The organism is Pacificibacter marinus (genome assembly GCF_018860665.1).
GTDB lineage: Bacteria > Pseudomonadota > Alphaproteobacteria > Rhodobacterales > Rhodobacteraceae > Celeribacter > Celeribacter marinus_A.
The window spans coordinates 228,008-271,858 of the sequence record NZ_JAHKPK010000018.1 but is presented as its reverse complement, the minus strand read 5'-3'; the positions used below and the strand labels follow the sequence as shown (position 1 = coordinate 271,858).

Here is a 43,851-nt window from a genome sequence, read left to right as displayed (position 1 = left end):
CCTGGGGACTGAATGGCTCTGGACTTACAACAACGAGCGGCCCAACATGGGCATCGGCGGCATAACTCCCGCAATGAAATTGAAAACAGCCGCATGAATTCTATGGCTGGACCCCATTAAAAATGGGGGGATTACCATTCCAGCACCGTCATCTGAGATTTCGATTAAAATACGGCCGGAGCGATGTTGCGCGGTCATTGTGACGCTGCCTTCGCGCGTTTTTCCTGCTGCTTCGCGTTTTTCCGGAGATTCAAGTCCATGATCAACGGCATTTCGGATCATATGCGTTAGCGGGTCTGCCAGGCGCTCTATGACTGTTTTGTCAACTTCGGTGTTTTCACCAAGTGTATGGAGGCGCACTTGCTTGCCAACGGAGGCTGAAGATTCTCGAACAATGCGGCCCATACGTTGGAACAGAGATTTGATCGGTTGAGCTCTGATCATCATAACCGACTCTTGGATGTCACGAGTCAGTTGAAGAAATTCTTCTAAGCCCGTTGAGACGGGTGAGTTTGGCGGCAGGCCAGCTTCAGCGACAGATTGACTGAGCATTGCTTGGTTGATCACCAATTCCCCAACCAAATTTACGAGACGGTCAACTCGCTCTAAATCTACGCGGACGGTTGCACGAGGTTGGGTTGGAACTGACGAGGTTTTGGCTGGCGCGGCGGGTTGTTTTTTTTGTGTTTCCTGTACAATTTCTGGAGTTTTAGGTGGGGCAATGCCATCTTTTTCTAGCGTCTCAGGCTGCACCGTTTCGCGCGAAGCGTTTTCCACGGGCACCTCTATTTTTGGAGATGCGAGATGTGCCTCATGTTCATCGACCAAGGTTGGTTGAAGGGACGCTTGATCCGTACTGTCAGAAAAAATGGGATCAGATGTTGAGGCGTTCAGAGGCGTTATGTCAAGCGTACAGAGGCCGTCGACAAATTCAAAGACCTCTCGCACAACTTCGACAGGTTCCTCAGTGAGAACCTTTAGATGCCAAGACAAATACCCGTCATCAGGGTCAAGTGCATCTAGGGGCGGGATGCGTTGCGTATTGCAGGTTACCTCGAGATCACCAAGGTCGCGCAAAGCACGTAAAAGATAGAGAGGTTCATTTCCTGATGCGTAAAGGGTGGTGTCAGGTTTGAAGTCAATGCTGAATCCTTTGGGCGCAGCGGGCAGAGGGGCTGTCACTTCACCATCGGAATCAAGGCTTGAGAGGTTGCTCAATGGAGGCAGGTCAGGGATGTCGGGTAGGCCTTGTATGTCGCCCATATCCAAAGAAAGGACTGCAGGTGTGAAGTCGAGATCTTCTTCTACTTCCTCTTCGCAGCCTACCAATCTGTCGAGCTCGTTGAGAATTGGAGCCGTTTTGTCTTGCGGAATGCTGATGTCATCTCGTGCAGCACGTACCAAATCACCAAGCAAGTCTGCGCAAGAGAAGAACAGTCGAATGGCATCTGAATCGGGTGTGAAGCGTCCTGCACGGACTTCGTCCATAGCCGTTTCAAATCGATGTGCAAATTTGACGAGGTCATCCAACCCGAAGGCGCCGGCTCCCCCCTTAATTGAGTGCACGGCCCTGAACACGACGTTGATCGTTTCAGAGTTTGTGTCGCCGTTTTCCATTGATATGAGACCGTCCTGAAGGCTTTCCAGGAGTTCTTCACATTCAATAAAGAACGAGGCGCGAATTTCTGCCATAGGATCGGACATAAGCGAGAACCTCTTAACCAGCTACCATTTGAAGGGCTTTGACGAGTTTTGCGGGATCAAATGGTTTGACGATCCAGCCGGTTGCACCTGCCGCGCGTGCCTTTGTTTTGAGCTCATCGGCGCTTTCGGTCGTTAGGACAAGGATTGGAATACGGCTCCATCTTTCTTCGGATCGGACCGAATTCATGAAATCGAAACCATCCATGCGGGGCATGTTGATGTCGGTGATGATGACGTCAGGTTCAATGCCTTCGAGAACTTCGAGGCCATGCACGCCATCTTCTGCCAAATGGGTCGTAAACCCAGCAGAAGAAAGGGCAAGATTGAGCATATCGCGCATTGTTCGGCTGTCATCTACAGCTAGGACTTCAAGGCTCATGTCCATGTCTCCGGTTCTGTTAGGTTTTCAGGGGTAAATCCAAAGAGGCCAAGCATATCGACGCAGCTATCAGATGCATTCGTAAATTGGGTGGATTTGCCTGCTTCATGGCGTGATTTTATGGTTGATAGCAGGACTTGCAGTGACAAAGCCCCCAAATGGCGGACCTGTCCGGCATCAATGACGATTTCATCATCTTCGATGGCTTTGAGTTCGCTTAAAAGTGGTGGCACGGACTGGTAATCTAATCTGTCGTGGAGCTGGACATGAACAGTCATTCACGTCCTCCCAAGAATAGGCGATTATGAGTCATCTAAAATTCCCTTACAGAACCAAACGTTGGATCATGTTTAAGGGCAGTCGGTTAAGACCAGGTTACACCGATCTAAAAAACATTTCGGCATAAAAAAACTCCGAAGTGGTCGCTTCGGAGTTCTAAAAATATAATTTCCGTCAGTATGTTACGCTGTGAGGCTGTTTAGGTGTGACGCACAGCCTGTGAGCGCTGCATAGTCGTCTTCGATCACAGAAACTGCGAAGTTTTGCATGAAACCTGCGAAGCGTCCTTTGTCTCTGAATGCTTGGGCGAATCCAAAACGGTCGAGATAGGGGGTCATGGCGCGCGCCACTCCACCGACCAAAAAGACGCCGCCAAAGGGCAATTGGATCAAAGATAGATTGCCAGCAACTGTACCCAAAATTTTGACGAAAACTTTTACGGTGTCTTCTGCGCGTGGATCATCACCGTTTTCCAGTGACTGCATGATATCTGCCGCAGATTTTTCGCGAGGCTCGCCCGCTTGGGTCCCCAAAAACAGATAGACCCGTTCCAAGCCGCGGCCAGACAAGACATCTTCGACAGCAGGAAACCCATGGGCATTCTCAACAAACTGACACAGGGCCAGTTCTTCTGCATTGCGGATCGGCAGGTTGGCGTGCCCGCATTCGGAAGGGGCGACAAAACGGCCTGCATAGGTTTCGAAAACCGGAGCCGCATTGAAGCCTGTGCCAACGCCGATTACCAAACGCACCGCATTTGGTGAAGGGGCCTCTGGCGTCTGCGCCTCAGTTACGCAGGTGATATTCTCATCCGAGATATACCCCAAAGCATGGCCTTGAGCTTGCAAGTCATTCAAAATGGATACTGTTTCGGCTTTGGTGGCGCGCGACAGCGTGTCTTTGTCGATGGTCCAATCCAGGTTGGTCATGGTGCCCACGCCGTCGCGCACGGGGCCTGCCACGGCCACACAGGCGCCTTTACAATCCACATCACCTTCGTCGGAAATGTATTGGCGCAGAACCGTTTCCAACCCCGGATAACCCGTATTGCGATAGCGGCGCACGGTTTCGGGCAATAACGTTGTCCCATTGGCCAAAGCAACGCGTGTGTTCGTCCCGCCGATATCTGCGACAAGAGATAGGGTGTTAGGTGGATGTTTGGTCATGGTTCAGTCTCGTTTGAGGGCTTCTTTTAGCATATGATAGGACGCTTTCGGGGTACGCTTCAATGTATCGAAATCGACGTGAACGATTCCAAAGCGTTTGTCATACCCTTCGGCCCATTCATAATTGTCTAGTAATGACCAATACATAAACCCTTGAAGGTTCACACCTTCATCAATGGCTTGTTTCATCGCGGCCAAATGACTTTGGATAAAGGCGATACGTTCTGGGTCGGTGGCAGCATCATCTTTGAGATGGTCATCCCATGCCATGCCATTTTCGGTCACAAGTATCGGCAGATCGCCGATGTAGTCGTTTTTCATCCGCGTTAGGAAATGATGCAAGCCTTCTGGGTAGACCTCCCATCCCATTTGCGTCGTGGCGCGGTGGCCATCGACGGGTTTGGTGTAAGGCCATGCTGTGGCATTCGGATCATGGGCATGAATTTTGCGCGTGTAATAATTGACGCCCAGCCAATCGAGCGGCTGATGAATATGCGTCTTAAGATCGTCTTGCCAGCCTTTGGGCAAATGCGCCTCAAGCCCCTCAAGCGCCTCGGCGGGGTAGGTGCCCTGTGTCATCGCCTCGATGAACCACTTATTGTAAACGGCATCCTCTGTTGCGGCGGCTCTAAGATCCTCTTTCGCTTCCGTTGCGGGATGTGCATATTCAAAATTTAGCGCGATCCCAAGGTTTTTACGACCTTTGGCGCGCAGTCGGGTCATCGCCTCACCGTGGGCTTTTAGAACATAATGCATCGAACGGGCTGCTGCGCGGATATCACGAAGGCCCGGCGCGTGAATGCCGTGAAAATGCGATAGGAAAGAGGCACACCACGGTTCATTGATGGTGGCGATGGCTTCCATACGGTCACCGATGCGATCATCGATAATATCGACAAAATCGCCAAACCAATTGTGTACGTCAGGATTGGTCCAGCCACCCAAATCGGACAAGGCTGCAGGCATTTCCCAATGATACAACGTCTGAAACGGCTTTATGCCCCGTTCCAGCAAAGCGTCTGTCAGGCGGTCATAATAGTCCAAACCCTGTTGATTGACCTGTCCGCGACCCTCAGGCAGAACGCGAGACCAAGAGGTTGAGAACCGATAAGCATCGAAATTTCCAGCCTTCAAAAGATCGAAATCTTGCTCGTAGCGGTGGTAGTGATCGCAGGCGATTGCACCTGATTCCGCTCCGACCACATTGCCTGGTGTTGCTGAAAATGTGTCCCAATGCGACGGACCCGCGCCGCCGAATTGACTGCCTTCAATTTGATAGGCTGCGGTGGCTGCGCCGAAGATAAAGTCTTTTGGAAAGTCTTTGCGTGTCAGTGTCATGCGGGGCTCCAAAGAAGCGGGCGTATTGCGATATGTTGGCGCTAACATGTTAAGCGATGTCGCAATAGCACAGGCGAATGAGGTTTACGAGAGGGTTAGATTTGGATGTCGTCATTAAAGGCGTTGTTGGGGCCAAAATGGCTTCCATAGCGCTTTGGATTTCACAAAATGGAAATTTGAGCAAGGCAATTTCAAGCCTTGCTGCGTGATTTTTCGTAAGTTTAAGCGAATGCTATGCAGGCGATCGTGCTATTTCGAGCGGCATTAGGACCTTGGGGCAGGGCCTGTGGTGCTGCCGATAATCAGCTCTGCTTCCATTAAAACATGGCGTTTGGGCACGTCAGGGTTGGCGATTTGCTCCATCAGCAGCTCGGCACAGGTTAAGCCTGCCTGACGCACCGAAGACCGCGTCGCGGTGTATTGCGATGCCGCAGCTCCATTGCGGAAATAAGAAAGGCCGTCATCATGAATGATCAAAGACAAGTCTTTGCCAAGCGTCAGATTCAATTCGCTGCACGCACGGCGCACACCGATTCCGACGATAATCGAAGACGCCAAGATCGCCGTTGGTGGCGTATCACGCGCGCAAAAGGCCATCGTGGATTCGTAGCCATAGTCTTCGGTCATTTCCTCGGACCGACACAGGCTTGGATCTGTGGCGATTCCAGCTGCGTCGAGTGCCGATTGATAACCTGCGCGGCGGCGGATCGCAAAATCCATGCTTTCAAGTCCGTTTAGCAATCCGATGCGGCGATGTCCCAGATCGATCAGAAACTTCGTGGCACGCTCAAAAGCACGTTTGTTGTTCATATCGACCCAAGCATAGTCTTGATCGACCTCGGTATTGGATCGTCCATGCACGACAAAGGGCATGCCAATGCTTTGTAATAGATTGATTCTAGGATCATTTTCTACGGGGCCGTGTACGATGACGCCATCAACAGACCCTTTGGACGCGATTTTACGATAGGCGGCTTCTTCGTTGGTGTCGGGCACTACGGTGAGATGCATATCGTAGTTTTCTTGCGCGTAGATTTCTGAAGCGCCCGCAATAAAATCGGTAAAAACGGGGTTCACCACCTCATGTTTCGTCGATAACGGTATGACGTGGCCGACAGCATGGGTGCGCCCCGTCGCCAGGCCTTGGGCACGGGTGTTTGGAATATAGTTATGTTCTCTTGCGGCCTTGCCAACGCGTTCTCGTGTGGCTTCTGACACCTCTGGATAGCCGTTCAACGCACGGCTGACCGTGGTTTGAGACAGATTTAAGAGTGCCGAAAGCTCTTTGAGATTCATGGGTGTCGTCCTCCAAAACGCTATGAAGCGTCTATAAAGACTAGTCAGGTTTCTGAGCATAGGCAAACATTGAAAATATGTTTTTCTTGTCTGCTTTACAACCATAGGTGGTTGTTTCTTGGATTTCTTGTGGTTTTCGTTAGGTTGGTGATTGACTTGCTTTGGTCTTTCGAGGATGTTCAATCCACCAAAGCGCTTTGAAAGCCTGTCGGCATCGCAAGCGAGTCGGTAGATTTATCCCCCAAAGGGGCACTGAAACTGGGAGGTTTTATATGAAAAAGACACTTATGACTGGCGCGGCTATGGCAGCCCTTGTTGCCGGTTCCGTATCCGCGCAAGATTTGTCTGGCGAAACAATTACCGTATCGGGGTCATGGTTGAGCCAAGAGGCTGAAGTTATCGAAGCCGTCTTTGATATCTTTGAGGAGCGCACTGGCGCGACTGTGAAATATGTAGGTTCTGACAGCTTTGAGCAGCAAATTCTTATCGATTCTGAAGCTGGCTCGGCTCCAAATATCGCGATTTTCCCGCAACCCGGTTTGGCCGCTGATCTTGCGTCACGCGGTTTTTTGACGCCGTTGAAAGAGGGCACAGCCGAGTGGGTGCGCGACAATTACGCGGCGGGGCAGTCCTGGGTCGATCTGGGAACCTATGCTAATGAATCTGGCGATGAAGAGCTTTACGGCATGTTCTTCCGCGTCGATTTGAAATCCTTGGTATGGTATTCACCTGAAAACTTCGAAGATGCTGGTTACGAAGTGCCAACATCCATGGAAGAGCTTAAAACACTTTCCGATCAAATCGTTGCAGACGGCGGCACGCCTTGGTGTATCGGTCTGGGATCAGGGGCTGCTACGGGTTGGCCGGCGACCGATTGGGTCGAAGACTTGCTGTTGCGCACTCAAACACCTGACGTTTACGACGCTTGGGTGAAGAATGAAATTAAATTTAACGACCCGCGTATTGTGGCCGCCATTGAAGAATTTGGTGCGTTTGCGCGAAACGACGACTATGTTGCTGGTGGTGCTGGCGCCGTGGCATCTACTGACTTCCGTGACAGCCCCAAAGGCATGTTTGCGTCGCCTCCACAGTGTTACATGCACCGTCAGGCGTCCTTCGTTCCGGCATTCTTCCCTGAGGGTACGGTTGTTGGCGAAGATGCTGATTTCTTCTACTTCCCATCCTACGCGGAAAAAGAATTGGGTAACCCCGTCTTGGGCGGAGGCACATTGTTTGCCATCACCAACCCATCTGAAGGGGCGCAAGCGTTGGTTGAATTCTTGCGTGATCCAGCTGCACATGAAGTGTGGATGGCGGTTGGCAGTTTCTTAACTCCACACAAGGGCGTTGATGTCTCGAAATTTGCGACAGACTCTGCGCGTTCGATGAATGACATTCTTTTGAATGCTACTACATTCCGGTTCGATGGATCTGATCTGATGCCAGGTGGCGTTGGTGCAGGGTCTTTCTGGACCGGCATGGTTGATTACGCTGGTGGAAAAGACGCGATGGAAGTTGCGACTGAGATCCAGTCCTCATGGGACGCACTTAAGTAAGTCGGCTCTAAGACTTAATGGGCAATCCGGTTTGTGCTGGGTTGCCCTTTTTCGCCTTTATGTAATGAGATTAAGTGCGATGACGAACGATAGCCGCGAGTTATTGATGTTCGCTGATGGCTTAAAACGTTTCTATGTTAAGCTATCGCCGTGCAACAAGGATAAGATGCTTTGATGCATCTGTATCGCGCTCGATTGAGATCGCCGCTGTATCTCTGGGACAAAAATTGAAAACCGGGTTTTAGAAACGGTTTGCTTAAAAAAACGCGTATACGCGATGGAGAGGGGATAGGATGCATCCGGCCATTCAAGGTCTTTTGACTATCATAATTGGGGTAAGTGCCTGTATTGGTTACTTTTACTTCTCGAATGTCTTCTTAGATAAGGTGTTGTTTCCTGCGCGCGGTCGTCATGCTGGCCGTAATATCAATCGCGCAAATATGGTCCGACCGTGGTTGTTTTTGTTCCCTGCGCTTGCCGCACTGTCACTGTATCTTGCTTACCCTGTGTTCGAAACACTGCGCCTGTCTTTGACGGATCGCAGGCTTGATGGCGCATTTGTTGGGCTCGATAACTACCGTCAGATGTTCTCGGAGCAAAAGTTCTGGGAGGCCTTGCGCAACAACTTTTTGTGGTTGTTGGTTGTGCCTGCTCTGTCGACGACCTTTGGGCTTTTGGTGGCGCAACTGACAGACCGGATCAAATGGGGGGCTGTCGCGAAATCCATTATTTTCATGCCGATGGCCATTTCATTCGTGGGGGCCTCTGTGATTTGGAAATTGGTCTATGATGCGCGGCCCGAGGGCGCGGACCAGATCGGGATATTGAACGCGGTTTATATTTTCATGGGCGGGGACACATCGCACACTTGGTTGACGATACCGTTTTGGAATAACTTCTTTTTGATGGCAGTGTTGATCTGGATTCAGACCGGTTTTGCCATGGTTATTTTGTCAGCCGCTTTGCGCGGTGTGCCAGAAGAGACCATAGAAGCAGCCATCGTTGATGGGGCCAATCCGTTCCAAATCTTCTTTAAAATCAAGATGCCGCAGATTGTCGGCACGATTGTTGTGGTTTGGACCACGATCACGATCACGGTGTTAAAGGTCTTCGATATCGTGTTCGCGATGACCAATGGTCAATGGGAAACGCAGGTCTTGGCCAACTACATGTACGACAAATTGTTCCGGGCCTCGGATTGGGGTGTCGGGTCGGCGGCTGCGATGATTATCATGTTGCTTGTTTCGCCGATTTTGATCTGGAACGTGCGCAACGCGCGCAAAGAAATGAAGTAAGGGAGACCACACATGGATAATATTGCAGGTCAAAAATCTTCCCTCACTTGGGCAGTCCATTTTTCGGTGGTTGTATTGGTGCTGCTGTGGTTGTTGCCGACATTAGGATTGTTCGTCTCAAGTTTTCGTTCCGCGGATCAAATCGCTTCTACCGGATGGTGGAAGTCACTGTTTTCACAAGAACAAAATGTTGTTATTCGCGCAGAAAAGCCTGATCAGCAAAAGCTGCTTGACGAACTTTATGTCATCGAGGGCAATCTGTTTGCGCAAGACGGCGCGGTGGAAGGTGATGTTTCTGTTTGGGGCACGTCTTCTAAGGACATTTCGGCTTATGCTGCGGGCGAAACTGCGGATTTGGGCGAAAAGGGGCGTTTGACAGTCGAGGTCAACGGGGACTATCGATTTGTAAATGATACAGAATTTACGGGATCACGGGGTCAACGCGTGTTTTTGACAGCCACAACTCCGCCCAGTTTTTCGCTCACCAATTACAAACATGTGTTGAGCAAAGAGTCGGGCACATCCTCGATGTCAAAGGCGTTTTTCAACACGCTCACCGTGTCTATCCCATCGACTATTATTCCGATTTTGATCGCGGCATTCGCGGCTTACGCATTGGCGTGGATGGACTTTCCGGGCCGCGCTCTTTTGATTGCCTTTGTGGTGGGGCTACTGGTTGTGCCTTTGCAACTGGCGCTTATTCCGCTGCTCAAACTGCATCTGCAAGTTGGCATCGGTAAAGGATACTTGGGGGTTTGGCTGGCGCACACAGGTTTCGGTTTGCCATTGGCGATTTATCTGTTGCGCAACTACATGGTCGGTTTACCCAAAGACATCATCGAAAATGCTCGCGTTGATGGCGCGACCGAGTTTCAGATTTTCGTCAAAATCATTCTGCCTCTGTCTTTTCCAGCGCTCGCGTCTTTTGCGATTTTCCAGTTCTTATGGACATGGAATGATCTGCTTGTGGCACTTGTGTTCTTAATCGACAGTTCCGGCGACACCACTGTTATGACCCGTCAAATCGTTGAGCTTTTGGGATCCAGAGGTGGCAACTGGGAAATCTTGGCCACGGCGGCTTTCGTGTCGATCTCTGTGCCATTGTGCGTCTTCTTCGCTATGCAAAAATATTTGGTGCGCGGCTTGTTGGCCGGCTCCGTAAAATAAGAAAAGTCTCTTAAACATGACCGTTCAAACACTTCACACTGCGCAGCCCTTTTCCCGTGACCCCGATTGGTGGCGGGGGGCTGTTATTTATCAAATCTATCCGCGTTCTTATCAGGACAGCACAGGCGACGGCATTGGCGACCTTGCTGGTATCGTCAAACGCTTGCCCTATATTGCTTCACTGGGCGTGGACGCGATTTGGATTTCACCGTTTTTCACCTCACCGATGAAAGATTTCGGCTACGACGTCTCTGATTATTGCGACGTGGACCCGATGTTTGGCCAGTTGAGTGATTTCGATGCTGTTATCGAGACGGCCCATGCTCACGGCGTCAAAGTCATGATTGATCTGGTGTTATCTCACACCTCGGATCAGCACCCTTGGTTCGTTGAGAGCCGCAAGTCGCATGACAACGACAAGGCCAATTGGTATGTCTGGGCCGATGCCAAACCCGATGGCACGCCGCCCAACAATTGGCTGTCAATTTTCGGCGGTTCAGCCTGGCAGTGGGATGCAGGACGGATGCAATATTTCTTGCACAACTTCTTGACCTCGCAGCCTGATTTGAATTTTCACGAACCGCAGGTGCAAGAGGCTTTGCTTGATGTCGGGCGTTTTTGGCTTGAGCGTGGTGTGGATGGGTTCCGTCTGGATACGATCAATTTTTACACTCATGATGCAGAGCTGCGCGACAATCCCGCACTGCCAGTCGAGGCGCGTTCGGCCAAAACGGCACCTGCGGTCAACCCGTACAACTGGCAGCAACATATTTATGACAAATCACGCCCTGAAAACCTGAACTTTTTGCGCAAACTGCGCGCCGTGATGCAGCCTTATAATGCCGCAGCCGTAGGTGAAGTTGGGGATGAGCAACTGGGTCTTGAAATCTTGGGCCAATATACCGCTGGTGATGATTTGATGCATATGTGTTATGCTTTTGAATTGTTGTCCGGTGACAAGCCGACGGCGCAATATATCAAAGACGTGATGGATCATGTCGATGAGGTCGCAACAGACGGCTGGGCCTGTTGGGCGTTTTCCAACCACGATGTCATGCGCCATCCAACGCGCTGGAATTTGACCGATGACGCACAGCGCATGTTCACGACGTTGATGATGTGCCTCAAGGGATCGGCTTGTATTTATCAAGGCGAAGAACTTGGTTTGCAAGAAGCGGATGTCGCCTTTGAAGACCTGCAAGACCCTTACGGCATCGCGTTTTGGCCTGAATTCAAAGGTCGCGATGGCTGTCGCACGCCGATGGTTTGGGAGAATTCTAACCAAAATGGCGGGTTCTCGGAGGCAGACAAAACATGGTTGCCGGTCAGCACGGATCATCTGGGCCAGAGCGTAGCACAGTCCGAGGCAGATTCTGGGTCAATCATTCATCATTATCGTCACGCCATCGCGTTGCGCCAAGCCCATGAGGCGCTCAAAACCGGTACATGTAGCCCGATGAGCGTTGATCAAGGTTGTTTGGTCTTTACGCGCGCTGGCAGTGATGAGGAATTATACTGCGCTTTCAATCTAACGGATGAAAACGCTAAGCTTGAGGTGCCTCGCGGTAATTGGCAGGTGATAGACAGCGCCGTGAGCCACGCGGTACCACAGGGCGGAACATTAAATTTGGGGCCATGGCAGCCCTGCATTTTGCAACGCAAATTGACTTAAGGGCAGGGGATCAAAATGGCAGAGCTTACACTCACAAACGTCGCAAAAACCTATGGCGGCAAGATCGAGGTCCTCAAAGATATCAACCTCGATATCAAAACTGGCGAACTGGTGGTTTTCGTCGGGCCTTCCGGTTGTGGTAAATCCACATTGCTGCGGATGATCGCGGGGCTTGAGAAAATATCAAGTGGCACCTTCGAGATCGATGGCGTGGTCGTAAATGACGTGCCGCCCGCGCAGCGTGGTATCGCGATGGTGTTTCAATCCTACGCGCTTTACCCACATATGACGGTGCGCGATAACATGGCATTCGCGTTGAAATTGGCCAAAAAATCCAAGGCTGAGATCGATGAGGCTGTTGGCAATGCGGCTAAGATTTTGCAGCTTGATGCGTATCTGGATCGTTTGCCGAAAGCGCTGTCTGGCGGTCAACGTCAACGGGTGGCCATTGGGCGCGCGATTGTGCGCGATCCAAAAGTCTATTTGTTCGACGAACCGCTGTCCAATCTGGACGCAGCGTTGCGCGTGGCCACCCGGATCGAGATTGCCCAGCTCAAAGAATCCATGCCAAACTCCACCATGGTTTACGTGACCCACGATCAAGTCGAGGCCATGACTTTGGCAGACCGTATCGTGGTTTTGGCCAACAAAGGTATCGCGCAAGTGGGCTCTCCGCTGGATCTCTACGAGCGCCCTGATAATGAATTCGTGGCGCAATTTATCGGCTCGCCTGCGATGAATCTGATTCCCGGTGAGATCGTTGAAACAGGCGCGCAAACAACTGTGAAACTGGCGGGTGGCGGCGTTGCTGTTTCTGCCATTGCGACCCAAGACAGCGATAAGGGCCGCAAGGTCAACGTCGGCGTGCGTCCCGAAGATTTCACTACGGTCGAGGGGACGGGTATCGTCAACGGAACGGTGAATTTCACCGAAGCTTTGGGCGAGGTCACTTTGGTTTACTTCAAAGGCGAACGCGATGAAGCGCCTGTGATCGCTAAGTTGCTTGGTATTCACAAAGGGTTGCGCGGCACTCAGATCAGCCTCACCGCTGATCCAGCCAAAGTGCATTTGTTTGCAGATGGCGTAACGATGCGCAAATAACCTATTGGTTTTGTTGAGATGTTGAACATAGGGCTGCCTTCGGGCGGCCCTATTGTTTTGTACGTGGTGTTGGCGTGGGCATTTGCGCTGTGACACCGCGGCACAGCCCATCACCGACAAGCCCCCTAGCGCCGCGACAGCGCAAATGATATTCGTGATTTATAATATGTAGGATAGGCACATGACCCAGACACCTCCATCCCAACGCCTGAGCCCCAAACCATTCAACGCGGCCCCCAAAGGTCTGTGGCGCGCGACGCCTTTGGCGATTTTCCCGCCGATTTTGGGATTGTTTGGTATTGGCTTGGCGTGGCGCTCGGCATCTTTGCACCTTGGCGCGCCGTCTTGGATCGGAGAGCTTTGGCTTGGCGCGGTCTGCCTGCTTTATCTTTTTGCAGGTATCGCCCTTAAGGCCAAAGTGATACGTCGTCCAAGTGCTTTGCTGGACGATGCGAAAATTTTGCCGGGGCGGGCGGGGCTGTCGGCGATGACCGCATCGATGTTTTTGTTGGCGGCAACTCTGGTGCCCTATTGGACTTTAGGGGCCAATATTGTGCTGTTTTCAGGGCTGTTTGCCCATGCCATTGGCGCGATCATCATTATTCGGGCGTTGATTTTAGGGCCAGCCGAACAGCGCCGCGTTACACCTGTGTGGCACCTCAGCTTTGTTGGCTTTATCATCGCACCCGTGGCTGCTGTGCCATTGGGCTGGGTTGGTTTGTCCGCGATGATTTATGCCACCACCTTGCCGATTGCGATTGCTATTTGGCTGATTTCTGCGCTGCAATTCCTGCGCGCGGGCGTGCCTGCGCCCTTGCGGCCCTTGCTGGCGATCCATATGGCACCAGTGTCTTTGTTTGGTATCGTCTCTGTGCTTTTGGGCTATTACGCTGTTGGGTTTGCCTTTGGCTGGATCGGCTTGACCGGGCTTTTGGTCTGCCTCATCGGGGCGCGTTATCTTACCAAAGGCGGCTTTTCCCCGATGTGGGGCGCGTTTACGTTCCCTATGGCGGCATTTGCCAACATGATGTTTATGGTTTCCCTGATCTTGCCTATGCCGTTTCGCTATATTGGCGGAATTGAACTGGTACTGGCCACTTTGGCGGTTGCCTACATCGCGTATAGGATCATTCAGATGTGGATGAAGGGCACACTGTCGAAACTGACAAATGCATCAACGGTTTAAGAAGCAACCTTACTTTCGCTCAAACTGCGCCAATGAACATCGACGCGAACCTTTAAAATCACCTCATACTGGCTCTATATTGTCACTGAGATCGGTATCGTCGTGCCAAATTTCCCAAGCAATCGAAACTAAATCTTGCGGTTTCCTTGCTTAAAACCGCAATTTCCACTTTGCATTCGCTTCATTCCATGACAGATAAACGTGCCAAACCGTATCACCCGTGGAGAGACCCGATGGAGATTCGTGAGGCCCTCACTTTCGATGATGTTTTGCTTGTTCCGGCAGCGTCCAGCGTTATGCCGACAACCGCAGACACATCGACTTATGTGACCAAATCGATCAAACTGAACATACCGCTTTTGTCGTCCGCAATGGACACAGTCACCGAAGCGCGGATGGCCATCGCCATCGCGCAGATGGGTGGCATGGGGGTTATTCACAAGAACCTCAATGTGCTGGATCAAGCCACTGAAGTGCGCCGCGTCAAACGGTTCGAGAGTGGGATCGTATATAACCCGATCACTTTGACCGCAGATCAAACCATCGCAGATGCGCAGGCTTTGTGTGATCGTTACAGCTTTACCGGCTTTCCTGTCGTAGATGGATCTGGCCGTGTTGTGGGCATCGTAACCAACCGTGATATGCGCTTTGCCACATCGCCTGACATGCCTGTGTCGCAAGTGATGACCACCAAAGACCTCGCGATCCTACATGAACCTGCGGATCGAACAGAGGCGATATCGCTGATGAAAGCGCGCCGGATCGAAAAGCTCTTGGTCACAGATTCTGACGGTAAGCTCACAGGTCTGTTGACGTTGAAAGACACTGAAACCACAGTCTTGAACCCCTCAGCCTGTAAAGACGATCTGGGTCGTTTGCGCGTGGCGGCGGCGACATCTGTTGGCGACAGCGGTTTCGAGCGCTCAGAAGCCTTGGTTGACGCTGGCGTTGATATGATCGTGATCGACACAGCGCACGGCCATTCGGCTGGTGTGATCGATGCCGTCGCGCGGGCCAAGAAAGCCTTTGGCGATAGTGTGCAAATCGTAGCTGGCAACGTGGCCACAGGTGCCGCAACCAAAGCCCTGATCGAGGCTGGGGCGGACGCCGTGAAGGTGGGCATCGGACCTGGATCGATCTGTACCACACGTATGGTCGCAGGCGTCGGCGTGCCGCAACTGACAGCCATCATGGACTGTGCCAAGGCCGCGGGGGATATTCCGATCATCGCAGACGGTGGCATCAAGTTCTCGGGCGATTTTGCCAAAGCCATCGCGGCGGGTGCATCTGTCGCCATGGTCGGGTCTATGATCGCTGGCACAGACGAGTCCCCCGGCGAAGTGATTTTGTATCAAGGCCGTTCTTTCAAAGCCTACCGTGGCATGGGCTCGCTTGGCGCTATGGCGCGCGGTTCCGCGGATCGGTATTTCCAAAAAGATGCAGCCTCTGACAAATTGGTGCCCGAAGGCATCGAGGGCCAAGTCGCTTACAAAGGTGGCGCTGGCGCTGTGATTCACCAACTTGTTGGCGGTTTGCGCGCGGCTATGGGTTATACAGGCTGCGCGACAGTGGCCGAGATGCGCAAGGATTGTTCCTTTGTGAAAATCACAGGGGCAGGGCTGAAAGAAAGCCATGTACATGATGTGCAAATCACCCGCGAAAGTCCGAATTACCGTATCGGTTAAACGTTGTACTGCGGGGGCTTCGGCCCCCGTTTCTCTTTCCAGACCCTTTCCATAGACGGATACCGCCCATGACACCTGTTGCCCGTATTTCGGCCGCGATTGAAATTCTTGATGCTGTGATGGACGGCGAAAGCGCCGAGCGGGTTTTGACCTCTTGGGCGCGTGGGCATCGCTATGCTGGTTCCAAGGATCGGGCCGCCATTCGTGATCACGTGTTCGATGCGCTGCGTTGTTTGCGATCCTACGCTTGGCTTGGCGGCGCTGGTGGTCGCACAGGGGATTGTGTAGACGGTCCGTGTCCAACGGGGCGTCAGTTGATGATCGGCATGTTGCGCGATGCGGGTATTGATCTTGACACGATGTTCCTAGAGGCCCGCTTTGCACCTGCGCCGCTCACTGAGTCTGAGATGGACTTGCCTGATCTTTCTGATGCGCCACGCGCCGTGCGTTTGGATTGTCCCGACTGGATTTTACCACTGTATGATGAGGTCTTGAAGGATGACGCTGATGCGGTTCTCAGCACTTCGCGCAGCCGCGCTTCGGTGTTTTTACGCGTGAACACAGGCAAAACGACCCTAGCAGAAGCGCAACAGGCGTTATTGGCGGATAATATTGAAACGGAATCTCATCCTTTGTCGCCGACAGCGCTTAAGGTCACTGTCGGCGCACGCGGTGTTGCACGCTCTCAGGCCTATTTGACAGGTCTGGTCGAATTGCAAGACGCAGGGTCTCAGGCGATTATCGACGCTCTGCCACTTAAAGACGGTATGACCGTATTAGATTACTGTGCGGGCGGCGGCGGTAAGGCGCTTGCCATGGCTGCGCTCGCAGATATGGATGTCACTGCCCATGATATTGATCCGGCTCGAATGCAAGACATCAATCCTCGCGCGTCTCGTGCGGGCGCAGAGATCACCACTGCGCGTTTCGCCGATCTCGCTGATACATATGATCTTGTTCTATGTGATGCGCCCTGTTCTGGGTCGGGATCATGGGCACGCGCACCGCAAGCCAAATGGACGCTACAAGACACACGTCTGGAGACCCTGACCAGCTTGCAGGCGCAAATCCTTGACGATGTGGCGCCACGTGTCGCTTTTGGTGGCATTTTGGCCTATGCGACCTGTTCACTGTTTGATGCGGAAAACAAAGCGCAGATTGCCAGGTTTGTTGAGCGTCACCCTGAATTTGAATTGCAATCGGATCGTCTTATCACGCCGCTTGAGGGTGGGGACGGGTTCTATGTGGCGGTTTTGACCAAAACAGCCTGATTACTCTCCTTTTGCGATTTATTTTTTTCGCAATACAACTTTACCGATTAATTCCTTACGTCTATCGTGTTGGTCGCTACTCTTAAAATGCCGTTAACTATTTTAGCGGCATATTAGGATAAACACGTATGACGCGCGCAGCGCGCCGAGGGAGGCTTGATGACAAGCGGTGCATTGACGGCTGGTAAGTTTACAAAACTGGCGCTGCGACTTTCTCCAAATGCACTCAAAATTGCTGTCGGCGGCGCGGCCTGTTGTGCCGCGGCCCTTTTGGCCCCGCAGACACAGATGGGCCTCATAGGGTTTTCTGTCGGTGCGGTTCTGCTGTGGTCCTCTGCGATCATCAGCGTCGCTGCGCGCAGACATTCCGCATCACGTAAACGCGTTCATGGATTGATCTCTGAATTTGTGTCCCATGATGCAGCGCCCTCATTCACCACTGATATAGATGGCGTCATCGGGTATGAAAACGCAGCCGCTGTTGAACGGTTCGGCGGGCGCGGGGGGCAAACCTTGTTGGCCGCGCTTGAAAATCTTTTCGCAGCCCCAAGTGCCACACTTGCACGACTACAATCGCGGGCCTTGGCCAAAGGGGCTGCCCGCGAAGACGTTGTGATGCGCCAAGGTCACATGCGATTGTCTGTGCATTTGCTGGGCGAAGATGGATTTTTATGGCGTCTCGAAGACATCGCGGATCGAGGCCACGGGGCACACGTCGACGCCATTTCTTTGCCAATGTTAACACTCTCGAAATCGGGATCCGTTTTGTGGGTCAATGACGCGCTTCGACGCCTCATCGGCCACCGCGATAGGCAGCTTGATCGCATCGTTAATGATCTGCCCTTGCGCGTCGGCGATATCCATATGTTGGCTGGCACCGAGGGGCGTATCTACGCGCGCACTGCCATTTTTGATACAGAAAACGGGCAACGTGACGTCTATTTCTTACCCGAAAAAGCGCCCAATGTGAACGATTGGGATGCCTTTGATGCTTTGCCCGTTGCCCTGTTAAGGGTTGGTCTGGATGGATCAATCACGCAATCCAATCGACCCGCGCGCGAAATTTTATCAGTCACCGATACTGATGAGCTGAACCTTGGCGATGTTGTCGAAGGGCTGGGGCGTTCAGTTGTGGACTGGGTGTCTGAAGTGGCTTTGGGGCGGGCGCGCAAACCTGAGTTTGTGCGTGCTTCAAAGTCCCAAAACGATACGTTTTTGCAGGTGTCCTTGAACAGAATCGAAGGCAAAGATTCAGTCGAACTTATTGCCGTTTTGTCAGATGCGACCGAGTTGAAGTCCCTTGAGGCGCAATTCGTGCAAAGCCAGAAAATGCAAGCCATCGGCCAGCTTGCCGGTGGGGTTGCCCATGATTTTAACAACCTTTTGACCGCCATTTCAGGCCATTGTGACTTGCTGCTATTGCGACACGACCGGGCAGATACTGATTACGGTGATCTTGTACAAATCCATCAAAATGCCAACCGCGCAGCGTCATTGGTGGGGCAATTATTAGCTTTTTCACGCAAACAGACGCTTAAACCTGAAGTGATAGATCTGCGCGATACTTTGGCTGATTTGACCCATCTTTTGAACCGGCTTGTCGGGGAAAAAGTCACGCTCACCTTGGCGCATGACGTGGGGCTTTTGCCGATCCGTGTGGATAAGCGCCAGCTTGAACAGGTGATCATGAATCTTGTGGTCAACGCGCGCGACGCTATGGCTGCAGGGGGAGAAATCAAAATTGAGACACGCAATGAAATATTGACGTCAGTTATGGTGCGTGATCGGGCTTCAGTGCCCGAAGGGGAATATGTTTTGGTCAAGGTCACCGACCAAGGCGTCGGGATTCCACCGGAGCGTTTGCAGAAAATATTCGAACCTTTTTTCACCACCAAACGCACGGGCGAGGGAACCGGTTTGGGGCTGTCAACGGCTTACGGGATCATCAAGCAAACTGGCGGGTTTATCTTTGTCGATTCGGTTAGTGGCACTGGAACATCGTTCTCTATCTACCTGCCTGCGCATACAGCACTTGCTGAAGCCATCGTCGAGACCAAGAAACCTGCAGTTGAGGTGATCGAAAACCAAGCCTCGCGCGGATCAGGTGTTATCTTGCTGGTTGAAGATGAGGCACCCGTGCGGGCTTTTGCATCTCGTGCGCTACGGATGCGTGGGTACACTGTGATCGAGGCGGATTGTGGTGAAGATGCGCTTGAGACCTTAGAAAATCCAGAGCTTGAGGTGGATTTGTTTGTCAGTGATGTGATCATGCCTGGGATGGACGGCCCAACATGGGTGTCAGAGGCGCTCAAAAGACGTCCAAATGTGAAAGTGATGTTTGTGTCCGGTTATGCCGAAGATCATTTTTCCGAGCAACAGGCCCGCATTCCCAATTCCGTATTTTTACCCAAACCGTTTTCTTTGTCGGAATTAACGGCCACGGTACAGACGCAATTGCAGTGAGATAAGTAAATGTTTTGCAGTTTTCCAATGCAGAATAGTTTATTTTAAACAATAGATTAAACTGCTAACCCTTATGTAAAGCCTCAAGATCAAATGTATGTGTCACATCTCAATTAAATATTAACCATATCCTTTGATCGTCAGTTTTATGAAAAAAAATTGATTGATGTGTTCTCCTTTTGGTCTCATAAAGGTTAATGAGAACAAGAGACGAACATGAGCAAATCCTTTGTGCGTTGTGCAGGCAGTCGTTGCCGCCGGTTCAGGGGTGTGTGATAAGGAATTGAACAATGGCTACGGCGGCAGACAAGACCATGAAAAAAAACGGCGATAAACAAAGCGGCGACAAACAAAAAGCGCTCGACAGTGCTTTGGCTCAAATTGAGCGTCAGTTTGGCAAGGGCTCGATCATGAAAATGGGGGCGGACAATCCCGCCCAAGAGATTGAAGCGACCTCCACAGGCTCTATCGGACTTGATATTGCCTTAGGCATTGGCGGTATTCCGAAAGGGCGTATCGTTGAAATTTATGGTCCTGAAAGTTCAGGTAAAACAACGCTGACACTGCACTGCATCGCAGAAGAGCAGAAAAAAGGCGGTGTCTGTGCCTTTGTTGATGCCGAGCATGCGCTTGATCCTATCTATGCGCGCAAGCTGGGGGTTGATCTTGATGAGTTGTTGATCTCTCAGCCGGATACAGGCGAGCAAGGTCTTGAAATTGTTGATACTTTGGTGCGTTCTGGCGCTGTATCCATGGTCGTCGTCGACTCCGTTGCGGCCCTGACACCAAAGTCCGAACTTGAAGGCGACATGGGCGACAGTTCTGTTGGTGTCCAAGCGCGTTTGATGTCTCAGGCCATGCGCAAACTGACCGGTTCTATCAACCGCTCTGGCTGTACTGTAATTTTCATTAACCAAATTCGGATGAAAATCGGTGTGATGTTCGGCTCTCCTGAAACCACATCAGGCGGCAACGCCTTGAAATTCTACTCGTCTGTTCGTCTTGATATCCGCCGCATCGGGTCCATCAAAGACCGTGACGAAATTGTCGGCAACGAGACGCGCGTCAAAGTTGTGAAAAATAAAGTGGCGCCACCGTTCAAAGTTGTAGAGTTTGACATCATGTATGGCGAGGGCATTTCTAAACGGGGCGAATTGTTGGATCTCGGTGCCAAAGCTGGCGTGGTTGATAAATCAGGCTCTTGGTATTCCTACGGTGATGAACGTATCGGGCAAGGGCGTGAAAACGCTAAGAAATATCTGCGTGATAATCCACAAATGGCGCTTGAAATCGAAGATAAAATTCGCGCAGCACACGGATTAGACTTTGATATGGATGTCGCGGCCGGTAATGCGAGTGATAAATCCGACGTGCTTGACGACGAATAGGTCGCGCGGCGTTTAAGATATCTCTGTATATAGAGTATTAAAGGGCCGTGGCGGCAGTGCTACGGCCCTAGTTTGTTGGGTTTTGCCCTGTTCACGCCAGCTTGGCATGGACAGCCCTCACAGGCTTGGGTAAACCCTTTGGGAACAACCGCAATCCAGCCTGCGAGAAGAGCCCAATATGCCAACCGTCAACGATATTCGCTCCACCTTCCTCAACTACTTCGCGAAGAATGATCACACCATCGTGGACAGCTCTCCGCTGGTGCCACGCAATGATCCGACCTTGATGTTCACCAACTCCGGTATGGTGCAGTTTAAAAACTGTTTCACTGGCGTGGAAAAACGCGATTATGTGCGTGCCACCACGGCGCAAAAATGTGTGCGCGCAGGTGGCAAACACAATGATCTGGATAACGTGGGCTACACCGCGCGTCACCACACGTTTTTCGAGATGCTCGGTAACTTCTCCTTTGGTGACTATTTCAAAGAACAGGCTATCGCTCATGCGTGGACGTTGATCACCGAGGTCTACCAAATCCCGAAAGAAAAGCTGTCGGTCACTGTGTATCACACCGATGACGAGGCTTACGGCATTTGGAAAAAGCTCGGCGTGCCCGAAGATCGTATCATCCGCATCGCGACCTCTGACAACTTTTGGCAGATGGGCGACACAGGGCCTTGTGGGCCTTGTACCGAGATTTTCTATGATCACGGCGAACACATTTGGGGTGGACCTCCCGGTTCGCCAGAAGAAGATGGCGATCGCTTTATCGAGATTTGGAACCTTGTTTTCATGCAAAACGAAAAATTTGCTGACGGGTCAATGATCGATTTAGAGATGCAGTCTATCGACACTGGCATGGGATTAGAGCGCATTTCCGCGCTTTTGCAGGGCAGCCACGACAATTACGACACTGACATGATGAAGGCTTTGATTGAAGCCTCTGCACATGCGACGAGTTCTGATCCTTATGGAGATCAAAACGTGCACCACCGCGTGATTGCCGATCACCTGCGCTCGACATCGTTTTTGATTGCCGATGGTGTGATGCCGTCCAATGAGGGGCGCGGTTATGTGCTGCGGCGCATCATGCGTCGTGCGATGCGTCACGCGCATTTGCTGGGGGCCAAAGATCCCGTAATGCATCAATTGGTGCCCGCTTTGATCAAACAAATGGGTGAGGCCTACCCAGAGTTGCGCCACGGCCAATCCATGATCGAAGAAACGCTGAAGCTGGAAGAAACCCGTTTTAAAACAACGCTTGAACGCGGGTTACGCCTATTGGACGATGAACTTGGTGGCTTGCCTGATGGCGCGAAATTGCCCGGTGAGTCAGCATTTAAATTATACGATACATACGGTTTTCCACTTGATCTGACCCAAGATGCGTTGCGCGAAAAGGGGCTAGAGGTCGACACGGATGGGTTTGACGCGGCGATGGCCGAACAAAAAGCCAAAGCCCGTGCGGCGTGGTCCGGTTCTGGCGCGACTGCTGACGCCACCATTTGGTTTGAGATTGCCGAAGAACACGGTGTGACTGAATTCTTAGGCTACGATACCGAAACGGCCGAGGGGCAAGTTTTGGCGCTTATCGCGGACTCTGCTGTGACGCCATCAGCAAAGGCAGGCGACGAAGTCTCTATCGTTGTGAACCAAACACCGTTTTATGGCGAAAGCGGTGGTCAAGTGGGCGACAGCGGCGTGATCCGCACAGCCACAGGCACTGCCGAGATCACAGATACCAAAAAGGTCGCGGGTGTGTTTATTCACATGGCCAAAGTCACAAAGGGCACGATTGAAACGGGTGCGAGTGCGGTTTTGACCGTCGATCACGCGCGTCGTGCGGCAATCCGCGCCAACCACTCTGCCACGCATTTGTTACACGAAGCCTTACGGGTCACCTTGGGCGATCACGTGGCTCAGCGCGGGTCTTTGAACGCGCCAGATCGTTTGCGGTTCGATTTCTCGCATAACAAAGGTCTGACGGCAGAAGAATTGGCCAAGGTCGAAGAAGACGTCAACGCTTTCATCCGCCAGAACACCGCAGTTGAGACCCGTATCATGACGCCAGATGATGCCCGTGCTATAGGGGCGCAAGCGCAGTTTGGTGAAAAATACGGTGACGAAGTGCGTGTTGTGTCTATGGGCATGGCCGACACCGGCAAGGGTCATGACGGCAAAACCTATTCGCTTGAGCTTTGTGGCGGCACACATGTGACGCGCACAGGTGATATCGGTGCTTGTGTCGTTCTTGGTGATCAAGCCTCGTCTGCGGGTGTGCGCCGGATTGAGGCGCTGACAGGTCAAGCGGCTTTGGATCACCTGGCGCTTGAAGCCGATCGCAGTGTGCAGATTGCGGCAGTGTTGAAAACCCCCATCGCGGGCGTTGTCGATCGTGTGAAAGCCTTGTCTGAAGAGCGTAAGCGTCTTGAGCAAGAGGTCGCAAATCTGAAAAAAGAACTGGCCATGTCTGGTGATGGTGCGGCTGATGTCGTTGAAATCAATGGCGTTAAATTCATCGCGCAGGTGTTGTCTGGTGTGAGTGGAAAAGACCTGCGCGGTCTGATCGACGCGCATAAAGACAACCTTGGGTCTGGCGCTGTGCTGTTGATCTCAGACGATGACGGCAAGGTTGCTGTGGCCACTGGCGTGACGGATGATCTGACAGGGGCTTTGTCTGCTGTTGATTTGCTAAAAGCGGCTGTGGTCGAACTTGGTGGTCAGGGCGGCGGTGGCCGTCCAAGCATGGCGCAAGGCGGTGGTAAGGATATTTCCGGCGCGCAGGCAGCCATTGCAGCCGCTACAAAAGTCTTGGAGGGCTAAACGATGGGCGCACTTTGGATTGCAAATGTAACGGTTTCGGATGAAGAGGCTTACGGTAAATATGCAGCACTTGCTGGCCCTGCGATTGCCAAACATGGTGGTGAATTCATTGCCCGTGCCGCGCGCTTTGTGCAGCTTGAGGGCCGAGAGCGCCCCCGCAATGTCGTGGCTCGGTTTCCAGACATAGACACGGCTGTGGCTTGCTATCATTCGCCGGAATATCAAGAAGCGCTCAATTTCGCGCGCGGCGCGTCGGAGCGCGAATTGATGGTGATTGAAACCTCTGAGTAGATTTTTAAAGCGGGCAGGGATCATCTGCCCGCTTTTTTACTTTGCGTGTGATCTAATTCTTGGAACCCTGATACCGATCATGCGATCCAAAACAGGAGCAACACATGGATTTAGGCACTTTTTCTGTCAGCTTGAGCGTGAAAGATCTTGGGGTGTCCAAGGCATTTTACGAAACCTTGGGGTTCACGCAGTTTGGCGGTGATCCTGATCATGGCTATGTTGTGATGAAGAACGGCACGCATCTTATTGGTCTGTATCATGGGATGTTTGAGGGCAATATGCTGACGTTTAACCCTGGATGGGATCAATCCGCACAGCCGCTTGACGATTTTGATGATGTGCGTGACATAGAGGCCAAACTGGTCGCAGCGGGCGTAGACATGGCGACGTCTTGTGTGGCTGGCGACGGCGTAGCGCATTGCATTTTTTCCGATCCAGATGGAAATGTAATCATGTTGGATCAACATGTTCCCCGTCAACACGGCAAAAAAACATGATCATTCATTCCGTCTATTGCGCGATACAAGCGAAAACTTCCGAAGAGGAACGCGATGCGGTCTTTGCTCAGTTAAGTGCACTCGTGCCTGTTTGTGATGGTCTTTTGTCATTTCAAGTCGGACCAAATATTGATTTGGAACATAAATCCCAAAAATTCACTCATGGTTTTGTCATGACATTTGAAGATCAAGCAGCGCTTGAGGCCTATGCTGTGCATCCTGCGCATAAGGCTGCGGGCGGAGCTCTGGTGGCGATTTGTGATGGGGGCGGTGAGGGGATAATGGTGTTCGACCTCGTGGTCTAAACCCAAATCTTATGGCTAAATACGCAAAACGCCCGCTGTGATCAGCGGGCGTTTTTAATTCTATAGCATTTATGCCTATATCAGTGGCTTATTTGCCAGATTTACCCATACGCTTACGATCCACAGGATCGAGGAAGCGTTTGCGCAGACGGATCGCGTTTGGCGTGACTTCAACCAATTCGTCGTCATCGATGTAGGCAATCGCTTGTTCTAGCGTCAATGTTACAGGTGTGGTCAAGCGCACAGCTTCGTCGGTGCCTGACGCACGAACGTTGGTCAACTGTTTGCCTTTGAGTGGGTTCACTTCAAGATCGTTTTCACGCGTGTGCTGGCCGATGATCATGCCTTGGTACACATCGTCTTGGGCTTTGATAAAGAAGTGCCCGCGATCTTCTAGTTTCCAAAGCGCGTAAGAGACAGCTTTACCTGCATCCATAGAGATCAAAACGCCAGCGCGGCGGCCAGGGATATGGCCTTTGTGCGGGGCCCACTCGTGGAAGACGCGGTTCATAACGCCTGTGCCGCGGGTATCCGTCAAGAATTCGCCGTGGTAACCGATGAGGCCACGCGAGGGCACATTGGCGATGATGCGTGTCTTGCCGCTTTGTTGTTTCATCTCAGCAAGCTCGCCTTTGCGCGCGCCCGTAAGTTTCTCGATCACCGCACCAGAGTATTCGTCATCCACGTCGATGGTGACTTCCTCGATTGGTTCCATTTTGACACCGTCGATTTCACGGATCAAAACCTGAGGACGTGAGATGGACAGCTCAAAGCCTTCGCGACGCATGTTCTCGATCAGAACACCCATTTGAAGCTCGCCACGGCCGGCAACTTCAAAAGCTTCACCGCCAGGTGTGTCAGTGACTTTGATCGCCACGTTCACTTCGGCTTCTTTCATCAAACGGTCACGAATAATGCGCGACTGCACTTTTTTACCATCGCGTCCAGCCAGAGGGCTGTCGTTGATGCCAAAAGTCACAGTGATGGTCGGCGGATCGATGGGCTGGGCTTCAAGCGCTTTGTCGATTTCAAGCGCACAGAGTGTATCGGCGACGGTTGCTTTGGTCATACCAGCAACGGAAACGATGTCGCCAGCAATGGCTTCGTCGATGTCTTGCATGCCAAGGCCACGGAAGGCTTGGATTTTCTTGACTTGGAATTGCTCGATTTTTTGACCGTGCACACTCAGGGCTTGGATCGTAGCACCTGTTTTAAGCGTACCTGTCTCAACACGGCCTGTCAGCATACGGCCCAAGAATGGGTCGGCGCCAAGCGTCGTGGCAAGCATACGGAAGGGTTCGTCGCGCTTCTTTAGCTGTTTAGGCGCAGGCACGTGGTTGAGGATGATATCGAACAAGGCGGACAGGTCTTTGCGTGGACCGTCAAGTTCATTGTCACACCAGCCAGAACGACCTGAGGCGTAAAGCGTTGGGAAATCAAGTTGATCATCGTCAGCTTCGAGCGTCGCGAAAAGATCAAAACATTCATCCAAGGCGCGGTCCGGTTCGCCGTCTGGTTTGTCGACTTTATTCACCACAACAATCGGGCGCAGACCCAAAGCCAGCGCCTTTGATGTTACGAATTTTGTTTGTGGCATTGGGCCTTCGGCAGCATCCACAAGCAGAACAACACCGTCCACCATGGACAAAATACGTTCCACTTCGCCACCAAAGTCGGCGTGACCTGGCGTGTCAACGATGTTGATACGGTGGCCTTTCCACTCGACAGAGGTCGCTTTGGCAAGGATGGTGATCCCGCGCTCGCGCTCTAGGTCGTTGCTGTCCATAGCGCGCTCTGTGGTCGCTTGGTTGGCGCGGTATGTGCCGGACTGCTTGAGCAGCTCGTCTACGAGTGTTGTTTTGCCGTGGTCAACGTGGGCAATGATAGCAATGTTGCGAAGATCCATGCTTGGTCTTTCTCTTAATCCATGTGGTTGCGCTGCGCATAGCCTGAGTGCCATCAAAAGACCAGCCTGAATTGACGTGAATGGGCTGAAACTGCCCATTGTGTGATTGCTTTTCCGGTTGAGGTGCTAGAGATTGCCCTAAATTTTATCGGAAAGCAGTGATTGATGGATACGCGTGATACATTTCAAGTTCAATTTAAAGGCGATGCTCAGACCTATTTCGGTATTTGGATCGTTAATTTGATGTTGTCGATCGTGACCTTTGGCATCTATTCGGCTTGGGCCAAGGTGCGAACCAAGAAATACTTTGCGCAAAATACCACCATCGACGGACGTCGGTTTGATTATCACGCCACGGGCAAACAGATTTTAATCGGGCGCGTCATCGTGGTCGCAGCCCTTATCTTATATTCTGTGCTTTCAGCTATTCCCGTTGTCGGGATCATCTTGGCGCTTGGGTTTATTGGCGTTGGTCCTTACCTGATCAACAGATCTTTGAAATTCAATGCGCGGATGACATCGTTTTCGGGGCTGCGCTTTGGCTTTGATGGTACATTTTGGCATGCGCTTAAGGTGTTTTTGCTTTACCCTGTTTTGTGCCTCTTTACGCTTTATCTTGCTTGGCCCTTTGTGGCTCGTGCTCAGCAACGGTATTACGTGAAAAATCATCGCTACGGCACAGCACAATTTGATTTTGAAAGTGGCGTTGGCCCGTTTTACAAAGCGCTGGTTTTTGCGGCCTTTTGGGCTGTTGGCGTTGTGATTGCCATCACTGCGGTCTTCTTTGGCCCCGCATTGGCTGCGGGGCAGCTGTTCGGCGAAGACTCCATTTGGGTGACCTCTGATCTGATGACAGTTGTGCCTGTTCTCATTATTGTCATTGCAGTGTTACCCGCCGGTTTTATCTACCGCGCCTATATTCGCAACGCCGTCTATGCGGCTGCAAGCGTTCAAGGTGGCCATGAATTTACCTCGACAGTCAAACCTTTGGCCTTGGTTGGTATCGCGATCACCAATGCGCTGGCGGTTATGCTTTCCCTTGGGCTGATGTTGCCATGGACCCATGTGCGCATGTCGCGCTATCTGGCGCGTAACACTTATATTACGGTCAACGGGACATTGGACGCCTTTGTTGGCGCAGAAGAAGAAAAGGTCAGCGCGCTTGGCGATGCTTTCACCGATTTCGAAGGGATAGATGTTGACTTCGCCCTCTGACTATTACGGACAGTCATCTTATGGCGAGGTCATAGGCCACGCCTATGCTGCGCAAAGCTCGACGCGCGTCGATGCGCGTTTGCTGCGTGATGGCGCGGGGCTGCGGCTTTTGGCAGATAATGGTGATGTTTTATATGCGGGGCCACCGACAAGCCGCGAACATGTCTCTGGCGGACCTATGTTGATGCGTTTTGGCGAGGACTGGACCTTTGACACTGACGACGTGAAAGGTGCCAATCTATTGCTTGGGCCTTCACGTGACAGTTGGCTGTCAAACCTCGAGATATGGCATCCAAGGCTGATTGTTGTGCTCGCGCTTTGCTGTCTTGGTGTTTTTGCCGTCTGGAAATGGGGCTTGGGTCTTTTGGTGGCTGTTGCCATCGCGTTGACGCCCGCCGCTTTGGTGTCGTCGATGGACACAGGCAATATGGCCGCAATGGACCGGTTGTTCGCCGATCCGACAGAATTGTCCCAAACTGATCAAATCATGGTCCGCGATGTGTTTGAAAACATCAAAGCCCACGCGCCAGATGCGCCTTATGGCGACTATACTTTGCTGTTTCGCAAGGCCGATCAAATCGGACCAAACGCCTTTGCCTTGCCCGGGGGGACGGTCGTGGTGACGGATGCTTTGGTTGAGGAGTTCGGCGACCCTGACATTCTCGCTGGCATCTTGGGGCATGAACTTGCCCATGTGTCCGAGCGGCACAGTCTGCATCAGCTCTATCGGTCTTTGTCGATTTATGTACTTGTGGCGCTGGTGGCAGGGGATGTGGGGCCCATTCTTGAGGATGTTCTGCTTGAGGGCAGTGCCTTGGCTTCTCTTGCCTATTCGCGTGAACACGAAGCCTCTGCTGATATCATTGGGGTTAAAACAGCCTTTGCAGCGGGATACGATCCGGCGGCTTTGGCTGATTTTTTTGAGGCCTTGTCTCATGATCATGGCGATGGTGGCCCTGAATGGCGTTCAACCCATCCGTCCAACGCCGACCGGATTGAAACCATCAAAAAATTGGCGGCCGAGCAATAGATTGGCCTCCAAAGGTCTCACAAACGGGTCAGGCTCATGTGGCGATGTAGCGGTCGCGGCGATGGTTGATGGCGATCACCACGTTGGCGACGACAGCCCCGAGCAATGAATATGCCACCAAATCGAGCGGTAAAATAAAAGCGGCCACGGCAAACAAAACCGCGTCAAATCCCAATTGCACATAGCCAGCTTTAAAGCCAAAGGCGTCTTGAATATACAGCGCCATAATGCCGATCCCGCCCAAAGATCCGCCATGACGGATGATCGCCATAAGGCCAGAGGCGGTCATAAATCCGATCATGATGGCCCCAAAAATCGGGTTGAGCGTCTCGAATGATATGAAGCGCGGAAATGTTTCGGTGAATACTGAGATCAACGCGACGCAAATCAAGGTCTTGATTACGAATTTCAATCCCATGCGTTTGTAGCCAAACCAGTAAAACGGCAGGTTGACGATGAAAAAAACCAGACCAAAGGGCGCTTCAATCAAATAGGATATCAACAGTGCCAAGCCTGCGGTCTGTCCTGTGATCAACCCAAGCGTTTTGAGCATCATCAAAGCAAGCGCGCACATCGCTGTTCCGTAGATAAAAGCCTGTGCGTCCTCAAATTTCGTATGCTTTGTGGGGTTCAAATCAGATTTGGACATGAGGTATCAGGCTCGTTTCTAGGGCTTAGTTGGCAATATAAATGTCGCGGCGATGATTAAAGGCGATCACGCCGTTCAAAATCAAAGCACCGAGCAAAGAATATATAACCACATGCCCATCAAACAGAAAAAACGCAACCGCGAAAAGCCCCGCGTCAAAAGCAATTTGAACCAGGCCTGCGCGGATTCCAAAGTGATCTTGCGCGATCAACGCCAAAACACCAAGCCCGCCAAGTGAAGATTTATGGCGGAAAACGCCAAGCAACCCAAAGCCCGTCAGCACGCCAAAAGCGATTGTGCCGAAAATTGGATTCAGGGTCTCAAATGTCATCAGTGGTGGAATATAGGCCATCAGGATCGACAAAATCGTGACGGATATGGCTGACTTTATGGTGAACTCTTTGCCCATTCGAAAATAGGCCAAGATGTAGAACGGGATGTTTATCAACCAAAAGACCCATGAAAATGACATATGTGTCAGATATGAAATCACCAAGGCCAGTCCTGCCGTTTGGCCCGTTATGAACCCAAGCTGCGCGATGAAGCTTAATCCGATCGCTGTGGTGACCAAACCAATGGCCAAGCCTTGAATGTCTTCAAGCAAGCTGTGTTTGGGGGGATTTTGGGGCAGGGGGTGTGGCGCTGGCATAGGGTTATTATATGGCAGCAATATTGACCTGTCTAGTGCCTCGTGAGGTAAGCTGATCCGTTCTAGATCAACTGCACACAATTTTGGCGTGGGCTATTCGACCCAGACACGCTGTGCTTGGAACAGCACCAAGGTTTGCGCCAATTGGGATGAGGCCCCTTCAAGGGCCGTCCGCGGATGCGCCTTTGCGTTCCGATCTTCCATTTTCGACAGCTGTTCATTCAAAAACTCTGTCGCATTGCCGGACCGCATGGATAGATCAATCTGTTCTTTAATCGATGCAATCACATCTGACGAAGCGGTCGGGTCAAAATTGGGCTCAAATTCATAGCCCGCACTGCTGAGCGAGTCCATCATATGGGATCGCCATTTTTCGCCACGTGTCTCAAGTCCAAGGATAAAGCCCACATCATCGAAATCTGATGCGCGCAATTCTTCGGACATTTTGTCAATGTCGCGTGGTGAAATATCGTTTAAATCGTATTTGGCAAAAACGGCATCTGCTGATGGGCGTTTTTTCGGTGCATCATCAGATTGCGCACCCTTTGGGGATGCGCGTTCTGTTTCGCCATTGATGGCGTCGCTGCGGTTGGCAGCGAAATATGATGCGGTTTGTGCAGCCTGAGAATAGGCGTTGGAAATCTGCATAGCGGGAAACCTTCTGTTTTCCGTGGTGATGAACGGAACATGGGGTTTGCAACCTTAAATCCAAGCTAACAGATAAAATTGGACCTAAATATTGTGGCCAAAACAAGGCAGGTCGCGCAGACATTTTTTCGAAAATTTGAATAATATCTGCGCTTTATCGCCGTTTCTTATCCAAACACCAAGGATAGTCCGACCAGCGCTGAAACTGCGCCAAGGGCACGGGGGGCAAACCTATGGGCTTGGCGCATAAAGCCCGCCAACACTATGCCGGACGCGTGTAGCGCCGCTGTGATCAAGACGAACCCAAGACCAAACGCAAGAGGCGCAGCCTCACCAAGTTCAACCCCATGGGCATGGCCGTGAAACAGGCCAAAAAAGCTGGTCAGCGCGACTGCAATCGGTACAGATGGACGCAGGGCAAACAATGCGCCTAGGCCAAGCGCGATGCTTGAAGCGACAATAATGGGTTCTACTAAGGGCAGGGATAGGCCAGCGCGGGCGGCGATAAATCCGACAGCCATCGTGCCAACAAACCCAAGCGGAACCGCCCAAATGGCCCGTCCGCCAATTTGTAGCGCCCAAACGCCAACCACCAGCATGGCAAGGATGTGATCAAGCCCATACACAGGATGCTGGGCACCGGACATAAAGGAATCGAAAAAGGTCGTGGTCATAACTGTCTCTTTTCTAAGATAAACAAAGCGCCCCGACATGGGTCGCGCCTGCGGTGTGTCTACCTTGTAGATGCGCAGATAAACAAGTCTGGATCTGCGCATAAAAAAGGGCCGCAGAGTGAACTACAGCCCGATTTCATATTTCAAGTCAGATGTTTAAGCGTCGAGAGCTGCGTTGAGATTTTCTTCAATTTTTTCCAAGAATCCCATCGTGGTGAGCCATTTTTGATCTGGGCCAACCAGCAAGGCGAGGTCTTTGGTCATGAAACCGCTTTCAACCGTATCCACGATCACGCGCTCTAATGTTTCAGCGAAGTTGAGCAAGGCAGCGTTGTTGTCCAGCTTGGCGCGGTGTTTCAAACCACCTGTCCATGCATAAATAGACGCGATGGAATTGGTTGACGTCGCTTCGCCTTTTTGGTGTTGGCGGTAATGACGGGTCACGGTGCCGTGCGCGGCTTCGGCCTCGACGATTTTGCCGTCTGGAGTCATCAACTGCGAGGTCATCAACCCCAGCGAGCCAAAGCCTTGGGCCACGGTGTCAGATTGGACATCGCCGTCATAATTCTTACAGGCCCAAACGAATTTTCCGTTCCATTTCATACAACAGGCGACCATATCGTCGATCAAACGGTGTTCGTACCAAATGCCTGCTTCTTTGAATTTCTCTTCAAATTCAGCTTCATAGATTTCTTGGAACAGATCCTTAAAGCGCCCGTCGTAGGCTTTGAGGATGGTGTTTTTGGTGGACAGGTACACAGGCCAGCCAAGGTTCAACCCGTAGTTCAGTGAGGCGCGCGCAAAGTCGCGGATCGAACTGTCGAGGTTGTACATCGCCTGATAGACACCAGCGGAGGGCGCGTCATAGACCTCGCGTTCAATTATCGTGCCATCTTCGCCTTCAAATTTCATCGTCAGCTTGCCAGCACCTGGAAATTGAAAATCGGTGGCCTTATACTGATCCCCAAAGGCGTGGCGACCGATCACGATGGGATCAGACCACCCCGGCACAAGGCGCGGCACGTTTTGGCAAATGATAGGTTGGCGAAACACGACGCCGCCCAAGATGTTGCGAATGGTGCCGTTGGGCGACTTCCACATCTTTTTCAGGCCGAATTCTTTGACGCGATCCTCATCTGGCGTGATCGTCGCACATTTAACGGCGACGCCGACCTCTTTGGTCTTCATCGCGGCATCAATGGTGACCTGATCTTCGGTGCGATCGCGTTCTTCCATACCGAGGTCATAATACAGCAGATCTAGATCAAGATAGGGCAGGATCAGCTTGTCCTTGATGAACTGCCAGATGATCCGTGTCATCTCGTCACCGTCCATCTCTACGATTGGGTTGTCTACCTTGATCTTTTTCATCGACAGGCTCCTGAAAGGTCTGGGGTCATTTGTAATATTCGTAGACCGTTTTGAGTGGAAAGTGAATAGTGTATACCTTTGTATACCAAATCTATTTGCCATGTGCCACACTATTGTGCATTGGTTGTGTTTCGGTGCTATTCTATGATTGTAAAAAAATGATTTTGACCTTTTGGCGCATAAATGTCGTTTAGTAACGTTTTGGGCCGATTTGATGTTGAAATTAGTTGAGATTGTGTGGGGTAAAATAATACCTATTTTATAACATATTGTTTTATAGTGATTAATTTGATTTTGTGCCCCTTGACTGCGCCCGCCAAACCTATAGAACACCCCAATCTGAATTCTCGACCTTTTAAGGGTAGTCCTATGAAAACTTTCTCCGCTACGCCTGCGGACATCGACAAGAAATGGATCATCATCGACGCTGAAGGCGTCGTTCTTGGCCGTCTCGCGTCTATCGTCGCTATGCGTCTTCGTGGCAAACACAAGCCATCTTTCACACCGTCCATGGACATGGGTGACAACGTTATTATCGTGAACGCTGACAAAATTCAGCTCACCGGTAAAAAACGCACCGACAAATTGTTCTACTGGCACACAGGTCACCCAGGTGGAATCAAGCAGCGTTCTATGGAGCAAATCCTTGATGGCAAACACCCTGAGCGTGTTGTGACCAAAGCTGTTCAGCGTATGCTTCCAGGTGGTAAACTGTCTCGTCAGCAAATGACGAACCTGCGTGTTTACGCTGGCACAGAGCACCCACACGAAGCTCAGAACCCAGAAGTTCTCGACGTTAAGTCCATGAACTCTAAAAACACTCGGAGCGCATAATCATGACTGATGAAATCAAATCATTGGAAGAGCTTAACGCTGTTGGCGCAGAAGCTGTTGTCGAAGTTGCAGCCCCACGCGAGCCTGTACGTGACGCGCTTGGTCGTGCTTACGCGACTGGTAAACGTAAGGACGCTGTTGCACGTGTTTGGATCAAAGCGGGTTCCGGTAAAGTTGTCATCAATGGCAAAGACCAAGACAAATACTTTGCACGCCCAGTGCTGCAAATGATCTTGCGTCAGCCATTTACCGTTGCTGGTGTTGAAGGCGAATTCGACGTCTTCGCAACAGTCAAAGGTGGCGGTTTGTCTGGTCAAGCTGGTGCGGTTAAGCACGGTATTTCCAAAGCTCTCCAACTCTACACTCCTGAGTTGCGCGGCGCTTTGAAAGCAGCTGGCTTTCTCACACGCGATTCTCGTGTTGTTGAGCGTAAGAAATTTGGTCGTGCAAAAGCGCGTAAGAGCTTCCAGTTCTCAAAGCGTTAATTGCTTTTGGTTTTGGGTTTTTTACCCTCGGCCATACCAAGTTTCAAAAGGTCGCCTTTGGGCGGCCTTTTTCTCTTGCTGCTCTGGGGATGCACAGGAAAACCGCCTCTTGGAATGACCGATGATGCGTTGCATAGTGGTTGCAATCGAACCGGAGCATTTTGGCAGTGACATCCCCTTATTCAAATCTGTCTGATAAGGCCTATTGGCGCAGTGGTGTTGTTGAAACTGACAAAACGCTTTGGCCTGATGTGTTTTCACCGAAATTTAAAATCTCGGATAAGACGGCAATCGCCACCGCAGGCAGTTGTTTCGCACAGCATATTGGCCGCAGACTCAAAGGGCAGGGTATGACGGTGCTTGATGCCGAGCCCGCACCTGCGGGATTGAGCGAAGAGGATGCGAAACGCCTCAGCTATGGCATTTACTCTGCGCGTTACGGCAATATTTATACGCCGCGTCAGTTGCGCGAGTTGCTGGATGATGTGGCACAAGACAGAGTGCATGAAGATCTGTTTTGGCAAAAAGAGAACCGCTTTTTCGATGCGCTTCGCCCGGGCGTTAAGCCTGACGGATTTGACAGCTTGAGCGTGGCAATGGATCAACGCCGCGCGCATTTGGCTTGTGTGCGCCGACTGCTGATCGACACTGATATCTTTGTATTCACCTTAGGGTTAACCGAGGCGTGGATGGATGATAAAGTGGGGCGCGTGATGGCGCTGGCACCCGGTGTGATTGCGGGCGAATATGATCCCGCACGCTACCGTTTTCACAACTTTGCCTTTGATGAACTCGTGGATGATTTAGAAGCAATCTATACTGCGCTCACAGCGGTAAACCCCGATATGAAATTGCTTTTGACAGTCTCGCCCGTGCCCTTGACGGCGACGGCGTCTAATGAACATGTCTTGGCGGCGACGACCTATTCCAAAGCGGTTTTGCGGGCTGCGGCGGGCGAAATGACCAATGAAAACAGTGCGGTAGATTATTTTCCTTCCTATGAGCTGGTCACCACATGGGCGCAAGATATTCCTGCCTTTGAAGCCAATCTACGCAGCGTGACACCACAGATGGTGGATCGTGTCATGTCTGTGTTTATGGGCGCGCATAACATCACATAAGGCAGTGATAAGACGCACATAGGTGAAGCAAAGCCTCACTCGTCGGCCGGAATAAGTCCAAGCCCGCGCAGATAGATTCCGATGCCTGTCTCAAGCAAATCTTCAGGCGGGAAGGGGCTTTTGCTGCCTGGTGAATTGCGGGCAAACAGTTCCACCACGCCGTGGCTCATCGCCCAAATATGCGCAGAAAACATCTGCGGTGGGGGGCGTCTGTCCGCGGGAATATGTTCTGATAATTTCGCGGCAGATTTTTCCAAAACGCCCAATGCACGTGATGACACTTTATAAAGCTCAGGCGTGCGTTGGATTGAAACCCCACTTTCAAACATCGCCACATAGTGACCGGGGTATTTGCGTGCAAAGGCCAAATAGGCGCGTCCCGTTGCTTCAAAAGCCGCACGATCAGACGGCAGGCCTTTTTCATATGCGTATTCAAGCAAATCGGCGAACATCTCAAAGCCTTGACGGGCAATTTCGGCGATCAAATCTTCGCGGCCTTCAAAATGGCGATAGACCGCAGCCGGTGTTACGCCAGCTGTTTTCGCAGCCTCGGACAGGGTAAACCCCGTCGGGCCTTTGGCCTCGATCAAGGTCAAGGCTGCATCCACAAGCGCTTGGCGTAGATTGCCATGATGGTAGCCGCGTTTTGCCATTAGGTCTCGGACCCCGTGTCCAACATTTCAGGCCCGCCCGTGATTTTCACGTCTGGCGCATGGGCGACATCTACATCTTTGTCCTTATAGTCGATCTGGCTCAACACTGCGCGAATGGCGTTCAGTCGTGCACGGTATTTATCGTCAGAACGCACAACCGTCCAAGGGGCTGTATCACTGTGCGTGCGTCTTAACGTTTCAGTAATTGCGTCCGTATAGGCGTCCCATTTTGACAAGCCTTTGACGTCAATGCCGGACAGCTTCCATTGCTTCAATTCATCTTTTTCACGATCTAGAAAGCGGCGCAACTGTTCAGCGCGGCCAACGTTCAACCAGACTTTGAACAGCAGAATGCCATCATCGATGAGCATCTGCTCGAAGGCGGGCACTTGATTGAAAAAATGTCTGCGCTCTGCATCGCTGCAAAAGCCAAACACCTTTTCCACAACGCCGCGATTGTACCAAGAACGATCAAACAAGACCACTTCACCAGTCGTTGGTAGGTGCTTGATGTAACGTTGAAAATACCATTCGCCACTTTCGCGGTCCGAGGGCTTCGGCAAGGCCACGACCCGTGTCGAACGCGGGTTCAGGTTTTCGCGGAACCGCTTAATCGTGCCGCCTTTGCCTGCCGCATCACGGCCTTCAAAAACCACAACAACGCGTTTTCCTGTGGTGTTCACATCGCTCAAAAACTTTACCAACTCGCGTTGCAGCGCGTTGATCTCATCCTCGTAATCGGATTTCTTCATCCATTTGTCGTAGGGGTAGCTTGGGGATAAAATATCCTTTTTGCCGCCCTGTTCCACAGCTTTGCGAATGTCAGCGGGGGCTTGGGTGGAATAGAATTTTGAGATGCCGCCATCAAAAGGTAACTCGGTCATAGACTGCCTCATTCGTATGGTTTTGGGCCGTGTTTTCCCCAATATGGGGCGTTTATGGAGGCAGTGCAATGAGCCGCGCGCAAAAGCGCCACTGTTAATCCAGTGCAGCGCGGGACGCGGCGCGGTAAACAGCGTGTTCCACATCTTCTAAGGCGCAATGATGTGGCATATGGCCAATGCCGCCAAGTTCCACCAAGCGGTTTACCTGCATCTGGTTGTCCAAAGGAATGGCATGGATCAGGTGCGGCACGGTGGTATCGGCGGTGCCATGAACACTTTCGACAGGCAGACCAATCGTCGGATAGCGCGGTTCCATATCGGCCAGTTGCGCTTTAAGCGCGATCCGTTGACGCGCGTTCAGCACATAGGTGCTAGGGCGCAGCGCCCGTATCGGTTGGTAGGTCTTTATGTAGCCGTCAGGAATAGGTTGCGGGGCGAAAACCGCTTTAATTTGCGTATGAATATAGGAATTCGGCACGTAAGCCGCGATCAACCAAGCGGCAATAGAGCCAAGTATGGGTGTTGTTAAAATGCGATAGAGCAGTACAGGGGCGCCCGCCCATTGATGTGACGGGGCAGACAAAAGCACAAGTGCAGCCAAGGTTTCAGGGGCATCCAGTGCCATCGCGAGAGCCACAGCCCCGCCATAAGAATGGCCTAAAACAATCGGTTTGCGACTGTCCAATGCGAACACCGCCTCGCGTATGGCGCGTGCCTGCGATTGTAAGTCTTCGCCGTGATCAAGCATCGGAGAATATCCAAACCCCGGGCGGTCAACAATATAGACACGGAATTCGTTTTCCAGTTCCGGCAGCAACGAATGCGTCATGTCATAAGTCGATCCTGACATGCCGTGAATCATGATCAAAGGCTGCGCGCGCGCAGGACCGTACGTTTCCACGTGAATGGTTGCGCCGCCACGCCCGGTGACCAACTGCCCGCGCATAGGGGCAAGACGTTCAGCATGTCGCATACGATATCGCGCGAAGGTAAATGTTACGGCAGTGGTCAAAATGAGAATGATGACTGTGCTAAGCACCTATTTTGTCCAAATCATAATGGGTCGATTGATAAATTTCATTGATCCAATTGCCATAAAGCAAATGCGCGTGAGAGCGCCATCTGTTCACAGGCCGTTGGCTCGGATCGTCATTATGATAATAATTTTGCGGCAAAAGTATGGGCTTGCCGGATTGTTTGTCGCGCATCAGTTCTTCGTGCAGCGTGTCTGTGTCATATTCGAAGTGATTAAAGATATAGAGCGCACGGTGATCTGTGTCTTGCACAAGACATGGCCCAGTTTCATCTGAGCCGAGCAAGGGCACCAAGCCGGGGGCGGCTTCAATCTCAGACATACGCATTTCTGTCCAGCGGCTGACTGGAATGAAGCATTCGTCCGAAAATCCACGCAAATAGGGTGAGGCAGGCGCGAGGTTGTTTTGTTTGAACAGGCCAAAGGCTTTGTTGTTTAAGATATGTTTTTTAACACCATGGAAATAGTTGATCATCGCCATGCCGCCCCAGCACACGCCAAATGTGGAATGCACATGGGTTTGGGTCCAGTCGAACACCTCTTGGAGTTCCCCCCAATAGGTCACGTCGTCAAAGGGCAGATGTTCAATCGGGGCGCCAGTGATGATCAAACCGTCAAATTTTTCGCCTGAGGCTTTAACCTCATCAAAGGGGCGATAAAACTGCGCCATATGTTCCGCAGCGGTGTTTTTGGTTTGGTGCTCACTCATGCGGATCAGTTGAAAATCAATCTGTAACGGCGTCGCACCGATCAGACGTGCAAATTGGTTTTCGGTTTGAATTTTCTTCGGCATCAGGTTGAGCAAAGCAATGCGCAATGGCCGAATTTCTTGCGTCTGCGCGCGCCCAAGCCCCATAACCATAACGCCCTCTGTCGACAGGACATCAAAGGCAGGTAGGGTTTCTGGCAAGGTGATGGGCATTGGATCGGCTTTCTGTACAGGTGAGGCGCAAAGAGTGGGCCTGTGTATTTAGGTGTTCGCGGCTTTTTCATCAAGCGCAGCAGCGATGATAGCGGCAAAATCGTCAGCGGTTTTTGCAGCGCCCATAATGCCGGCGTCAACGGTCACGCCCCATTCGGCCATTTTGGCATAACGCGGCTGACGCGAAATCATCGACCGTTTGTATGAATATCGAATGAAATCATAAGGGTTCACGCGATCTTCTGTCACGCCATTTTCTTCGATGAAGTCTTCCCAACAGTCGGTCAAAAATTCTGGCCGGTAGGCCATAGGTTTGGGTGCGGTGTTGAAGCGGCGGATCAATTCGTCCGTATGCGCATCCGAGCCTTTGATCCATACCAACAAAGCCTGCTCTGACAGTGATTTAAGGATCGGATCATCTGGGTTATCAGGATCAGCCCATTCAACGATAGACCCGCCTGTATCGCAGACAAAGTTCGGGTAATCATAGAGGTTTTGGGATTTTTCCAAAAAGGCGGCTGTGTCCATCAAGGCAGCTATTTCAGCGGTGCGGAACTGCTCTTGGCGGCGACGATATTCGGAAATCGGCAAACCGCCCAAAGTCTCGTTCCCCGGTTGGCCCAGATAACCCGAAACAGGTGATAGGTTTTCAAAGCTCAGGTTGGCTTTGATGCGAATGCTGTCAGACAAAAGCAACTCACGCAAATAAGGTTCTTTCATCGCGAGACGTTTGAGATTGTCGTCAATCGCCTCATTCAAATAGCGCGTGCCGATCCGGTAATCGATGGAATAATGATACCACTGACCTGTGGCGCGCAACATGCTGGACATATGGGTTTTGCCCAAGCCAGACATGGCGAAAAACACCACACGTTTGTGCGGGCTGGCAAGCCAAGCTTCACTGTTTTCATAGATCATCGGCTGTCCTTTTCGCGCAACGCTTTACGTTCTGTCTTGAGTGCCACGCAGAGCGCAGAGGATCAAGAGGGCGGCAGATACAGACCGCGGTTAAGCTAGGCTTTTAAGCCCCAATCGCCGGATCAGACGCCCGTCGATGATCAAGAGACCCAAAGCGATTAAGGTAAAACCGATATAGGCCTCGAAATGTAGGGTTTCATTCAACACCAAAGCGCCCAAAATCACCGATACGGGGGCAGCGACCAAAGTGACCAGCGTGGCGTTTCCTGATCCTGCCGATTTGATCACATAGAACAAAATCAAATAGGCAAGCCCAGTGGAGATAAGCGAGACATAGGCCCAAGCGCCTAGGGTGGTGCTGTTAAAACTGGCAAACTCAGGCATCCCGTGCATGTAAAGCGCCACTGGAACCATCCACATCGCACCGCCGCCGATCATGCCTGCCGCTGAAACCTCTAGGGGGATGCCCGTCAAATGGACACGCACTGAGCTGGCACCAATGGCGTAACAAATGCCCGCGCCCAGCAGGGCAAGTTGGCCTGCGGATGTCAGATCAAAACTGAGGATCGCATTCAACCCGATCACAGTGGCAACGCCGAAAAAGCCAAACAGCACACCGACGGCTTTGCGTAGGCCAAGTCGTTCATCTGCAAAGACAAGTGTCGCCACAATTGGGCCGAACAGGGCCGTTGAGGCATTCAAAATCCCTGCAAGCCCTGAAGGGATATATTGCTGTCCCCAAGTGATCAGACCAAAAGGCATGGCCACGTTGATGAATCCGATGAGCAAAAAGGATATCCAAATGCGCGGGGCGCGCGGTATGTCATAACCTCGTATCAACACATAGGCCCAAAGCGCCACTGCGCCGCCAGAAATACGCAGAGCGACCAATGTTTCGAAAGGCATTTGGCGCAGCATCAATTCAATCGACAAAAATGACCCGCCCCAAAATAGACCCATAAGTCCAAGACCGATCCATGCGGACAGAGAAATTACTTTTTGTGGAGCCATTGGCCTGTCCTTTGAATGTGTTGCGCGACAGTGGCTTTGACAGGCCGCATTGGCAAACCGGAAATTGTGTAAATCGTCATCACAAAAATTGATGAATATGTCTTTCAAATACGAAAAGGCCCCGCATCAGCAGGGCCTTATATTTTTATTTCTATATGGATTTAAAACGTATGAGACAGTTTAAATCCAAACCCAAAGGCCGTGTTGTCCGAGAAATCGGTGGCGTTGCCTGCGATATCCGTCGTCGTATCACCGATCCAAACATAAGATGCACCGCCGGATAGGGCTGTTTGCGCATTGATTTGGTATTTGAGGCCCGCCGTGAGGGATGTGTAGCCATCTGTTGGTGACAGGTTTCCAGACACCCCGCCGTGAGTCTTTTCATAGCCCACGGACAAAGATCCAGACCATTGTTCATTGAAACGGCGTCCTATGCCAAGGCTGTAAGATATGGTGTCATTGTCATGATCCACCAAGTTTTCACCTGGATCAACAAAGGTTGTGTACAGATTAGGCGTGATTGTGGTGCTTGTCCATTCAGCCCAACGGGCCGAAAACATCAAAAGAGTATCTGCGGCGATCCCCGTTTGAAAATCGAAGTTCACCGACTGGGGCAGAGTGACGTCCAGTGCTGAATCCGCTGAGCCAACCCCCAACAGCGTTTCTGAGGCCGTGAAATTGATATCGGTTGCTGAACTATAGGTCAGCGATGCGCGCAAAGCGATATCCGGAATTTCGTAAGCAGCCCCAACAAGGTAACCCCAATCAGACTCTGTGGTGGTCGACATGGTGTAACCCGCAAATGGCAATTCGACTTCGCCGTGAGAGGTCAGATGTTTGATCCCGCCATGAACAGAAAATCGATCACTCAGCTTATACCGCAGCAAGGCTGTGACGCCTGTTGTTGTCACCTTCGCGTTTGATCCAGCCAAGGCATAGCCTGTGCCCGTCGGGTAATCGACATCGGCGCCAAACGGTTGATCAATGATAAGTGCCATTGACAGTACATCTGATAGGTCGCGTTTATAGGCGCCAGAAAAAAGGTTGTAGGAGGGAGCCATTGATCCAGAACTGACGCCAAGTGTTCCTGACACGCTTGGCGTGACGGACCCATAGGTCAGCTCGACATAAGTGCCGTCTTCGAAAATGGGTGCAATAGATTGGCCCGAGCGATCCATGCCGCCCGCGCTTGCGCCTGTTGCAGCCGTAACAAGGCCTAAAACAAAAAGTGTCGTGTGCTTCATAACAGTCCTCCCATCGAGCTAAATGCTCGAATCTCTTATTTGTTATTATGGATCAAGGCTAAACATCGGCTGAATTTCGCGCAATTCTAACGCCGCGTCATAATGTAGCATATGGGGCTCTGAAGAGAGGTTTCTTAGACCCTGTTGCGCGATTCCATCAATATGTTCATATAATTAGCCCCAAATATAATGGCAGCGCCGACAAAGACGTAGACATCAAGTCCTTCACCATAAAACATCATGCCAATCACCGCTATCAGCGGAAGTCGCAGAAAATCGATGGGCGTGACGATGGAGGCAGGGGCCAAAGACAGTGCTTGGGTCAAACACATATGTGCGCCTAGACCAGACAAGGAAATGACGACAATCCAAGGCCAGTGTTGCGCGGATGGTAAAACCATATCGCCGTCAAAGCCTGCGCAGATCAATCCCATGCCCATTTGCATCAAGGACAACCAAAACATGATCGAAATCAGCGTGACATTGGCGGTTTGCGTTAGCTTTTTGGTGAACAGCGCAGACCCTGCAAACCCCAAGGCACAAGCCATGGCGCTGAGCAATCCGATGGACAATCCGCCAGACCCAAAGGGGCGCGCGACAATCAAGATGCCGATAAACCCGATGCCAAAAGACAGTGCTCGCAGACCGTTGACGCGCTCGCCTAAGAACAAAACAGCGCCAATCGCGACAAGTATTGGATAGGCAAATTCCAAGGCAAACAATTGCGCTAATGGAATGAGCGTCAAGGCAAAGAGCCACAGGTTTTGCCCCGCAAAATGACTGAGGTTGCGCGCAAAGTGCAAATGCAGCGCGCTGGCTTTGATGTGATCTCTGCGCCCCGTCAGAAAGGCAATTCCCGTGACCGTTATGACACCAACCAACGACCGATAGGTCATGATTTCAAAGGTATCAAGCCCAAGCGCAAGTTGACGCCCCGCCACAGCAAGCAGCGAGAACCCAAACACGGCCCCCATCATCCATGCGGCGGCTTTGAGTGGATGCGTTTGCGCTGTCATGCGGAACTCTTGTTAAAGTCACGGGACATATGACGTGTCACGCGACCCCAATCAGACGAACGCGCGCGGTCTTGATGGGCTTCGAAATCACGCTCGGATCGAAAGACTTCGCTGACGTGAAAGCTGCGAGGGTCAAGTTCATCTTGCCACAATTCAAATTGCAAACATCCGGGTTCGGCTTGCGATAGGCGCATATGTTTGTCCATGAGCGCCAAAACGGTCTCAACCTCATCTGCGTCGCAGCGCATTGTGCCTGTGAGTAATACTTTTCCCATGACGTCCTTGCTAATGACGCAGATGGGCTGCTGCAATCTCAATCTATGCGCAAAGGCTCATACCGCCTGTGGGAAATCTGAGCAGGTTGCAAAAAAAAGACGCCCCAAAGGGCGCCTTCCTGAAATCATATCACTCAAGCTCGATTGTGCCCGGTGGTTTCGACGTCAAATCGTAGAACACGCGGTTCACGCCTTTGACCTCATTGATAATGCGGGTCATCGTCTCGCCCATAAATTCATGGGTGAACGGGTAGGTGTCAGCGGTCATGCCATCGACAGAGGTCACCGCGCGAATAGCCACAGCATAATCGTAAGTGCGCCCATCGCCCATCACGCCCACAGTTTTCATCGGCAAAATCGCAGCAAAAGCCTGCCAGATTTCGTCGTACAACCCGTGTTTGCGGATTTGATCGATGTAGACCGCATCAGCTTGCTGCAGGATCGCAAGTT

General features: G+C 51.7%; 40 protein-coding genes and 1 pseudogene (1 of these 41 running past the window's edge). 19 read left to right on the top strand and 22 right to left on the bottom strand.

The features are described from left to right. Positions 1-450 precede the first annotated feature (450 nt). The 6 genes and pseudogenes from KO497_RS05825 to KO497_RS05800 form a co-directional block, all read right to left on the bottom strand. Positions 451-1,692, bottom strand: a pseudogene (locus KO497_RS05825) (Hpt domain-containing protein); the annotation flags it as partial. Positions 1,693-1,717: 25 nt separating this feature from the next. Continuing rightward, positions 1,718-2,083, bottom strand: coding sequence for a response regulator (locus tag KO497_RS05820; protein WP_215943022.1), 366 nt, complete (start codon positions 2,081-2,083; stop codon positions 1,718-1,720). Next, the gene (locus KO497_RS05815) at positions 2,080-2,361 is read right to left on the bottom strand and encodes an STAS domain-containing protein (protein ID WP_215943021.1); all 282 of its coding nucleotides are present in this window, start codon (positions 2,359-2,361) and stop codon (positions 2,080-2,082) included. The genes KO497_RS05820 and KO497_RS05815 overlap by 4 nt, the downstream gene beginning before the upstream one ends. A 183-nt stretch (positions 2,362-2,544) precedes the next feature. Then, a complete protein-coding gene (locus KO497_RS05810; RefSeq protein ID WP_215943020.1) occupies positions 2,545-3,528 on the bottom strand; it encodes a glucokinase in 984 nt (327 codons plus the stop codon). Between the two features lie 3 nt (positions 3,529-3,531). Further along, positions 3,532-4,866 carry a GH1 family beta-glucosidase gene (locus tag KO497_RS05805; RefSeq protein ID WP_215943019.1) on the bottom strand — a complete coding sequence of 445 codons (1,335 nt, stop codon included), beginning with the start codon at positions 4,864-4,866 and terminating at the stop codon, positions 3,532-3,534. Between the two features lie 264 nt (positions 4,867-5,130). Continuing rightward, positions 5,131-6,162, bottom strand: a complete 1,032-nt coding sequence (locus KO497_RS05800) for a substrate-binding domain-containing protein (protein WP_215943018.1) — start codon at positions 6,160-6,162, stop codon at positions 5,131-5,133. Positions 6,163-6,434: 272 nt separating this feature from the next. Here KO497_RS05800 and KO497_RS05795 point away from each other — a divergent pair, with 272 nt between their 5' ends. From KO497_RS05795 to KO497_RS05730, 14 genes are all read left to right on the top strand, one after another. Then, positions 6,435-7,718: an ABC transporter substrate-binding protein gene (locus KO497_RS05795; protein ID WP_215943017.1), complete on the top strand. Its 1,284-nt coding sequence runs from the start codon at positions 6,435-6,437 to the stop codon at positions 7,716-7,718. A 293-nt stretch (positions 7,719-8,011) separates the two neighbouring features. Continuing rightward, the gene (locus tag KO497_RS05790) at positions 8,012-9,013 is read left to right on the top strand and encodes a carbohydrate ABC transporter permease (protein ID WP_215943016.1); all 1,002 of its coding nucleotides are present in this window, start codon (positions 8,012-8,014) and stop codon (positions 9,011-9,013) included. 12 nt (positions 9,014-9,025) lie between these two features. Continuing rightward, complete coding sequence (locus tag KO497_RS05785) at positions 9,026-10,180, top strand: carbohydrate ABC transporter permease (RefSeq protein ID WP_215943015.1); 1,155 nt, start codon at positions 9,026-9,028, stop codon at positions 10,178-10,180. A 16-nt stretch (positions 10,181-10,196) separates the two neighbouring features. Beyond that, the gene (locus tag KO497_RS05780) at positions 10,197-11,852 is read left to right on the top strand and encodes an alpha-amylase family glycosyl hydrolase (RefSeq protein WP_215943014.1); all 1,656 of its coding nucleotides are present in this window, start codon (positions 10,197-10,199) and stop codon (positions 11,850-11,852) included. A 15-nt stretch (positions 11,853-11,867) separates the two neighbouring features. Then, complete coding sequence (locus KO497_RS05775; protein WP_215943013.1) at positions 11,868-12,953, top strand: ABC transporter ATP-binding protein; 1,086 nt, start codon at positions 11,868-11,870, stop codon at positions 12,951-12,953. Positions 12,954-13,134: 181 nt separating this feature from the next. Next, positions 13,135-14,139 carry a tellurium resistance protein gene (locus KO497_RS05770; protein WP_215943012.1) on the top strand — a complete coding sequence of 335 codons (1,005 nt, stop codon included), beginning with the start codon at positions 13,135-13,137 and terminating at the stop codon, positions 14,137-14,139. Positions 14,140-14,372: 233 nt separating this feature from the next. After that, the gene (gene guaB / locus KO497_RS05765) at positions 14,373-15,824 is read left to right on the top strand and encodes an IMP dehydrogenase (RefSeq protein ID WP_215943011.1); all 1,452 of its coding nucleotides are present in this window, start codon (positions 14,373-14,375) and stop codon (positions 15,822-15,824) included. 68 nt (positions 15,825-15,892) lie between these two features. After that, positions 15,893-17,095, top strand: coding sequence for an RsmB/NOP family class I SAM-dependent RNA methyltransferase (locus KO497_RS05760; protein ID WP_215943010.1), 1,203 nt, complete (start codon positions 15,893-15,895; stop codon positions 17,093-17,095). 159 nt (positions 17,096-17,254) lie between these two features. Then, positions 17,255-19,558 (top strand): hybrid sensor histidine kinase/response regulator, encoded by a 2,304-nt coding sequence (locus KO497_RS05755; RefSeq protein WP_215943009.1) that lies wholly within the window; start codon positions 17,255-17,257, stop codon positions 19,556-19,558. A gap of 290 nt (positions 19,559-19,848) precedes the next feature. Continuing rightward, a complete protein-coding gene (gene recA, locus KO497_RS05750) occupies positions 19,849-20,946 on the top strand; it encodes a recombinase RecA (RefSeq protein WP_215943008.1) in 1,098 nt (365 codons plus the stop codon). A gap of 178 nt (positions 20,947-21,124) precedes the next feature. After that, positions 21,125-23,770, top strand: a complete 2,646-nt coding sequence (alaS, locus tag KO497_RS05745; protein WP_215943007.1) for an alanine--tRNA ligase — start codon at positions 21,125-21,127, stop codon at positions 23,768-23,770. Positions 23,771-23,773: 3 nt separating this feature from the next. Next, on the top strand, positions 23,774-24,061 hold the full coding sequence (locus KO497_RS05740; protein ID WP_215943006.1) for a DUF1330 domain-containing protein: 288 nt from the start codon (positions 23,774-23,776) through the stop codon (positions 24,059-24,061). Between the two features lie 104 nt (positions 24,062-24,165). Next, positions 24,166-24,558: a VOC family protein gene (locus tag KO497_RS05735; RefSeq protein WP_215943005.1), complete on the top strand. Its 393-nt coding sequence runs from the start codon at positions 24,166-24,168 to the stop codon at positions 24,556-24,558. Continuing rightward, the gene (locus tag KO497_RS05730; RefSeq protein WP_215943004.1) at positions 24,555-24,863 is read left to right on the top strand and encodes a Dabb family protein; all 309 of its coding nucleotides are present in this window, start codon (positions 24,555-24,557) and stop codon (positions 24,861-24,863) included. The genes KO497_RS05735 and KO497_RS05730 overlap by 4 nt, the downstream gene beginning before the upstream one ends. An 88-nt stretch (positions 24,864-24,951) precedes the next feature. Here the strand turns inward: KO497_RS05730 and typA are convergent, their stop codons facing one another. Next, positions 24,952-26,769 (bottom strand): translational GTPase TypA, encoded by a 1,818-nt coding sequence (gene typA / locus KO497_RS05725; protein ID WP_215943003.1) that lies wholly within the window; start codon positions 26,767-26,769, stop codon positions 24,952-24,954. A gap of 165 nt (positions 26,770-26,934) precedes the next feature. Here typA and KO497_RS05720 point away from each other — a divergent pair, with 165 nt between their 5' ends. Continuing rightward, entirely contained in the window at positions 26,935-27,984 is a 1,050-nt protein-coding gene (locus tag KO497_RS05720) for a YjgN family protein (protein WP_215943002.1), read from the top strand. Then, positions 27,965-29,014: a M48 family metallopeptidase gene (locus KO497_RS05715; protein ID WP_215943001.1), complete on the top strand. Its 1,050-nt coding sequence runs from the start codon at positions 27,965-27,967 to the stop codon at positions 29,012-29,014. The genes KO497_RS05720 and KO497_RS05715 overlap by 20 nt, the downstream gene beginning before the upstream one ends. 34 nt (positions 29,015-29,048) lie before the next feature. On the opposite strand, the gene KO497_RS05710 is transcribed toward KO497_RS05715, so the two are convergent. The 5 genes from KO497_RS05710 to KO497_RS05690 form a co-directional block, all read right to left on the bottom strand. Continuing rightward, the gene (locus KO497_RS05710) at positions 29,049-29,663 is read right to left on the bottom strand and encodes a YitT family protein (RefSeq protein WP_215943000.1); all 615 of its coding nucleotides are present in this window, start codon (positions 29,661-29,663) and stop codon (positions 29,049-29,051) included. Positions 29,664-29,688: 25 nt separating this feature from the next. After that, positions 29,689-30,312: a YitT family protein gene (locus tag KO497_RS05705; protein WP_215942999.1), complete on the bottom strand. Its 624-nt coding sequence runs from the start codon at positions 30,310-30,312 to the stop codon at positions 29,689-29,691. Between the two features lie 93 nt (positions 30,313-30,405). Continuing rightward, entirely contained in the window at positions 30,406-30,960 is a 555-nt protein-coding gene (locus tag KO497_RS05700; RefSeq protein WP_215942998.1) for a hypothetical protein, read from the bottom strand. Between the two features lie 167 nt (positions 30,961-31,127). Beyond that, complete coding sequence (locus KO497_RS05695; RefSeq protein ID WP_252729527.1) at positions 31,128-31,634, bottom strand: HupE/UreJ family protein; 507 nt, start codon at positions 31,632-31,634, stop codon at positions 31,128-31,130. 156 nt (positions 31,635-31,790) lie between these two features. Beyond that, entirely contained in the window at positions 31,791-33,005 is a 1,215-nt protein-coding gene (locus KO497_RS05690; RefSeq protein WP_215942996.1) for an NADP-dependent isocitrate dehydrogenase, read from the bottom strand. Positions 33,006-33,374: 369 nt separating this feature from the next. Between KO497_RS05690 and rplM the strand changes: the two genes are divergently transcribed. The 3 genes from rplM (at position 33,375) to KO497_RS05675 (ending at position 35,445) form a co-directional block, all read left to right on the top strand. Continuing rightward, positions 33,375-33,839: a 50S ribosomal protein L13 gene (rplM, locus tag KO497_RS05685; RefSeq protein WP_215942995.1), complete on the top strand. Its 465-nt coding sequence runs from the start codon at positions 33,375-33,377 to the stop codon at positions 33,837-33,839. Between the two features lie 2 nt (positions 33,840-33,841). Continuing rightward, positions 33,842-34,324, top strand: a complete 483-nt coding sequence (gene rpsI / locus KO497_RS05680; RefSeq protein ID WP_215942994.1) for a 30S ribosomal protein S9 — start codon at positions 33,842-33,844, stop codon at positions 34,322-34,324. Between the two features lie 167 nt (positions 34,325-34,491). Continuing rightward, positions 34,492-35,445: a GSCFA domain-containing protein gene (locus KO497_RS05675; RefSeq protein WP_354668092.1), complete on the top strand. Its 954-nt coding sequence runs from the start codon at positions 34,492-34,494 to the stop codon at positions 35,443-35,445. Positions 35,446-35,480: 35 nt separating this feature from the next. Here KO497_RS05675 and KO497_RS05670 read toward each other — a convergent pair whose 3' ends face one another. From KO497_RS05670 to guaA, 10 genes are all read right to left on the bottom strand, one after another. Beyond that, positions 35,481-36,098: a TetR/AcrR family transcriptional regulator gene (locus tag KO497_RS05670; protein ID WP_215942992.1), complete on the bottom strand. Its 618-nt coding sequence runs from the start codon at positions 36,096-36,098 to the stop codon at positions 35,481-35,483. Next, complete coding sequence (gene ppk2, locus KO497_RS05665; protein ID WP_215942991.1) at positions 36,098-36,982, bottom strand: polyphosphate kinase 2; 885 nt, start codon at positions 36,980-36,982, stop codon at positions 36,098-36,100. Before ppk2 ends, KO497_RS05670 begins: the two co-directional genes overlap by 1 nt. 94 nt (positions 36,983-37,076) lie before the next feature. Continuing rightward, positions 37,077-38,021: an alpha/beta fold hydrolase gene (locus tag KO497_RS05660; protein ID WP_215942990.1), complete on the bottom strand. Its 945-nt coding sequence runs from the start codon at positions 38,019-38,021 to the stop codon at positions 37,077-37,079. Continuing rightward, positions 38,014-38,937, bottom strand: coding sequence for a homoserine O-succinyltransferase (locus KO497_RS05655; protein ID WP_215942989.1), 924 nt, complete (start codon positions 38,935-38,937; stop codon positions 38,014-38,016). Before KO497_RS05655 ends, KO497_RS05660 begins: the two co-directional genes overlap by 8 nt. 48 nt (positions 38,938-38,985) lie before the next feature. Then, positions 38,986-39,855: an ATPase gene (locus KO497_RS05650; RefSeq protein ID WP_215942988.1), complete on the bottom strand. Its 870-nt coding sequence runs from the start codon at positions 39,853-39,855 to the stop codon at positions 38,986-38,988. Positions 39,856-39,945: 90 nt separating this feature from the next. Continuing rightward, the gene (locus KO497_RS05645) at positions 39,946-40,866 is read right to left on the bottom strand and encodes a DMT family transporter (RefSeq protein ID WP_215942987.1); all 921 of its coding nucleotides are present in this window, start codon (positions 40,864-40,866) and stop codon (positions 39,946-39,948) included. Between the two features lie 161 nt (positions 40,867-41,027). Continuing rightward, positions 41,028-42,110: an OmpP1/FadL family transporter gene (locus KO497_RS05640; RefSeq protein ID WP_215942986.1), complete on the bottom strand. Its 1,083-nt coding sequence runs from the start codon at positions 42,108-42,110 to the stop codon at positions 41,028-41,030. A gap of 134 nt (positions 42,111-42,244) precedes the next feature. After that, a complete protein-coding gene (locus KO497_RS05635) occupies positions 42,245-43,126 on the bottom strand; it encodes a DMT family transporter (protein ID WP_215942985.1) in 882 nt (293 codons plus the stop codon). Further along, entirely contained in the window at positions 43,123-43,401 is a 279-nt protein-coding gene (locus KO497_RS05630; protein ID WP_215942984.1) for a putative quinol monooxygenase, read from the bottom strand. The genes KO497_RS05635 and KO497_RS05630 overlap by 4 nt, the downstream gene beginning before the upstream one ends. Positions 43,402-43,531: 130 nt before the next feature. Then, positions 43,532-43,851, bottom strand: partial view of a glutamine-hydrolyzing GMP synthase gene (guaA, locus tag KO497_RS05625; RefSeq protein ID WP_215942983.1) — the final stretch only. Its footprint extends 1,243 nt past the window's final position; only the last 320 of its 1,563 coding nucleotides appear in the window; its start codon lies beyond the right edge, outside the window; its stop codon occupies positions 43,532-43,534.

Coding starts and splice junctions, on each gene's coding strand:
- KO497_RS05730 (WP_215943004.1), top strand. CDS start 24,555: ATGATCATTCATTCCGTCTATTGCGCGATACAAGCGAAAACTTCCGAA.
- KO497_RS05645 (WP_215942987.1), bottom strand. CDS start 40,866: ATGGCTCCACAAAAAGTAATTTCTCTGTCCGCATGGATCGGTCTTGGA.
- KO497_RS05780 (WP_215943014.1), top strand. CDS start 10,197: ATGACCGTTCAAACACTTCACACTGCGCAGCCCTTTTCCCGTGACCCC.
- KO497_RS05790 (WP_215943016.1), top strand. CDS start 8,012: ATGCATCCGGCCATTCAAGGTCTTTTGACTATCATAATTGGGGTAAGT.
- KO497_RS05800 (WP_215943018.1), bottom strand. CDS start 6,162: ATGAATCTCAAAGAGCTTTCGGCACTCTTAAATCTGTCTCAAACCACG.
- KO497_RS05630 (WP_215942984.1), bottom strand. CDS start 43,401: ATGGGAAAAGTATTACTCACAGGCACAATGCGCTGCGACGCAGATGAG.
- KO497_RS05810 (WP_215943020.1), bottom strand. CDS start 3,528: ATGACCAAACATCCACCTAACACCCTATCTCTTGTCGCAGATATCGGC.
- recA (WP_215943008.1), top strand. CDS start 19,849: ATGGCTACGGCGGCAGACAAGACCATGAAAAAAAACGGCGATAAACAA.
- KO497_RS05720 (WP_215943002.1), top strand. CDS start 26,935: ATGGATACGCGTGATACATTTCAAGTTCAATTTAAAGGCGATGCTCAG.
- KO497_RS05815 (WP_215943021.1), bottom strand. CDS start 2,361: ATGACTGTTCATGTCCAGCTCCACGACAGATTAGATTACCAGTCCGTG.
- KO497_RS05700 (WP_215942998.1), bottom strand. CDS start 30,960: ATGCAGATTTCCAACGCCTATTCTCAGGCTGCACAAACCGCATCATAT.
- rpsI (WP_215942994.1), top strand. CDS start 33,842: ATGACTGATGAAATCAAATCATTGGAAGAGCTTAACGCTGTTGGCGCA.
- KO497_RS05650 (WP_215942988.1), bottom strand. CDS start 39,855: ATGATCTATGAAAACAGTGAAGCTTGGCTTGCCAGCCCGCACAAACGT.
- KO497_RS05775 (WP_215943013.1), top strand. CDS start 11,868: ATGGCAGAGCTTACACTCACAAACGTCGCAAAAACCTATGGCGGCAAG.
- KO497_RS05655 (WP_215942989.1), bottom strand. CDS start 38,937: ATGCCCATCACCTTGCCAGAAACCCTACCTGCCTTTGATGTCCTGTCG.
- KO497_RS05755 (WP_215943009.1), top strand. CDS start 17,255: ATGACAAGCGGTGCATTGACGGCTGGTAAGTTTACAAAACTGGCGCTG.
- alaS (WP_215943007.1), top strand. CDS start 21,125: ATGCCAACCGTCAACGATATTCGCTCCACCTTCCTCAACTACTTCGCG.
- KO497_RS05785 (WP_215943015.1), top strand. CDS start 9,026: ATGGATAATATTGCAGGTCAAAAATCTTCCCTCACTTGGGCAGTCCAT.
- KO497_RS05795 (WP_215943017.1), top strand. CDS start 6,435: ATGAAAAAGACACTTATGACTGGCGCGGCTATGGCAGCCCTTGTTGCC.
- KO497_RS05635 (WP_215942985.1), bottom strand. CDS start 43,126: ATGACAGCGCAAACGCATCCACTCAAAGCCGCCGCATGGATGATGGGG.
- KO497_RS05715 (WP_215943001.1), top strand. CDS start 27,965: ATGTTGACTTCGCCCTCTGACTATTACGGACAGTCATCTTATGGCGAG.
- KO497_RS05705 (WP_215942999.1), bottom strand. CDS start 30,312: ATGCCAGCGCCACACCCCCTGCCCCAAAATCCCCCCAAACACAGCTTG.
- KO497_RS05820 (WP_215943022.1), bottom strand. CDS start 2,083: ATGAGCCTTGAAGTCCTAGCTGTAGATGACAGCCGAACAATGCGCGAT.
- KO497_RS05640 (WP_215942986.1), bottom strand. CDS start 42,110: ATGAAGCACACGACACTTTTTGTTTTAGGCCTTGTTACGGCTGCAACA.
- KO497_RS05760 (WP_215943010.1), top strand. CDS start 15,893: ATGACACCTGTTGCCCGTATTTCGGCCGCGATTGAAATTCTTGATGCT.
- rplM (WP_215942995.1), top strand. CDS start 33,375: ATGAAAACTTTCTCCGCTACGCCTGCGGACATCGACAAGAAATGGATC.
- ppk2 (WP_215942991.1), bottom strand. CDS start 36,982: ATGACCGAGTTACCTTTTGATGGCGGCATCTCAAAATTCTATTCCACC.
- guaB (WP_215943011.1), top strand. CDS start 14,373: ATGGAGATTCGTGAGGCCCTCACTTTCGATGATGTTTTGCTTGTTCCG.
- KO497_RS05695 (WP_252729527.1), bottom strand. CDS start 31,634: ATGACCACGACCTTTTTCGATTCCTTTATGTCCGGTGCCCAGCATCCT.
- KO497_RS05670 (WP_215942992.1), bottom strand. CDS start 36,098: ATGGCAAAACGCGGCTACCATCATGGCAATCTACGCCAAGCGCTTGTG.
- KO497_RS05710 (WP_215943000.1), bottom strand. CDS start 29,663: ATGTCCAAATCTGATTTGAACCCCACAAAGCATACGAAATTTGAGGAC.
- KO497_RS05805 (WP_215943019.1), bottom strand. CDS start 4,866: ATGACACTGACACGCAAAGACTTTCCAAAAGACTTTATCTTCGGCGCA.
- typA (WP_215943003.1), bottom strand. CDS start 26,769: ATGGATCTTCGCAACATTGCTATCATTGCCCACGTTGACCACGGCAAA.
- KO497_RS05740 (WP_215943006.1), top strand. CDS start 23,774: ATGGGCGCACTTTGGATTGCAAATGTAACGGTTTCGGATGAAGAGGCT.
- KO497_RS05690 (WP_215942996.1), bottom strand. CDS start 33,005: ATGAAAAAGATCAAGGTAGACAACCCAATCGTAGAGATGGACGGTGAC.
- KO497_RS05770 (WP_215943012.1), top strand. CDS start 13,135: ATGACCCAGACACCTCCATCCCAACGCCTGAGCCCCAAACCATTCAAC.
- KO497_RS05735 (WP_215943005.1), top strand. CDS start 24,166: ATGGATTTAGGCACTTTTTCTGTCAGCTTGAGCGTGAAAGATCTTGGG.